Annotated in this window: 54 protein-coding genes and 1 pseudogene; 32 read left to right on the forward strand and 23 right to left on the reverse strand. The window is 65.2% G+C overall.

Annotation, left to right across the window (positions count from 1 at the left end):
• Positions 1-308 precede the first annotated feature (308 nt).
• Positions 309-1,199, reverse strand: coding sequence for an amidohydrolase family protein (locus CXY75_RS14280; RefSeq protein WP_104083475.1), 891 nt, complete (start codon positions 1,197-1,199; stop codon positions 309-311).
• Complete coding sequence (locus tag CXY75_RS14285; RefSeq protein WP_146069480.1) at positions 1,199-1,522, reverse strand: LLM class flavin-dependent oxidoreductase; 324 nt, start codon at positions 1,520-1,522, stop codon at positions 1,199-1,201. Before CXY75_RS14285 ends, CXY75_RS14280 begins: the two co-directional genes overlap by 1 nt.
• Before the next feature lie 78 nt (positions 1,523-1,600).
• Here CXY75_RS14285 and CXY75_RS14290 point away from each other — a divergent pair, with 78 nt between their 5' ends.
• The 3 genes from CXY75_RS14290 to CXY75_RS14300 all read left to right on the forward strand — a co-directional run bounded on the left by CXY75_RS14290 (position 1,601) and on the right by CXY75_RS14300 (position 4,920).
• A complete protein-coding gene (locus tag CXY75_RS14290) occupies positions 1,601-2,002 on the forward strand; it encodes a DUF3592 domain-containing protein (protein ID WP_233201926.1) in 402 nt (133 codons plus the stop codon).
• A gap of 117 nt (positions 2,003-2,119) precedes the next feature.
• Positions 2,120-2,956 carry an SDR family NAD(P)-dependent oxidoreductase gene (locus CXY75_RS14295; protein WP_104083476.1) on the forward strand — a complete coding sequence of 279 codons (837 nt, stop codon included), beginning with the start codon at positions 2,120-2,122 and terminating at the stop codon, positions 2,954-2,956.
• 230 nt (positions 2,957-3,186) lie between these two features.
• Positions 3,187-4,920 (forward strand): HNH endonuclease signature motif containing protein, encoded by a 1,734-nt coding sequence (locus CXY75_RS14300; RefSeq protein ID WP_104083477.1) that lies wholly within the window; start codon positions 3,187-3,189, stop codon positions 4,918-4,920.
• Positions 4,921-4,960: 40 nt separating this feature from the next.
• Here the strand turns inward: CXY75_RS14300 and CXY75_RS19860 are convergent, their stop codons facing one another.
• Positions 4,961-9,472, reverse strand: a complete 4,512-nt coding sequence (locus CXY75_RS19860; RefSeq protein ID WP_158251213.1) for an SCO7613 C-terminal domain-containing membrane protein — start codon at positions 9,470-9,472, stop codon at positions 4,961-4,963.
• A 137-nt stretch (positions 9,473-9,609) separates the two neighbouring features.
• Positions 9,610-10,425: an alpha/beta fold hydrolase gene (locus CXY75_RS14310; protein WP_104083478.1), complete on the reverse strand. Its 816-nt coding sequence runs from the start codon at positions 10,423-10,425 to the stop codon at positions 9,610-9,612.
• A gap of 125 nt (positions 10,426-10,550) precedes the next feature.
• Here CXY75_RS14310 and CXY75_RS14315 point away from each other — a divergent pair, with 125 nt between their 5' ends.
• Both CXY75_RS14315 and CXY75_RS14320 read left to right on the forward strand, forming a co-directional pair.
• Positions 10,551-11,471: an AEC family transporter gene (locus CXY75_RS14315; RefSeq protein WP_104083479.1), complete on the forward strand. Its 921-nt coding sequence runs from the start codon at positions 10,551-10,553 to the stop codon at positions 11,469-11,471.
• A gap of 98 nt (positions 11,472-11,569) precedes the next feature.
• Positions 11,570-12,313, forward strand: coding sequence for a fumarylacetoacetate hydrolase family protein (locus CXY75_RS14320; RefSeq protein WP_104083480.1), 744 nt, complete (start codon positions 11,570-11,572; stop codon positions 12,311-12,313).
• 218 nt (positions 12,314-12,531) lie between these two features.
• Here the strand turns inward: CXY75_RS14320 and CXY75_RS14325 are convergent, their stop codons facing one another.
• The 6 genes from CXY75_RS14325 to CXY75_RS14350 form a co-directional block, all read right to left on the reverse strand.
• Positions 12,532-13,206: a GntR family transcriptional regulator gene (locus tag CXY75_RS14325; RefSeq protein ID WP_104083481.1), complete on the reverse strand. Its 675-nt coding sequence runs from the start codon at positions 13,204-13,206 to the stop codon at positions 12,532-12,534.
• A 183-nt stretch (positions 13,207-13,389) separates the two neighbouring features.
• Complete coding sequence (locus CXY75_RS14330) at positions 13,390-14,574, reverse strand: acyl-CoA dehydrogenase family protein (RefSeq protein WP_104083482.1); 1,185 nt, start codon at positions 14,572-14,574, stop codon at positions 13,390-13,392.
• Positions 14,571-15,776 (reverse strand): CaiB/BaiF CoA-transferase family protein, encoded by a 1,206-nt coding sequence (locus CXY75_RS14335; RefSeq protein WP_104083483.1) that lies wholly within the window; start codon positions 15,774-15,776, stop codon positions 14,571-14,573. The genes CXY75_RS14330 and CXY75_RS14335 overlap by 4 nt, the downstream gene beginning before the upstream one ends.
• Before the next feature lie 351 nt (positions 15,777-16,127).
• Positions 16,128-16,913, reverse strand: a complete 786-nt coding sequence (locus CXY75_RS14340) for an acetoin reductase (RefSeq protein ID WP_104083484.1) — start codon at positions 16,911-16,913, stop codon at positions 16,128-16,130.
• 46 nt (positions 16,914-16,959) lie between these two features.
• Complete coding sequence (locus CXY75_RS14345) at positions 16,960-18,912, reverse strand: PKD domain-containing protein (RefSeq protein WP_104083485.1); 1,953 nt, start codon at positions 18,910-18,912, stop codon at positions 16,960-16,962.
• Positions 18,913-19,060: 148 nt separating this feature from the next.
• Positions 19,061-19,897: an exodeoxyribonuclease III gene (locus CXY75_RS14350; RefSeq protein ID WP_104083486.1), complete on the reverse strand. Its 837-nt coding sequence runs from the start codon at positions 19,895-19,897 to the stop codon at positions 19,061-19,063.
• A 136-nt stretch (positions 19,898-20,033) separates the two neighbouring features.
• On the opposite strand from CXY75_RS14350, the gene CXY75_RS14355 reads away from it, so the two are divergent.
• The 3 genes from CXY75_RS14355 to cofC are packed head-to-tail and all read left to right on the forward strand — an operon-like array spanning position 20,034 to position 22,540.
• Complete coding sequence (locus CXY75_RS14355) at positions 20,034-21,035, forward strand: TIGR03557 family F420-dependent LLM class oxidoreductase (protein WP_104083487.1); 1,002 nt, start codon at positions 20,034-20,036, stop codon at positions 21,033-21,035.
• A 48-nt stretch (positions 21,036-21,083) separates the two neighbouring features.
• Entirely contained in the window at positions 21,084-21,899 is an 816-nt protein-coding gene (cofE, locus tag CXY75_RS14360; protein WP_104083594.1) for a coenzyme F420-0:L-glutamate ligase, read from the forward strand.
• Entirely contained in the window at positions 21,896-22,540 is a 645-nt protein-coding gene (cofC, locus tag CXY75_RS14365) for a 2-phospho-L-lactate guanylyltransferase (protein ID WP_104083488.1), read from the forward strand. The genes cofE and cofC overlap by 4 nt, the downstream gene beginning before the upstream one ends.
• On the opposite strand, the gene cofD is transcribed toward cofC, so the two are convergent.
• The 5 genes from cofD to CXY75_RS14390 form a co-directional block, all read right to left on the reverse strand.
• A complete protein-coding gene (gene cofD, locus CXY75_RS14370) occupies positions 22,537-23,526 on the reverse strand; it encodes a 2-phospho-L-lactate transferase (protein WP_104083489.1) in 990 nt (329 codons plus the stop codon). The genes cofC and cofD overlap by 4 nt on opposite strands.
• Positions 23,523-24,311: an ABC transporter ATP-binding protein gene (locus CXY75_RS14375; protein ID WP_233201927.1), complete on the reverse strand. Its 789-nt coding sequence runs from the start codon at positions 24,309-24,311 to the stop codon at positions 23,523-23,525. Before CXY75_RS14375 ends, cofD begins: the two co-directional genes overlap by 4 nt.
• Positions 24,302-25,318, reverse strand: coding sequence for a putative F420-0 ABC transporter permease subunit (locus CXY75_RS14380; RefSeq protein ID WP_104083490.1), 1,017 nt, complete (start codon positions 25,316-25,318; stop codon positions 24,302-24,304). The genes CXY75_RS14375 and CXY75_RS14380 overlap by 10 nt, the downstream gene beginning before the upstream one ends.
• Before the next feature lie 97 nt (positions 25,319-25,415).
• On the reverse strand, positions 25,416-26,393 hold the full coding sequence (locus tag CXY75_RS14385) for a putative F420-0 ABC transporter substrate-binding protein (RefSeq protein ID WP_104083491.1): 978 nt from the start codon (positions 26,391-26,393) through the stop codon (positions 25,416-25,418).
• 161 nt (positions 26,394-26,554) lie between these two features.
• Positions 26,555-27,922 (reverse strand): PLP-dependent aminotransferase family protein, encoded by a 1,368-nt coding sequence (locus tag CXY75_RS14390; RefSeq protein ID WP_104083492.1) that lies wholly within the window; start codon positions 27,920-27,922, stop codon positions 26,555-26,557.
• Positions 27,923-28,073: 151 nt separating this feature from the next.
• Between CXY75_RS14390 and CXY75_RS14395 the strand changes: the two genes are divergently transcribed.
• The 9 genes from CXY75_RS14395 (at position 28,074) to CXY75_RS14435 (ending at position 38,261) form a co-directional block, all read left to right on the forward strand.
• Complete coding sequence (locus tag CXY75_RS14395; protein ID WP_104083493.1) at positions 28,074-28,949, forward strand: nitrilase-related carbon-nitrogen hydrolase; 876 nt, start codon at positions 28,074-28,076, stop codon at positions 28,947-28,949.
• Positions 28,950-29,027: 78 nt separating this feature from the next.
• Positions 29,028-30,461 carry a dihydropyrimidinase gene (gene hydA / locus CXY75_RS14400; RefSeq protein WP_104083494.1) on the forward strand — a complete coding sequence of 478 codons (1,434 nt, stop codon included), beginning with the start codon at positions 29,028-29,030 and terminating at the stop codon, positions 30,459-30,461.
• A 12-nt stretch (positions 30,462-30,473) separates the two neighbouring features.
• Positions 30,474-31,490 carry a TIGR03842 family LLM class F420-dependent oxidoreductase gene (locus CXY75_RS14405; RefSeq protein WP_104083495.1) on the forward strand — a complete coding sequence of 339 codons (1,017 nt, stop codon included), beginning with the start codon at positions 30,474-30,476 and terminating at the stop codon, positions 31,488-31,490.
• Between the two features lie 8 nt (positions 31,491-31,498).
• Positions 31,499-32,455 (forward strand): ABC transporter permease, encoded by a 957-nt coding sequence (locus tag CXY75_RS14410; RefSeq protein ID WP_104083496.1) that lies wholly within the window; start codon positions 31,499-31,501, stop codon positions 32,453-32,455.
• Entirely contained in the window at positions 32,452-33,339 is an 888-nt protein-coding gene (locus tag CXY75_RS14415) for an ABC transporter ATP-binding protein (RefSeq protein WP_104083497.1), read from the forward strand. Before CXY75_RS14410 ends, CXY75_RS14415 begins: the two co-directional genes overlap by 4 nt.
• Complete coding sequence (locus tag CXY75_RS14420) at positions 33,336-34,109, forward strand: ABC transporter permease (RefSeq protein ID WP_104083498.1); 774 nt, start codon at positions 33,336-33,338, stop codon at positions 34,107-34,109. Before CXY75_RS14415 ends, CXY75_RS14420 begins: the two co-directional genes overlap by 4 nt.
• Before the next feature lie 13 nt (positions 34,110-34,122).
• Complete coding sequence (locus CXY75_RS14425) at positions 34,123-35,268, forward strand: ABC transporter substrate-binding protein (RefSeq protein ID WP_104083499.1); 1,146 nt, start codon at positions 34,123-34,125, stop codon at positions 35,266-35,268.
• Between the two features lie 72 nt (positions 35,269-35,340).
• Positions 35,341-36,696 (forward strand): aspartate aminotransferase family protein, encoded by a 1,356-nt coding sequence (locus CXY75_RS14430; protein ID WP_104083500.1) that lies wholly within the window; start codon positions 35,341-35,343, stop codon positions 36,694-36,696.
• 65 nt (positions 36,697-36,761) lie between these two features.
• Positions 36,762-38,261 carry a CoA-acylating methylmalonate-semialdehyde dehydrogenase gene (locus CXY75_RS14435; protein WP_104083501.1) on the forward strand — a complete coding sequence of 500 codons (1,500 nt, stop codon included), beginning with the start codon at positions 36,762-36,764 and terminating at the stop codon, positions 38,259-38,261.
• Between the two features lie 123 nt (positions 38,262-38,384).
• Here CXY75_RS14435 and CXY75_RS14440 read toward each other — a convergent pair whose 3' ends face one another.
• Complete coding sequence (locus CXY75_RS14440; RefSeq protein WP_104083502.1) at positions 38,385-39,299, reverse strand: LysR family transcriptional regulator; 915 nt, start codon at positions 39,297-39,299, stop codon at positions 38,385-38,387.
• A gap of 45 nt (positions 39,300-39,344) precedes the next feature.
• Between CXY75_RS14440 and CXY75_RS14445 the strand changes: the two genes are divergently transcribed.
• Positions 39,345-39,551 carry a hypothetical protein gene (locus CXY75_RS14445; protein ID WP_104083503.1) on the forward strand — a complete coding sequence of 69 codons (207 nt, stop codon included), beginning with the start codon at positions 39,345-39,347 and terminating at the stop codon, positions 39,549-39,551.
• Between the two features lie 52 nt (positions 39,552-39,603).
• On the opposite strand, the gene CXY75_RS14450 is transcribed toward CXY75_RS14445, so the two are convergent.
• Entirely contained in the window at positions 39,604-40,419 is an 816-nt protein-coding gene (locus tag CXY75_RS14450; RefSeq protein ID WP_104083504.1) for an IclR family transcriptional regulator, read from the reverse strand.
• 147 nt (positions 40,420-40,566) lie between these two features.
• Between CXY75_RS14450 and CXY75_RS14455 the strand changes: the two genes are divergently transcribed.
• The 5 genes from CXY75_RS14455 to CXY75_RS19865 all read left to right on the forward strand — a co-directional run bounded on the left by CXY75_RS14455 (position 40,567) and on the right by CXY75_RS19865 (position 45,016).
• Positions 40,567-41,397 carry an aspartate/glutamate racemase family protein gene (locus tag CXY75_RS14455; protein ID WP_146069481.1) on the forward strand — a complete coding sequence of 277 codons (831 nt, stop codon included), beginning with the start codon at positions 40,567-40,569 and terminating at the stop codon, positions 41,395-41,397.
• Between the two features lie 9 nt (positions 41,398-41,406).
• Positions 41,407-42,765 (forward strand): SLC13 family permease, encoded by a 1,359-nt coding sequence (locus CXY75_RS14460; protein ID WP_104083506.1) that lies wholly within the window; start codon positions 41,407-41,409, stop codon positions 42,763-42,765.
• Between the two features lie 90 nt (positions 42,766-42,855).
• Positions 42,856-43,296, forward strand: a complete 441-nt coding sequence (locus tag CXY75_RS14465) for an MFS transporter (protein WP_369826733.1) — start codon at positions 42,856-42,858, stop codon at positions 43,294-43,296.
• A gap of 116 nt (positions 43,297-43,412) precedes the next feature.
• Complete coding sequence (gene pyrE / locus CXY75_RS14470; protein WP_104083508.1) at positions 43,413-43,961, forward strand: orotate phosphoribosyltransferase; 549 nt, start codon at positions 43,413-43,415, stop codon at positions 43,959-43,961.
• Positions 43,961-45,016 carry a hypothetical protein gene (locus tag CXY75_RS19865; protein WP_158251214.1) on the forward strand — a complete coding sequence of 352 codons (1,056 nt, stop codon included), beginning with the start codon at positions 43,961-43,963 and terminating at the stop codon, positions 45,014-45,016. Before pyrE ends, CXY75_RS19865 begins: the two co-directional genes overlap by 1 nt.
• A gap of 275 nt (positions 45,017-45,291) precedes the next feature.
• On the opposite strand, the gene CXY75_RS14480 is transcribed toward CXY75_RS19865, so the two are convergent.
• The 5 genes and pseudogenes from CXY75_RS14480 to CXY75_RS14500 all read right to left on the reverse strand — a co-directional run.
• The gene (locus CXY75_RS14480; RefSeq protein WP_104083510.1) at positions 45,292-46,092 is read right to left on the reverse strand and encodes an HAD-IIA family hydrolase; all 801 of its coding nucleotides are present in this window, start codon (positions 46,090-46,092) and stop codon (positions 45,292-45,294) included.
• Between the two features lie 88 nt (positions 46,093-46,180).
• On the reverse strand, positions 46,181-46,825 hold the full coding sequence (locus tag CXY75_RS14485) for a metal-dependent transcriptional regulator (protein WP_104083511.1): 645 nt from the start codon (positions 46,823-46,825) through the stop codon (positions 46,181-46,183).
• A 20-nt stretch (positions 46,826-46,845) separates the two neighbouring features.
• A complete protein-coding gene (locus CXY75_RS14490; protein ID WP_104083512.1) occupies positions 46,846-48,117 on the reverse strand; it encodes an Nramp family divalent metal transporter in 1,272 nt (423 codons plus the stop codon).
• A gap of 75 nt (positions 48,118-48,192) precedes the next feature.
• Positions 48,193-48,321 (reverse strand): hypothetical protein, encoded by a 129-nt coding sequence (locus CXY75_RS21090; RefSeq protein ID WP_104083513.1) that lies wholly within the window; start codon positions 48,319-48,321, stop codon positions 48,193-48,195.
• 8 nt (positions 48,322-48,329) lie between these two features.
• Positions 48,330-48,629: pseudogene (locus CXY75_RS14500) on the reverse strand (catalase); the annotation flags it as partial.
• Between the two features lie 262 nt (positions 48,630-48,891).
• On the opposite strand from CXY75_RS14500, the gene CXY75_RS14505 reads away from it, so the two are divergent.
• The 9 genes from CXY75_RS14505 to CXY75_RS14545 all read left to right on the forward strand — a co-directional run bounded on the left by CXY75_RS14505 (position 48,892) and on the right by CXY75_RS14545 (position 56,116).
• Positions 48,892-49,518: a TrmH family RNA methyltransferase gene (locus tag CXY75_RS14505; protein WP_104083514.1), complete on the forward strand. Its 627-nt coding sequence runs from the start codon at positions 48,892-48,894 to the stop codon at positions 49,516-49,518.
• Positions 49,519-49,560: 42 nt separating this feature from the next.
• The gene (locus CXY75_RS14510; protein WP_104083515.1) at positions 49,561-49,929 is read left to right on the forward strand and encodes a nuclear transport factor 2 family protein; all 369 of its coding nucleotides are present in this window, start codon (positions 49,561-49,563) and stop codon (positions 49,927-49,929) included.
• Between the two features lie 62 nt (positions 49,930-49,991).
• Positions 49,992-50,477 (forward strand): DUF3151 domain-containing protein, encoded by a 486-nt coding sequence (locus CXY75_RS14515; RefSeq protein WP_104083516.1) that lies wholly within the window; start codon positions 49,992-49,994, stop codon positions 50,475-50,477.
• Entirely contained in the window at positions 50,478-51,764 is a 1,287-nt protein-coding gene (locus CXY75_RS14520; protein WP_104083517.1) for an adenylosuccinate synthase, read from the forward strand. It begins immediately after the preceding gene.
• A 67-nt stretch (positions 51,765-51,831) separates the two neighbouring features.
• On the forward strand, positions 51,832-52,596 hold the full coding sequence (locus tag CXY75_RS14525) for a GNAT family N-acetyltransferase (protein WP_199182476.1): 765 nt from the start codon (positions 51,832-51,834) through the stop codon (positions 52,594-52,596).
• A 93-nt stretch (positions 52,597-52,689) separates the two neighbouring features.
• Positions 52,690-53,646 (forward strand): DMT family transporter, encoded by a 957-nt coding sequence (locus tag CXY75_RS14530; RefSeq protein WP_369826731.1) that lies wholly within the window; start codon positions 52,690-52,692, stop codon positions 53,644-53,646.
• 28 nt (positions 53,647-53,674) lie between these two features.
• On the forward strand, positions 53,675-54,067 hold the full coding sequence (locus CXY75_RS14535; RefSeq protein ID WP_104083519.1) for a chorismate mutase: 393 nt from the start codon (positions 53,675-53,677) through the stop codon (positions 54,065-54,067).
• Positions 54,068-54,077: 10 nt separating this feature from the next.
• Positions 54,078-55,010 carry an SDR family NAD(P)-dependent oxidoreductase gene (locus tag CXY75_RS14540; protein ID WP_104083520.1) on the forward strand — a complete coding sequence of 311 codons (933 nt, stop codon included), beginning with the start codon at positions 54,078-54,080 and terminating at the stop codon, positions 55,008-55,010.
• A 95-nt stretch (positions 55,011-55,105) separates the two neighbouring features.
• Positions 55,106-56,116, forward strand: coding sequence for an aldo/keto reductase (locus tag CXY75_RS14545; protein WP_104083521.1), 1,011 nt, complete (start codon positions 55,106-55,108; stop codon positions 56,114-56,116).
• Positions 56,117-56,204: 88 nt separating this feature from the next.
• Here the strand turns inward: CXY75_RS14545 and CXY75_RS14550 are convergent, their stop codons facing one another.
• A complete protein-coding gene (locus CXY75_RS14550) occupies positions 56,205-57,041 on the reverse strand; it encodes a hypothetical protein (protein WP_146069484.1) in 837 nt (278 codons plus the stop codon).
• Between the last annotated feature and the right edge of the window lie 70 nt (positions 57,042-57,111).

Consider the following 57,111-nt stretch of genomic DNA (forward strand, 5'->3'; position numbering starts at 1 on the left):
GGGGCTGTGAACGTCGGCTGGGCCGTGGTTGGGTCGTTGAGGGCAATCCCGGCAGGGCTCGTCCACGCGAAAGTCTGCGCGCAGACGGACGCTGACCCGTCCAGCGTCACCAGCTGTCCTGAGTCGGACTGAACTCCGCAGTGCCGACAGATGCATCCGAGACGTGGATTGCCTGCGGACCGGTTTCAGAGCTCGCATACACATCGACTGTGCCGACATTCAACGAAGACCACGAGTACGTTGCTTGCTCCGCCGTCAGGCCGTTCAGAACGTGTCCTGATTGCGGCCCGACCGAGGTGCGCGGCGCCCTACTCGCCGATCAGGCGCAAGCCGTTGTACCAGCAAACGGCCCGTAGCCAGTCGTCGTCGAGGCGCGGCTCTCGGTCGCGCAGCCGGTCGAGCGACTCCAGCTGGTGCGCGTATGGGTAGGGAATGTTGGGAAAATCGCTGCCGAGGACCACGCGGTCGGGCAGGTCGGCCAGTCGTGGCAGCAGCGCGGGGTCAACCGGTGCAAGTTGCTCGAAAAAGTTAGTGAACACCATCGTGGTGTCGAGGTGCACCCAGGGGTAGCGTTCGGCGAGGTCGAGAAACTCACCGTATTCCGGGGCGCCCATGTGTGCAACGACGGCCGTGAGCAGCGGATGCCGCGCCAATACCCCCGCAAGCGGGTCCGGCCCGGTGATCCCTGGCCGAGCCACCGGACCGCTGCCGACGTGAATCACGACCGGAATCGCGGCATCCGCGAGCAACCCCCAGACCGGGTCAAGCAGGGGTTCGCGCAGGTCGAATGCCCCGACCTGCGCGTGAATTTTGAACACCCGAGCGCCCCGATCGAGGGCGGACTGCACCTGATCGAGCACACCTTCCTCCGGATAAAACGTGGCGCTCGGCACGCAATCGGCGTGCTCCGCCGCCAGATCGAGGGAGAAATCGGTCAGCGAAGCCGCCATCCCTGGCCGATGCGCGTAGGACAGCGCGGTGAAGCGACGCACACCCAGGCGCCGAATCGTCGCGAGGCGAGAGTCCTGATCGTCGCGATACTGGATCGACCATTCCTGGCCAATGAGCGGCTCGATCTCGTCGAAGTGCGCCCAGACGCGCCGCAGCATGCGCTCGGGAAGAAAATGGGTGTGCAGGTCGACCAATCCGGGCAGGCCGAGCCCCCGCCACCAGGCTGGAACCTCCGTGTCGGTGAGCATCACTGTAGCGCCAGCATGACCTCGCGCTCGAACAGTTCCCTGCCCGACCGGTCGGAGACGACCTCGGGAAAGCAGTGAATTGCGCAGCCGAGGTACGCGCGCGTCGTGGTCGCCGCACAAGCAGAAATGAGCGACCAGGCCTCGTGCGTTGCCTGCTCGCTCGGCACCGGAACGGTATGAAAGTGGTCGTAGACCCAGATCGATTCCCCGGCGCCCGTATCGGCGTGAACCGCCAGGCCGCTTGTGGTGGCCCAGTACTCGGCCGGTTCAATTCCGACTAGATCATGTCGCCAGCCCTGAGGCACAAAGAGTCCAAATCGCATGATTTCACCCTAGACCGCCGCGCCAGGGGGGCGTCAAACGATACTCTGGACGAGAACGACAACATATAACGGATGGCGGTGGCAGTGAACGCTCTCGACCTCGCTGGCATCCTGAGCGAGATCCTTACCCTCGTTGGGCTGATTGTCGGAGCGATCCTCTTCATCGTGGGGCTCTCGGTGCGGGGCATCAGTGGTCGGTGGACCCGCACGACCGCCGTGATTGCCGCATCGGAGTCGGCCACGGTCATCCGCTGGTTTGATGGCGACGGTGATGTGCACGAGTGCCCCGCCGACACCCACGAGACGCATCATCTGGCGCCAGGCGATGACGTGCGTGTCTGGTTTCGCCGTCGTAATCCCGAGCGTTGCCGCACGCACGACCCCGACCTCGACGGCAAGGGGCTGCGCCTGATCGGCTTGGTTCTGACCGCTATCGGCGTTCTCGCCGGCATCACCGGCATCGTGCTGATGTTTGTCTAACCGCGCGGCGATCCAGAAACGGATGTCGCGCGCGGCGGCGCCCATCCGCTCACCACCGCGGTCACTGCGTTGGGTACGAGCGCGCCGGGCGACCCCTGCAGACGGCATGATAAAGGTATGAGTCGAACCGTTGCCGGAGCCCGCGTGCTGATAACTGGAGCAGCCAGGGGCATGGGCCGTCTGTATGCCGAACGCTGCGTGACCGAGGGGGCGAAGACCGTTATTCTCTGGGATAGCGACGGCGCGGCGCTCGCGGCGACCACCGCCATCCTGACTGAACGCTCCAATGGGCGCACCCGGATCGCGCCCTATGTCGTTGATATCGCGGACCTCGGCGCCATCGCGCAGACCGCCCAGCGGGTGCGCATGGAGGTGGGCCACCCCGATATCGTCATCAACAATGCCGGAATTATTCGCGGCAAGTACTTCTGGGAGCACGACAACGGCCACGACACCCGCCCGACCATGCAGGTCAACGCCCTCGCCCCGATGTACATCACCCGCGAATTTCTGCCAGAGATGATTGCGAGCGGATACCGCGAGTCGCGTATCGTCAACATCGCCTCGGCCGCGGGCACCCTCAGCACCCCGCGCATGAGCGTCTACGCTGCCTCGAAGGCTGCCCTGATCGGCTGGAGCGACTCGCTGCGACTCGAACTCGTGCAACAGGGTCACGGCTACGTCAAGGTGACCACGGTCTGCCCCAGCTACATCGGCACAGGTCTGTTCGACCGTGGCCGCCGGCCGCTGCTCGCTCCGTTAATGACTCCGGAATATGTCGTTGATCGGGTCTGGCGGGCCATGCTTGCCGGCAAGCCGCAGCTGCTGTTGCCCTGGTCGGTGAACCTCACCAAGGTACTGCGCGGACTGTTGCCGTTGCCGGCCTGGGACGCCGTCGCCGGACGTGTCTTCGGGGTTTACCGTTCACTGGATCACGGGATCGGCCGCGGCTAGCCGCTTCTGCGCGGTGTGAAAATGGCAGTCTCAACAGAGACCCCGTCGTCTAACGCGGACTGCCCGCGAGACCCTCCCATATCCGTTGGTCGAGTTTGCAGAGACTGCCGTCGACTGGCGTGACTCGGCCGCGGAAACGCTCCTGTCACGCCGAATACAACTACGCTCAGAAATCTAGATATTTCTGAGAAACCCTCGTCTTCAGGGGGTGGTCTTGGTAGAATGAGAGCATGAGCCTGAACGGCAACACCCCCCAGCAGGGCTTCGCCGATTCGTTCGACGGGGAGCCGCTCGATGGTGTCGAGGTCGTCGCGCGCCGCTTCGACGGTGAGCCCGACTATTGGTCGCTCTCCGCTGAAGACCTCGCCGACTGTGATGCCTTCCACTTGAAGTGTCTCGTGACCTGGCAGATCGAGGCGGAGATCGAGGCGAAAGCTGTGGCAGACGCTGCCAGAGAAGCTGCGGCTGAGGCCTGGCGTCCGTCGTTCGCCGACGGCCCGGCCATTCCGGCTGACCTTGAGCTGGCCGAGGTCTTCGCGGCAATCCCGCCGGGGGTGCTCTTCGCTGACGTTGACCCGGACGATTGTGATCCGGCCGACGTTGACCTGAAGGCGTTCAACCCGGACGAGGCTGATACTTCGATGTATCGGCGTCGTCAGGCGCTGCTCGTGGATCGGGTCGTGTACTTCGAAAACCTCATCGCGTGGGCGCAAGCCGGCAAAGCGGAGACCCTCGCTGCCGCCTGGAACTACACCTCCAGCACCGCCGAAACCGGCCGACCCCAAGCAGGCCCCGGCCGCGAACACGACTGGGACTCCACCTTCGCCGCCCAGCAAGGCCTCGTCGCCGAAATGGCGTGCGCGCTTCGCATCCCTTATGGCACCGCGTCCGGGCTGATCCACGAAAGCTGGACCCTGGTCGAACACCGTCCGAACACGCTTGACGCTCTTCGCAGCGGGGAGATTTCCCTGCGTCATGCGCGCCGGCTCCTCGACCAGCTCGACTCCGTGCCCAAGGCAGCGCAAACGGCGTTGGAGGAGGTGTTGCTGCCGCATGCGAAGAAACTGACCGCGGCGCAGTTTGACGGGAAGGCGCGCAAGATCCGCGAACGCTTCCACCCCGACAGCATCACCGTTCGCCGGGCGAAATGCCTCACAGATCGCAAGGTCATGTTCTACCCGGACAACGACGGCATGGCCACGCTCTGGATGCGCGCCGCCAGCGACGACGTCACCGCCGTCTATAACCGCATCACCGACACCGCCATCAGCCTGCAAGGCCCAGACGAACCCCGCACGTTGAACCAGTTGCGCGCGGATGTCGCGATCGACCTGCTCGCCAGCGGTGTTACCGACACCGGCCTCGGGGCCGGCATCAGCGCCACCGTGAACGTCACCGTCCCCGTGCTCACCCTCATGGGCACGAGCAACGAACCCGGCGAACTCGAAGGGTACGGGCCGATCGACGCCGAAACAGCTCGGAAGCTCGCCGGCACGGCGACGAGTTTCCTGCGCATCCTGACCCACCCACACACCGGGATTGTCCTCGACGTCAGTGCCACCCCGTTCCGGGTACCAGCAGCGTTGAAGAAATACCTGCAACTACGTGATGGAACGTGCCGATTCCCCGGCTGCAACCGCTCCGCCCGAAACTGCGACCTCGACCACACCCGAGACAAACAATTCGGCGGCCCCACAACTGCGACAAACCTCCACTTTCTCTGCCCCGCGAACCACAACCTGAAGCACTTCAGCGCTTGGACCGCCACCGCAGAACCCGACGGCACTATGAAGTGGACCAGTCCCGCGGGAAAGCACTACGCCACCGACCCCGCCATCCGTATCAGCCCCCACCTACAACAAACCACCCCACCAGCACCAGCCGCGGCACCGGAGAACGACCCAGGGAACGACCCGTGGACATCCGTCTGGAACATCACCGGCTCCAACCCCCAACCGTTCTAGACGCAGGCCGGTCGTGCTCGCTTCTCGTTCGACGGTGCCGCTACCGCAGCGCGGTAATGCGGAAGGCGACCGATTTGAGATTCGCGATGCGTTTCTCGTAGCGAGCCGCGAGCACGATGAGCAAAATGCCGCCGGCGCCGAGCCAGAGAAACCACGGGATCGCGCTGTAGGCGAGGGCGATCCACGGCCAGAGCTGCGCGACACCGTGAATGATCACCACGACGGCGCCGATCACGAACGGTGCCTGCAGTCGCCGGGTACTGCCGATCACGAGCACACTGATCGCCACAATGCCCAGGCCAACGATGCGCCACAGATCGCTATGGCTGAGGTCGGCGAGTAGCGACGGCAGCAGAAGCAGCCCCAGCCCGGCACCGAGCCAGGGCCAGCTGCGCGCCCGCGGGTCCACGTTCAGTCGTAGCCAGCCCGAGCAGAGCAGGGCGAGTGCCACCGGAACCGTAACGAGTTCGAACGGGGTCACCGCATGAGACGTTGCGCTGATGAATGCGGCGAGTCCGGCCAGGGCGAGCACGCTCCAGCCGGTGACCACCCCGAGTGGCGCTCGAGGGCGCCACAGGGCAATCACGTGCACGCCCGAGAGCCCGAGAACGAGCAGTACGGCGCGCGAAATCGAGAGCCCCGCATCCGCCGGGGCGGTGACGACGCCCAGTTCGACCCAGGTCAGAACGGATGCCCACACCAGCACGAGCGCGATACTCCCGACGCGGCGGAGTTGCACGGTTTCGGCATCCGCTTGGCGAACCAATAGAAGTGCGGAACCGACGGCGACCGCGGCGGGCAGCAGTAGCCAAAGTTCGAGGCGCGCGTCGGGAGCGCCGGGGGCGACGAGCAGACGCTGGGTCTGCGCAATGGACGTGATCACGAGCGAGATCGCGCCGGCCAGACCCCCAGCTGCCAGGTAGGAAGACCGCAGCGGTGACCAGACGAGCACGCTGGTACCGAGCTGCAGGGTCGACGCAATGAGTGCGACGATGAGCGGGCGAACGAGCGACCCGGTTTGGCTCACTGCTGCGAGCGGCGCGAGGGCGATAAGCAGTCCAGCCAGCGTCAGCAGAGCTGCGACCGGGCTCGTGTTGTTCGTCCGCGCGCTGATTCCGTAGCGAGCAATGAGTGTCGCGATGATCAGAATGATGCCAGCGATGGGCAAGACATACGGTTCGAGCGCGATGGTTCCGACCCGAGACAAACCGATCCAGAGGCCAAGCGCGCCAAGTACCAGGGCGAGCCAACCGACGTGGCGGCGATTCGACAGCGAGGCGAAGAGCCCGTCAGGGGCGATAGACACGATGAGCGCCACAATGCCGGTGAGCACGATAACGAGCCAGTCGAGCGAGTGGGAGCTGACGAACGCGGCGTATACAACCGGGGCAAGCACGATTGCGGTACCGATTTCGAGGGCGATCCGGTCGCGGCGGGCGAGCAGCTCGGCACCCGCAGCACGGATAGGGCCAGCGATGATTGGGGCGGTGCTGATTGGTGCAGCGTCGGTCGGGAGGGCGTGTGTCGCTATCCTGCCAGACACCGGCGAGCCAATCACGTCAGCGCCAGCCGAATTCGTGTCGACACTGCCGATACCGATCGTGCCGCGGAACAGCGCGAGCGCGCCGACGACGAGGGCGACGAACGGCGGGGCCAGAAAGAAAACGGATGTGACGGCATCCGCTGCCAGCAGCACCTCACGCAGCAACAGATACACTGTCGGCGCGAGCGCGAGGGCGGCGATCAGGCGCTCCCAGTGCAGTGACGTGCCGTGCAGCGCGCCGCGGTTATGCGGCAGGAAGACCCAGAGGGCGGACGCGCCGACGAACAGCGCCGCACGCACGATCGCGCCGAGCGGTTCAGGCTGAAGCAGAAGCTCGCTGCCGGACAGGTCGGTGAATCGCACCGGCGCGGCGAAGACGAGCACTGTCGGGATGAGGAGGGTGAAGAAAGCCCAGCGCCGTTCAATGATGGTGAGCACCGTCGGTTGGAGCGATGCGCTCGCAACCAGCAGGTGCAACAACGCAGTGGCTAGAGCGAGGGCCGGCGTGACGTTGACCAGGTGGTACACGTCTGACCAGCGCTGGTCGGGCGCGAGCGCCAGCGGAACGTGCGCAACGCCGATGAGTGTGATCGCGATCGCCGCGGCAACGAGTAGTCCGCTGGCATGCGCGGTGACGGCGCTGGCGGTGCGATGCCTCAGAAACCCTCGCGTGACCAATCGGTGAGCGAACCACAGCGCGAGAATCAGTGACACCGTGCCAAACCACCAGGTGACCGGGCTGCCCCAGCTGATGAGATAGCCGAAGGTCTCGCTGGCGACGAGCATCCCGACAATGACCGGGGTCAGGAACCCGAGCGAGAATCGGTTGGGGTTGGGGTTGGGGTTGGGGTTGGGGTTGGGGTTGCGGCCGACGCGGCCGGCTGTCTCGGGCTCCCGGGCAAGCATCAGCAGGATGAGCGCCGTGGCGCCGAGCAGCAGGTAGAGCGCGACGATGAGCCCGATCGATGGCGCGAACGGCACCGCGAGCACGACGACGACTAACCCGAATGCGCCAATAATCTGTCGACGCGCGTGTAGCACCCCGCCGAGGGTCCATCCCATCAGCAGGATCACAAAGACCCCGGTCAAGGCGAGCAAAGCCCAGCCAGCGTCGGCAATCACGATATCGAAAACGATCTCGGCGCCGCGAATTCCGTTCCCGATATTGGGAACGATCTCGGCGCCGCGAATTCCGTTCACGGTAGCTTGAGCGAGCGGCCAGGCGGCGAAGCCGACCGTGATGAACAGCAAAATGACCGCGACGATCGCCGCCGAGCTGGCCGCGACCAGCCCGGCGATTCTCATGGTTGACGGTGGGACGAGGCGACGAGCGGATGCTTCCATGGCAACGCACAGAACTACGGCCAGCAGCAACGGAACGGTGAGTTGGAAGGGGACGCTGTCGAACCGAGCGCCGACGACCGGTGCGATTCCGGCGGCGGCGAACGCAGCCAGCGCGGCCGAACCGTAGGCGAAAGTTCGGTATTCCGCCATCGACCGGGCGGGTGCGGCCCCGACCTCTTCCCCGGTGCGAAGCCCGCTGGAAGCGGTGGCATTTCGGGACTGTGCGTCGGCAGCCGCAGGCACACGGGGCAGGTCGGCAGCCGGCTCGGTGCTCCGAACGACCGGCTCGGTGTTCGTGGCGACCACGGCGGACTGCGGCGCGCGCAGCACGAGCAGAGCGTGAGCCGTAGCGACGACCGCGACCGCGCCGAGGCAGAAGACCGGGGCCACGTCGTGCTCGGATTCGACAAAGATTGCGGTGACGGCCGATAGAACGAGGGCTACGACGCCGAGGGTGAGCAGCAGCATCCGCTCGAAAAGACGGTCGACGGGTGGCCGTCGGCGTGCCGCCTGCGTGGGCCGCGTCACGCGGGGCAGGGTCGCGCGGTGGAGCAGCGCTCCGGCAGCGGCGCCAAGAAAGCCGACGAACACGCGGGTGAGCGTGTCGTGGCCCGAAAAGAGACCCGCTGCAAGCAGCCCGAGGCCGGGAACGGCAACGGCGAGTCCAGCGACGCTGCCCACCCGGAGGTTCGACAGCACGTGCCAGCCGAGGAACAGGGCCGCGCAGATTACCAGGGCGATGCCCCAGAAGAGCGCGGCATCGCTGCCAGCGAGCCCGAACATGTTGTTGTGCCGTAGGCCCCAGACATCGAGCAGTACGAGCACGACGGCGAAACTTCCGATGCCCTCAGCGGTGGTGGCGAGCCGGGAGCGCCGCATGCGGGTTGCGACCACGAAGGCTGCCACGGTCAGCTGTGCGACGACGACGGATCGAAAGGCTAGCCCGGCGATGATCCAGGCGACGGTGAGAAAGAATATTGCAGCGACCGAGACCAACACCACTCCGACGACGAGCAGCACGACCTGCACGCTCGACCGCGCGGGCCGAGCGGGTAGGGCGCGCTCGGAGCTGGAGGTGGGCGCCGAGCGGGGTGCCGGTTTACTCGGGTGCGCGTCGACCCATGGAGCCCGCGGGGTGGCCGCCCGGTCGAGCGCCGGTGGCACAGGCAACACCGGCGGCGCCAGCGGTTGCACCGGCGCGGTCAGCGTGCCGTCGACCGTTTCTGCGCCGACCGCCTGTACGCTGACCGCCTGTACGCTGACCGCCTGCCAACTGGCCGTCTGCACACCGATCCCATGGGCAGCAACCGTATTCGTTTGGCCCGAATTCACGCTCAACGCCGTGTCGGAAGTCGACACGGCGGCGCGAGCGCCGCGCTGGGGGACGGTGATTTGGCCCGGTGCTGTCTCGAAACGGATGCGCCCGATCAGCTCGGCGCGCCGTTCCATGGCCGCTGCGGCATCCGTTGAACTGGCCAGCAAGAGGGCCGCCGCCTCATGACGCAGATCGAGCTGGCACTCCGAGCACACCGGGGACAGCAGCGCGGCGTGACAGGCCGGGCACAGTGCCGCGTCGGTTAGGTCGCGCAGGTTGCGCGGCCAGGTGATGCGGCCAGCTTGCCAGCGATAGAACTCTGCGGTCTGCTTGGCCTCGTGCTCGGACATGGCTCTCCTCGCAGTCGGTCGGTCTGCCGACAGGTTACCGGGCGGAGAAATCCCTTGGTGCGCTACAGCAAAGTCTGTGGATAACTTTCTTTGCTGGCGGCGGAGGGGGAGCCGGGGAGCGTAAGGAGATGAGCCGATCAGAGGCTGTTGGTCGCCAGCCAGCTGACCAGCACACGCTGAAACTCAAGCGGATGCTCCACGCTCGGCAGGTGCGCCGTGTCGCGGAACGTGCATCCGCTTGATTGTGGAAGCATCTCTAACAGAAACTCGTAGTGGGCCAGCGCCGAGGTCACGTCGAGTTCACCAACGGTGACGAGCGCTGGAACATCGATGTCGCTGACCCGGTCGAGCGCGGGCGGTTCCAGCGGGATCAAGATCGGGGCCTCCGTGGCGTGAATCACGTTGCGCATATTGAGCTCCTGCGCCAGGGCAAGAAAGGCCGGGTCGACGTCGGCCGGCTTGCGGGAAGGCCCGACCGCCCACAGTGCAACCTCGAGCCGGGCCAGTCGCGGCCATTCGCGGGCGGTAAAGGCGGCGTCGAGCTTGTCGAACAGGGCGTCTTCACGCTCGGTGAGCTCCACGTCGGGAAATCCGCTGGGGCCGGATCCGATCGTGACCAGGCCGGCCACCCGCTCGGGACTAGCCACGGCCAAGTCGATGGCGATCGTGCCGCCGCGTGAGCACCCGATCAGGGTGGCGCGAGCGACGCCGAGGTGATCGAGCAGCGCCGCGGCATCCGCTCGATTAGAGAACGAAACATTTTCGGTCGTCGTCTGCCCGTAACCGCGGGCGTCGAAGCGAATGACGTAGTGGTGCGCGGCGAGGGCGGCGACCTGCGGATCCCACATGCGCAGCGTCGCAATACCGGCGTGCAGCAAGAGCAGGGCTGGCGAATCGGGCTCGCCCACAGTCTCGTAGTAGAGCGAGGCACCTGGAACGTCGAGTCGGGGCATGCGACGAGCGTAGCGCTACGTCAGGTGCGGACGAAAGGCCGCGCCCATACCCATGGCCAGAATTGAACTGAGCGCGCGGTTCGACTGCAGCGTCGCCGCTCGCGGCAACCCCTAGGCTCAACAGAATGGGCGGCGTATTGGTCGGGTTTTCGATTATTGGATTTGTGATCCTGATCGGGTACTTCATCGAGCGGTTCGGTGTCCTCGGCGCCGGCGCTGGCCGGGTGCTGAACCGCATGGCCTTCTTCGTGGCGACTCCCGCGCTGTTGTTCACCGTGCTCTCCCACGCGGATGTCTCGGTGTTGTTCTCCGAATCTCTGCTTGCGATCGTGTGCACCATCGTGGTCGGTGTTCTGGTGTACGTCATCGCGGCCCGGCTGTTCTTTCGTCGGCCCGTGGCGGAAACGGTGCTCGGTGCGTCCAGTGCTATCTACGTCAACGCAAATAACATTGGACTACCGGTTGCCATCTACGTGCTCGGCAGCGCCCAATTTGTGGCGCCGGTCTTGCTCCTGCAGCTAGTCATTCTGGCGCCGACCATTCTGGCCATTCTTGACCTGGCTACCCAGGGGCGCGCGTCATTTCTGTCGATCGTGACCCAGCCCATTCGCAACCCGATGATTCTCGGATCACTGGCGGGCGTGTTCGTGGCCATGCTCGACGTCACTCTGCCGAAGCCCGTACTCGCCCCGTTCGAACTGATCGGCGGCGCGGCGATTCCCCTGGTGCTGCTGTCGTTTGGCATGTCGCTGCACGGCCAACGCCTGCTCAAAGCCGGAACCGGACGCAAGCAGGTGATCGCTGCGACGGTGATCAAGGTCGCGCTGATGCCGATCGTCGCGTACCTGTTCGGGCACTTCGCGTTCGACCTGGGCGGCACCCAGCTGTTCGCTGTCGTTGCCGTGTCGGCGCTGCCGACCGCGCAGAACATCTACAACTTCGCCTCGCGCTACGACCGAGCCATTGTCGTCACCCGTGACACCGTTTTGCTCACCACCATTTTGTCCATGCCGGTTTTGCTCGTCATTGCGGCACTTCTTGCTTGAGTGCCGGCACAGCCGTTTTCGCGTGAAAACGTGAGATCTCCGCAGTTCTACCGGGCACCCGCTAACCGGCCACGATTTTGCCCCTCGAAAGGATGACAATGTCCATCTCCACCCCCGAAACTGCACCCGGAGCCCCGTTCGCCGCGCCGACACCCACCAGCCTGCCGATTGGTGACGCGTCCGACCGGTTCTACCTCAACCGGGTGTACTGCGTGGGCCGCAACTACGCCGACCATGCGCGCGAAATGGGCAATGACCCAGACCGCGAGCCGCCGTTCTTCTTCGCGAAGCCGGCCGATGCCGTGTTCGCCGTGGCCGAGGGCGTTCCCGCCCGGGGCGTTTCTGCTCACGAGGTTCCCTACCCGCCCGAGACCGACAACCTGCACTTTGAGATGGAACTCGTCGTCGCGATCGGCGTCGGCGGCACCAATATCGCGGCAGCGGATGCCCTCAGTCACGTCTTCGGATACGGCGCCGGCGTCGACCTCACCCGCCGAGACCTGCAGGATGCCGCCAAGGCCCTGCGCCGCCCGTGGGACCTCTCGAAGGGGTTCGATTTCTCCGGACCGTGCTCGCCGATCGCCGCAGCGACAGCGATCGGCCATCCCGGCGCAGCCCGCATCTGGCTGGACGTCGACGGTGACACCCGTCAGGACGGCGACCTCGCTGACCAGATCTGGCCCGTACCCGACGTGATCGCAGCGCTATCCCGGTTCGTCACCCTGCGGCCCGGCGACCTCATCTTTACCGGAACTCCCGCCGGCGTCGGCCGGATCGCGCCCGGAAACCTCGTCACCGCTGGAATCGATGGGATCGGCGAACTCGCCTTCCGCGTGGTCTGATGCCCAGGCGAGCGGATGCTTGACCCGGCGCCGCAGCATCCGCTCACCGCCGTGAGTCCCAGCCAGTATTTCACCCCCGAAGGGTCGCAAATCGACCTCGTGGGAGTGGTTTTAGGTCGATTTGCGACCCCTCACGGGCGGGCGACGCCGCGGGACGCGTGAGGTATGGCATCCGCGGGCATCGGCGCGGCGCGGCATCCGCGGGCCCGGCGCCGCCGCTACTGGGGTAGCAGCGCGCCGAGAACGGTCGTGGCGTGGCCCCGATGTTCGTCGAGCAGGCGGATGACGAGCTCGGCGTCCCCGGCGGCGAAGGCGTCAACGATGCCGGCATGTTCGTGCAGGGCCCGGGCCCGGTTGCCCGGCTCTTCGTAGTAGAGCCGGCGGTAGGCCTCGGTCGAATCCCAGAGCGCGCGCAAAATGCGTTCCAGCCGGGGCAGCCCGGATGACGTGACGAGCACGAAGTGGAACCTGCGATTTGCCTCGTTCATGGTGAGCAGATCACCGGCCGTATGGGCCAGCTCCACCTCGGCACCGGCCGCGCGCAGGTCGGCCAGCACGTGAGTGCCGCCGAGAGCGATCGTGGCGCGCACGGCCTCCGCCTCGAGTAGCTGGCGCAGCCGATACACCTCGAGCAGGTCGGTGAGCGAGAGCTCCGTCACCCGGTACCCATAATGCGGCTCGTGCACGACGTGCCCCTCGGTTTCGAGGGTGTTGAGGGCCTCCCGCACGGGAACCCGGCTGACACCGAGGCGTGCGGCTAGGTCTTCCTGCCGCAACGGCTGTCCGGGAACGAGCTCACCGATGCCGATCAGACGGCGCAGCTCACCGAGTACGAACGCCGGAACGGTCGGCGGGCGCTGGGTGGGAGACGGAGTTCGCTCTGGAGCAGGCATGTTGAAAACCCTAACTCAGCACTCGGCCGTGCAACTGACCGGGCTGTTTCCAACCGGACTGTCGCATAACTCCTGCAATTCGTGTGCGGCCCCCAAGAGTTGCCCGGAATTACGCGGGCGGGTTGCCGGGCAGCCAGAAATTGCAGGAGTTATGCGCATCTTCAACTCAACAGTCGAGGCTACTCAGCGGAAGGCTGCAATGCCGGTGATGTGCTGGCCGAGAATGAGGGTGTGCACCTCGTCTGTGCCCTCGTAGGTGCGCACACTCTCCAGGTTGTTGGCGTGGCGCATCGGGGAATAGTCCAGGGTGATTCCGTTGCCGCCGAGCATCGCGCGTGCCTCGCGGCAGATGGTGATGGCTTCGCGGCAGTTGTTGAGCTTGCCGACCGAAATCTGGTGCGTGGCGAGCGTGCCGGCGTCTTTGAGCCGCCCGAGCTGCAGCGCGAGCAGGGTGCCCTTGTTGATTTCCAGGGCCATATTGACGAGCTTCTGCTGGGTCAGCTGGTAGCTGGCGAGCGGCTTGCCGAACTGCATCCGCTCTGTCGAGAATGCCAAAGCTGCCAGGTAGCTGTCGCGGGCGGCGCCCATGACCCCCCAGACGATGCCATAGCGGGCTTCGTTGAGGCACTCGAACGGGCCGCGCAGGCCGCGGGCCTGGGGCAGCATGGCCGAGTCCGGCAGGCGCAGCTCGGTCAGTTCAATCTCGCACTGAATCGATGCCCGCATCGAGAGCTTCTGCTCGATCAAAGTTGCCACGAATCCGGGGGTGTCGGTCGGTACTACGAAGCCGCGGATCCCGTCATCCGTCATCGCCCAGATGATCGCAACCTGCGCGACCGAAGCCAGGCCGATCCAGCGCTTGGTGCCGTTCAGAACCCAGTCGGCGCCGTCGCGGCGCGCGAAGGTGGTCATGCTGGCCGGGTCGGAGCCGGCAGAAGGCTCCGTCAGCCCAAAGCAGCCGATCACCTCGCCGGCGGCCATGCGCGGCAGCCACTCGTTCTTCTGTTCCTCGGAGCCGTGCTTGTGGATGGCGCTCATCGCGAGCGAGCCCTGCACGCTCACGAAAGTGCGCAGTCCCGAGTCGCCGGCCTCCAACTCCAGCGCCGCGAGGCCGTATTCGACCGCGCTCCGCCCCGGGCAACCGTAGCCCGTGAGATGCATACCGAGTAGGCCGAGCTTGGCCATCTGCGGAACGATCTCGAGCGGAAAGACCGCCTTCTCGTACCAGTCGGCGATGTTGGGTTTGATAGTCGTGTTCACAAAGGCGCGCACCTCGTTACGCAGCGCAATCTCGGCCTCGGTCAGCAGGGCATCGATGCCCACGAGGTCGGCAGCGTCGGTCAGGTCGGTGTCAATGGGGGTAGTCATGAGTCGTCTTCCTTCAGTAGAGCGGATGCTGGTGGCTGGCTATGCGAGAACGTCGCGCCGGCGTGTTCACCGAACAATGGCGGCGGGCGAAGGTACCGAGCGGGGGTGTCTGAGAGGCTGATCGGGTTGGCGATCTGCTGGCTCACGCGGGAGCCAGCGGCATCCGTCACCGACACGACGGGCGCCAGACCGAGTTCGGTGGCCAACTCGAGCGCCTCGGCGATCGAGTTCACCTTGCCGGCTGGCACCCGGGCCGCCGCCAGCAGAGTGGTCCACTCCGCCGCCGGGCGAGTGGCGAGCCGTGCCTCGAGCAGCTCTTTGAGCACCGCGCGATGGGCGAGGCGGTCGGCGTTGCAACCGAACCGCGTATCGACGCTCAGCTCGGGCAGCCCGAGCACCTGCGCGAGGGCGCTGAACTGCTTGTCGGTGCCGACGGCGATCGCGATCGGATCGTCCACGGTACGAAAGGTTTCGTACGGCGCAATGCTCGGATGGGCGTTACCGAGCCGTTGTGGCGCGACGCCGGTGGCGAGGGTGCTCGAGGCCTGGTTGACCAGCCCGGTGAGCAGCGAGGAGAGCAGGTTTACGTCCACCCGCTGGCCGCGGCCGGTCTGGTCGCGCGCGCGCAGCGCAGCGAGAATTCCGATGACCGCGTTCTGCCCGGTGAGCACGTCGACCAGGGCGACGCCGACCTTGCTCGGCTCGGAATCGGGGGAGCCGGTCACGCTCATCAACCCGCCGACCGCCTGTACGAGCAGGTCGTAGCCCGGCAGCGCGGCACCGCCGGCGCGACCGAATCCGGTGATCGAGCAATAGACCAGCTCGGGGCGCTCCGCCTGCAGGGTGCCATAGTCGAGGCCGTACTGTTCCATGACGCCCGGACGAAAATTCTCGATCAGGACGTCGGCATCCAGTGCCAGCGCGCGCGCCTCGGCCAGGCCGCGCTCGGTGCCGAGATCGCAGACGACCGAGCGCTTATTGCGGTTGACACTCGCGAAGTAGCTGCCCATCCCGTTCTCATCGACCGGCGGCACCCAGGCGCGAGTATCATCGCCGAGCGGATGCTCGATCTTGATCACGTCCGCACCGAAATCGGCGAGCATCATCGTGGCAAATGGTCCGGCAAGCACGCGGGAAAAATCAGCAACACGGATGCCGTCCAGCGGCCCCGCAGGTTGGCTTGCGTCTGCGCTCCAGCTCATTTGGATATTGTATCCAATTTGAGCGTTCGGGGGAAGGGGACGCGATGTCTGAACTCAGATTGCTCATCGAGCCCGTCGCCGGCCGGCTGGTCATTGTGTTCGCGCAGGTGCTGACCCGGCGAACCGCCGCTTCTGAGCGCGCACTCGCCACGGATTAGCGGTTAAAACCGCCCGTGGGCGCATCCGTTCTGGATCCCTGCCGGATCGACGGTTCGGCTACCTGCCACCGAGTTTCCAGACCTTGGCCCGGATCGTTTTAGTGACTTGCCGCCGAACTTCGAGCCTGGCTATTCGTCAGGTGCGGTCGACTGATCGAGCAAGCAAGACCGATCTTGTGCGTTAGGCCGAAATCTAGTTGTAGAGCATTCCGCCATCGACGAGCAGTACCTGGCCGGTGACATAGTCGGAGTCGGGGCCGGCGAAGAACGAGACGATCTTGGCGACGTCGTCCGGGGTCTCGATGCGGCCGAGCGCGATACCCTCGACGTTTTCTTTTAGGTTTTGGCCGAGCGGTTTGCCGTTGATCTTGCTCAACTCGGTGTCAATCAGTTCCCACATGCCGGTGCCAACGATGCCGGGAGCGTACGCATTGACGGTGATACCCTTCGGGGCTAGCTCCTGCGCAGCAGCCTGCGTGAGTCCGCGCACGGCGAACTTGGATGCCGAGTAGGCGCTCAGAATCGGGAAGCCCTGGATGGCGGCGATCGAGGCTGCGGAAATAATCTTGCCGCCATGGCCGAGCTCGTCAAACTTCGTTGCGGCGGCCTGGATGCCCCAGACAACACTGTTCACATTGATCTGGAAGATCTTGTTCAGCTCGTCTTCGGTGACTTCCAGCACTGGCTTGACCTGGGCGATGCCGGCATTGTTGACGATGACGTCGAACCCGCCGAGCTTCTCGGCGGCCGCGTCAACAGCGGCACTGACATCCGCACGCTTGGACACGTCAGCGGTGACGAAGATGGCCTTGCGGCCGAGGGCTTCGATTTCGGCGACGACGCCGAGACCTTTTTCCTTCTGAAAGTCGAGATCCGCGATGGCAACGTCGAATCCATCCCGTGCAAGCCGAAGCGCAATGCCTCGCCCGATTCCCTGTCCTGCGCCCGTAACGAGTGCGACCTTGTTCTCTACAGCCATGATTTCTCCTTTATTCCTCGGTGGGGTTGTCTGTAACAGCAAGGCGTCAGCCCTGGGGCTCCACGACGAGTAGATCGTCGATGGAAGCGATCACGGGAGCGTTTGTCGCCGAACTCGACAGGTAGCAGGTGAAGCCAACACCGCCGGCGATCTGCAGCGCGGCCGTCGCATCCGTTATGGATCGCTGCCAGGTGACGGGTTCTTCGCTGCCCAGCTTCCAGACCTTGGCCCGGATGGTGGTCGGACTGGTTCCGGTGACTTGCAGCCGAACCTTGAGCTGATCGCCAGCCAAGAAGCTGACCCCCGGCGCGTTGGTCGCCGCCTGCAGCGTGACTTCCCCTCCTCCGGAAGAGTTCACGCGCACGAGCGAAAGCCCCACCACACCGGTCGAGCGCAGCACGACCTTAGCCCGGTAGGCGCCGACACCAACGACGTTTCGTCCGTTCGCCGAGACGTAGGTTCCGGTTCCGGTCGGTGTCTTGTCGACGGATACGGTGAACAGAACGTCGCTCGCGGTGGTGGACACCTGGCCCAGCAATCCGTTGGCCGTCGTGCCCGGGGTGGCGAGCCGAATCCGGCCGGTGCCAGTGACGGAATACATGCTGGCGCTCCCGGTGGTGGTCCAGGGACCGCCCGACAGCGCCGTGCCGAGGCCGTTCGTCACCGTGCGCGTAAAGGCGTCGGTCGCCAGCACAGTGAGATCTGGCGGCGATGCCGGGGCCACCGCACGCGTTGTGCTGTCGGTCGCGAGTGCAATGTCGGTCACGGTCAGGGTCACCGTGTAGTTTCCGGCAATCGCGTAGTCGTGGGCGGCGACCCGGCCGGTTGCGGCCCCGCCGTCGCCGAAGTTCCAGGCGTAGCTGGCGATCGTTCCGTCCGGGTCTGACGAAGCTGCCGCATCCACGCTGCAGGTCAAGCTGGGGCAGGTTGCGGTGAACGAGGCTACCGGGGGCTGGTTTTCCTGCGGACCTGCCACAGCGATGGTGAAGGCATCCGTGAACGTACCCGCCACTGGCAGGAACCGGGCGGTGAGCGAGCTGGGAGTGACCGACACGTCAAGGTTGCCGAAACTCGGATTGAGATTGAGGCCGGACGAGGCAGCAAAATACGGCGCCTCCGTGTCGGTGCTAACCACGTCCCGCAGCGGCGTGCCACCCGTGCCGACGATCGCGAACACCGTTCCGGCGCCCTTTGCCAGGGCGTTATCGCCATCGGCGACGCAGCCGGCAGAGTAACTCCCGGGCACGAGCTGGCCGCACGAGGCGCCCAAGGCGAGCTGCTTGCTGCGGGCGTACAGGTGCTCATGACCGTTCAGAACGAGGTCTACCCGCTTGTTGACCAACAGATTTGTCAGTGCGGCCCCAGGGTCGCAGGCGTATTGGCCGACCGACAGACACGGCTTGTGCATGCCAACGACCACCCACCCAATAGCCTTCGATCTGGCATCGTCGATGGTATTGGCTGTCCACTGATAGCGCGGGCTGCCGGCGGCATACGACCAGACTCCATCCGGGTAGGTGAGTGCCGGGGAGATCATGATGAAGCGCACGAGCGGATTGACCTGCGGAACATCCACGTAATACTGCCGCCCGTACGTTCCAATCACGCCAGGAAGCTGATTGGGCAGACACGCCGCAAAATCATTGACGTTGCCGTTTAGACCGTTGCTCTCGTGATTGCCGGAGATGAGTTCAAACGGGAATCCGGCTCCCACCTTCGCCGTGACGAAGTCGCACCAGGTCTGCTCGGCGCCGGTGGCACCATAAGAAAGGTCGCCGAGCGCGAAATGGAGATCCGGCGCGATGTCGGCCACCTGGGTCAGCGTCGCCACTGCCCCAGCGCTGGCAGAAATGTCGCCGGAGGCGGTGAAGTGAACGGATGTGGCGGTCGCCGCTGCGGCAACCTCGCCCAGGTTGGCTGACTGGGCCGAGCCAACGCACGCCGTGAGAACGAGGATTGCTCCCGCAACGCTTGCGACAAATACATTGACTGCCCGCATGTGCCTGCTCCTTGCACGCCGCGAATTAAATGTCAGGGCGGTGGCGCGGGTGCATCTTGGTCAAAGCGTGCGCCAGGCGTCTTCCCCAGCAGGCTAGACCCTGTAGGTGGGGTCGGACAACCCCTCGGTGCGGCAGAAAGCAGACGGTCTAGAAGATCATTGGGCGGTCGTCGTTATCGTCGCCCAGGTCGAGGTCGACGAGTACTGGAACGTGATCGCTCGGGGCGTCGCCCTTGCGTTCGTTACGGTGGATGCTGGCATCCGTTACGAGATCGGCGAAGGCGGGCGAGCCGAGGATAAAGTCGATGCGCATGCCCTCATTGCGGGGAAAGCGCAGCTGCTTGTAGTCCCAATAGGTGAAACCCTCCGGCACGATCGGCCGCACCACGTCGGTGAGACCGGCGGTCGCAAAGGCCTCGAAGGCCGCACGTTCCGGGGCGGAGATGTGCGTGGAGAGACCCGGAACGAGGGTCGGGTCACCCGCGTCCGCGTCGAAGGGCGCGACGTTCCAGTCGCCCATCATGGCCAGGGCGAGCGCGGGATTGGCGGCGAGTTCCTCGGCCGCATGCACCTCGAGCGCCTTCAGCCAGGCCAGCTTGTAGTCGTAGTGGGGGTCGCCGAGTGCGCGCCCGTTCGGCACATACAGGCTCCACAGCCGCAGATCGTTCACGGTCACACCGAGTGCGCGGGCTTCGAGCGGCTGGTCTGGACCGACCGCGCCCTTGACGAAGCCGGGCATGTTCGGGAAGGCGGTGACGACATCCGTCATCGGTTCGCGGCTGGCAAAGGCCACGCCATTCCACTGGCTCAGGCCGTGAATGGCGAGGTCGTAGCCGGCATCTTCGAACACCTGCGACGGAAACTGCGCCGGCTTGCACTTGATCTCCTGCATGGCCAGAACGTCGATGTCCTCGCGTTCCATCCAATCGACGACTCGCCCGGATCGGGCTCGAATGGAGTTCACGTTCCAGGTGGCGATGCGCATGCCTCAAGCCTATAAGGGGCCACGCTGTGCGGCGGCTATCAGCCTGAAGCGGATGCCACGGCTCGCGGTATCGAATGCGATATCCGCTCTGTTGCGATTGAATGGGTACAAAACACCCATGCGCAGGAAGGTCACAATGACGCAGTTGCAGATTGGCTACGCGGCCATGTTGGAGCAGTTCGCACCGGCCGAGGCGGTCGCGCTCTCGGAGTACGCCGAGGAGCACGGTTTCACCGGCGTAATGGCGGCCGACCACTTTCAACCGTGGGTTCCGGCCCAGGGCCAGTCAAGCTTCGTCTGGAGCGTGCTCGCCGCCATTGCCGAGCGCACCACGGGCGACTTCGGCCCTGGCGTGACCGCGCCGACCTTTCGCTGGCACCCGGCCATGGTCGCCCAGGCCTCTGCGACCCTCGCTTCGATGTACCCCGGCCGGCACTGGCTGGGCTTGGGTTCCGGCGAGGCCCTGAACGAGCACATCGTCGGTGGCTACTGGCCCGAAGCGCCCGAACGCATCAACCGCATGTTTGAGGCCATCGAGATCATCTCGAAGCTGTTCACCGGCTCGATCGCCGGTAAGGACGTCAAGCACTCCGGCCAGTTCTTCAAGCTTGAGTCGACCCGACTGTGGACCATGCCAGAGGTAGCTCCGGAGATTTTGGTTGCCACCGCCGGCCCGGTTACCGCCAAGCGTGCCGGCCGGTTGGCCGACGGGCTCATCACGGTCGGTGCTCCGCTGGAGAAGATCTCGATGCTGTTTGGCAAGTTCGATGACGGTGCCCGCGAAGCCGGCAAGGACCCGTCGGTGATGCCCAAGGTCTTGCAACTGCACATGAGCTGGGCCGAAACCGACGAAGAGGCTATGAAAAACGCTCTGCACGAGTGGCCGAACGGCGGCATGAAGTTTCCGAAGGGTGACATTCGTTCGCCGTTCGAGTTCGAGCAGATGGCCAAGCTCGTGCGCCCGGAAGACTTCGAGGGCCGCATGATCATCTCGGCCGATCCCGACGAGCACCGCAAGTACATCCAGAAGTTTGTCGACCTCGGTTTTGATCGCATCTACCTGCACAACGTGGGCCGCAATCAGAAGCAGTGGATCGACGTCTTTGGCGCATCCGTTCTGCCGAAGCTCGTTCGATAAATGCCGCACGATTCGTTGCCCGACGCCGCGACCGCTGAAGTGGGCGCCATGGAACTGTTTGGTCTCAAGGTGTTCACTCTGGGCGGTTTCGGTGAGATTCAAGACGGTGATGACTTGGCGGTGTTGATAGCGGATGCCGCCAAATCGCGTCTAATCGACGGCGATATTGTGGCGGTGACCAGCAAGATTGTTTCCAAGGCCGAGGGACGCGCCGCCCTGGCGGCCGATCGGGAGCAGGCGATCACCGACGAAACTGTGCGCGTCGTGGCCTCGCGAGCCCACCCGGGTGGCGTCACCCGCATCGTCGAAAATCGGCAGGGCCTGGTGATGGCGGCGGCCGGAGTCGACACCAGCAATGCGCCCGACGGCATTGTGCTGCTACTTCCGGTCGACGCGGATGCATCGGCGCGCGCCATCTGCGCGGCTTTGCGTGCGGCCACCGGGCTTCGACTCGGGGTGCTAATCACCGACACGGCCGGGCGAGCGTGGCGCGAGGGCCAGACCGACATCGCCATCGGAGCGGCCGGGTTCGCGGTGTTCCATGATCTGCGCGGCACCACGGATGTCTCTGGCCGGCGCCTCGACGTCACCGTCGCTGCAGTCGCCGACGAGATCGCCGGTGCTGCCGACCTGGTCAAGGGCAAAACCAGTGGTAACCCGGTCGCCGTCGTGCGCGGACTCGGCCGCCTGGTCGGCGAGCTCGACAGTGCCGGCGCCCGGGCGTTGCAACGACCGAGTGACACCGACATGTTTCGCCTCGGCACAACCGAGGCCCGCGCCGAAGGGTTTGCCGAGGGTTTCGCCGCCGGGCGCGCCGCGGCCGAGGTGGGCATGGCAGGGAGTTCCGAGGCAGAACGGGCATGACGTGGGCGGTCGTGGTGCCGGTGAAGGGCAACGACGGGGCGAAGAGCCGGCTAGGCGATATGCCCGAGCGCGCTGCGCTCGCCGAGACGTTCGCGCTCGACACCGTGGCGGCGCTCGTGGCGGCATCCGCCGTGGAGCGTGTGTTCGTGGTGACCGGCAGTGCGCACCTGGGCAAATTATTGGCGATGCTCGGTGCGGTCATCGTGCCGGAGACGGTGGCTCAAGCCGAAGGCGCGAGGGGGCACGCTCGACTCAACGCCGCGATCGTGCAGGGCATCGCGGCTGCCCGGCTCGCCTGCCCTGATGCACATGTGGCCGTGATGACCGGGGATCTGCCCGCCCTGTGCCCGGTCGACGTCGACACGGCGTTCGCGCTCGCCGCGGAGCACCCGCGCGCACTGGTGCCCGATGCCGAAGGGGTTGGAACGACGACCCTGCTTGCCCGTGCAGGCGTCACGTTCACGCCACAGTTTGGGCTCGGTTCCCGAGCTGCGCACGAGGCCGCTGGGCACGTTGCGCTCGACCTGCTATCGAACTCGTCGATCCGCCGTGATGTCGACACCGCCGCTGATCTCGAGGTTGCCCGCGCACTCGGGCTCGGGCCATACACGAGCGCGCTATTTGGCCGCGTTCAGCTCTAACGGTCGGCGGCCAGGCGCAACACGGCGGCGGCCATCGCGGTCGTGGCTGGCAGATCGGTCATCCACAGTGGCACCGCAGCAGAACGGATGCCGGCGGCCGCGAGCGGAGGCAGCGCCGCGGCATCCGTTTCATCGACCAGCCAGGAGTCGAGTACTCCACCCTCGCTGCGGGCGCCGTAGTGCAGGGCGACGGCGAGGGCGCTGGTCTCGACATCGATCGTGGCTAGGCAGGCATCGGCCATGCCGCGCACCGCGGCGCCGCCGATGATCGGTGACACTCCCACCACCCGCGCGGCCGTCGACCGCAGGGCGTCGCGCACGCCCGGCACGGCCAGAATCGTACCAATCGACACAACCGGATTCGACGGTGGTAGTACCACGAGGTCGGCCGCGCTGATGGCTTCGAGCACACCAGGAGCGGCGACTGCGTCGGAGAGCCCGCGCTGCTGGAAGCCACTCACGGCCACTCGGGCGCGGTACCGCACCCACCATTCCTCAAAGTGAATATAGTCGCCGGCCGCATGCTCATCGATATTCTCGGCGAGGCATACGTGGGTCTCGACCGGCTGGTCGCTCATGGGGAGCAGTCGTACGCCAGGCTGCCAGCGCCGGCACAGAAACTCGGTCACCTCGCTTAACGTCGACCCGGCGCGCAGTAAATCGGTGCGCACAATATGGGTCGCGAGGTCGAGATCGCCGAGCGTGAACCACGACCAGCCGCGGCCGTAGGCGGCGATCTCGGCCGACACCCGGCGGGATTCGTCTGGCCGTCCCCAGCCCTGTTCCTCATTGATGCCGCCGCCGAGGGTATACATGACCGTGTCGAGATCGGGGCAGATGCGCAGCCCGTCCAGCCACATATCGTCGCCGGTATTCACGATGACCGTCACGGAAGCTTCGGGAGCGACAACGGCGAGCTGTGCCAGCAGCCCGCGAGTGAAGCGGGCGCCGCCGATCCCGCCGGCCAATACGGTGACGTTTTTCATGAGTTGCCTTTCGATGAGGCGGCCGAATACACAATGACCGGGTGCCCGCCCCGCGGATGTTCCAGAATGAAGCAGTCGACGCCGTAGACGGCTCCGATGATTTCGGGGGTGAGCACCTCGGTCGGCGTGCCCGAAGCTACGAGCAGGCCGCCGTCGAGTAACAGAATGTGATCGCAGTACGCCGCCGCGAGATTGAGGTCGTGCAAGGCCATGATCGCCGTCACCCCCAGCTCGCGCACCTGCCCGAGCAGCGAGAGTTGGGCGCTGACATCGAGATGGTTGGTCGGTTCGTCGAGCAGCAGCAGGCTCGGTCGTTGCGCCATGGCTCTGGCGATCTGCACGCGCTGCTGCTGCCCGCCGCTGAGGGTGTGCCAAGACCGGTCGGCCAGCGACGCCGCGCCGACCGCGTTGAGGGCGTCGAAGGCGACGGCGCGATCGTCGTCGCCGCCAAACGACCCCATCAGTGTGGTGCGGTGCGGAATGCGACCGAGCAGCACGACGTCGAGCACGGTCAGCTCAACGCTCGGCGACGCATTTTGTTCGAGCAGGGCGATGCGGCGGGCGGCCTCCCGCCGGGGCAACGAACCAATCGCGACCCCGTCGAGGGAGGCGGTGCCGGCATCCGCTCTGTCAATACCAGCCACGAGGCGCAGCAGGGTGGACTTGCCGGCACCGTTCGGGCCGAGCAGCCCGGTCACGCTGCCGGTTTGCATCGACGCGGAGATATCGCGCACAATCATGGTGCCGTCGATGCCGAATGACAGCCGATCGAGGTCTACGCCCACAGCCGTGATTTCTTCCTTTTGATCAGCACAATAAATACCGGCACGCCGATGAACGCTGTGATGATGCCCACCGGCAGCTCCCGCGGATCGAATACCGTGCGCGCGAGCGTGTCGGCGACGACGAGAAAGAGCGCGCCGCAGACCGCCGTGAGCGGCAGTAGCCGGCGGTGGCCTGGCCCGCTGATGCCGCGCACGAGGTGCGGCAAGACGAGCCCGACGAACCCGATCGAGCCGCTCACGGCCACCATGGCTCCGGTCAGCAGCGCGACCGCCCCGAGCAGGCCCCACCGAGTGCGATTGACGTTGATGCCGAGACTCGCCGCCGAGGTGTCACCGAAGGCGAACGCGTCGAGCCGGGTCGCCGACAAGAGGATTCCGGTGCCAACGACTGCGACGGCCGTTCCCGCTATTGCCACGCTCTCCCAGGTGGCACCGGCCACCGAGCCGAGCAGCCAGTTGAGAATCTCCCGGTAGGAGTCGCCCTTGGCGGCCCAGAAAATGATGAACGAGGTCAGGGCGCCGGCCAGTTGAGCGATGGCGAGCCCGGCGAGCACGGCCCGAACCGGAGTGATCGTGCCACCGACCTTGGCGATGCTCAGTGTCGCGACCAGGGCGAGCAGCGCGCCGGCGAAGGCAGCGGCGGGCAGAATAATGCCGATACCGAGAATGACCACGCAGACCGCGCCAACGGATGCCCCGCTCGAAAGTCCAAGCAGGTACGGGTCGGCGAGGGGGTTGCGGGTCACGCTCTGCATCACCGCGCCGCTGAGCGCGAGGCCGGCGCCGACCAGCGCCGCCGTGAGCACGCGCGGCAACCGCAACTGCCAGACGATCGAGTCGATCAGCAGCGGCACCGGCTCGGTCGAAAGGCCCAGGTGCGCCCCAATGCTGCCGGCCACCTGCGCCAAGCTGACCGCCGCCGGCCCGATGGTGACTGCCACCCCGCACCCGACAACCAAGGTGATGGACGCCGCCACGACCCACCCCACGTAGTTACGCCGGGTCACCTACCCCCCCCTCGACTAGGCCGCGAGAGCGGGAAATTTGTTACTTCAAGGGTGCTGAAGCAACAAATTTCCCGCTCTCGCGTGAATTTGGGACGCATTACTTGAAGCTGGCCAGCTGGGTGATAGCGGAGGACGCGGCCTCGACGTTGCGAATGCCAGCCTCGGTGGCGGCGAACGGCAAAATGATGTAGCGCTGGTTCTTGACGGCGTCGAGCACCTGGGTGACCGGGTCGGATTCCAGGTTGGCGATCTTGGCGGCCGCGGTGTTCCAGGTGGCGTCGACGAGCACGATGACGCTCGGGTTGGCTTCGATGATCGACTCCCAGCCGACCGAGGTCCAGGTGTCGGTGACGTCCGCGAAGATGTTGGTGAGGCCGGCGGCCTCCATGATCATGGCGGGCGAGCCGATGCCCGCGCCGACGTAGGGGGTGGTCGTGCCGCTCGAGTACCAGACGGCGGTCGCGTTCGAGGCCGGTTCGAGCGCGGCGAGGTCGGTTTCCAGGGTGCTGACCAGGTCGGCGGCGGCATCCTTTGCCCCGAAGATCGCTCCGGCTTCGGTGATTTCGCTGAACACCGTGTCGAAGGTGAGTGGGTTGGGCATCGCGTCGCCCTTGCAGGCGGCCGGCGAGACGTAGTTACCGACGCCAAGAGCGGTCAAACCGGCCCGTTCGCCCACGCCGTCCGCGGTGAAGTTGGATTCCCAGCCGCCGTAGATAAAGTCGGGGTTCAGGCCGAGCACGGCCTCCTGCCCGGGCAGAAAGTCGCTGATCACGTTCAGGTCGGCGCCTTCGGTGGCGAGCGACTCCGGCAGCGGCCCGTCGAGAAATGCCGATCCGACAATGCGGTCGCCGAGCCCCAGCGCGAGCAACAGCTCGGTGGCCGAGGACTTGATCGACACGATGCGTTCGGGCGCGGCCGTGACCGTGAGGCTCGTATCGCAATTCTCGACGGTGACCGGGTAGTTCGCGTTAGCGACGGGGGTTTCGGTGGCGGCGGGGATGGCCGTGGCGGCGCATCCGCTCAGCAGCAGGGCGGCGGCTGCCAGCGCGGTGAGGCGCACGGTGATTCGATTCATGGGATCGCTTTCGACTCTGTGCGGTGCGCTGCAGAAGGCAGGGCGGGCGCAAACTGGCACGGTGCTGATGACGCAGCAATAAAGGACCTCAGCCCAAATCCAGGCCAGCGGGGCCGGTCAAAGTAAACCGGTCGTCTGTTTCAACCCTAGACCCGACAGCTCTACGCCCAGCGCGCACCGAGCCGGTGCACGGCCGAATCACGCGGATGCGAAGCAGCAGCTAGCGCTTCCGCCACCGACCTGACGTCGTCGGGCAGCGCGCCTGCTGTCACCCGAATGAAGGCGGGGCCGCCCTCCACGGCCAAAAATGGCGAGCCGCCGGCCACCCGAATTCCCGAGGCGGCCAGGCGCACCATGGCGTCACGCTCGTTCTGAACGGGCAGCCAGGTGTTGATGCCGTCGGCCTGCACCACCTCGAGCCCGAACTCAGTCAGGGCGTCGGCGAGGGCACGCTGGCGGGCGAAGTAGATGCGCCGGGCCTCGCTGACCTGCGCGATACTGTCGCCGTTGGTGAGCAGGTCGTGCAAAATAGTCTGCAGCATGCGGCTGGTCCAGCCGGGGCCGAGCATGCGCCGCGACACGATCGGGTCGATCAGCGCCGCCGGGCCGCCGAGCGCGGCCATGCGCAGGTCGGGGCCGTGCGACTTCGAGAAGCTACGCACGTGCAGGGTCCGTTCGGGCAGCCAGCGGCCGAGACTCACCTCGGGGGCGATAGTGATCTCGGCGGAGTGGTCGTCTTCGATGATGATGGTGTCGACGCTCGCCGCCTCCCGGCGCAGCAGGTCGGCCAGCTCCTCGGCGCGATGGGCGGTCATCGACGCACCGGTCGGGTTGTGTGCGCGCGGCTGCAACAGAATGACGGCCGGGCCCAGCTTCAGGGCGGCGGCAAATTCGGTGGGAATGATGCCGTGCTCATCGACGGACACCGGCAGGCGTTCCAAGCCGAGCTGGTCGAGCAGATCAAAGAACGGCGGAAACGAGGGGTTCTCCACGATGATTCGGTCGCCGAACCGGGTGACAGCGTCGAGGCAGCGCGAAATGGCGTCGAGGGCGCCGTCGACGATGGTGATCGTCTCGGCCGGGTACGGCCACGACTCGCGCAGCACCTCGAGCAGCTCCGGAATGATGGGCAGATCCTGGTAGCTCGGGGTTGCCGCGCGCTGCTCCAAACGGGAGAGCGCCGGTCCGAGTGCTGGCAGCAGCAGCGGGTCTGGCGTGCCGCGGGAGAGATCGAACCGGGCTGGTCCGGCGGCGCCGATCATGGACTGGCTGCGGGCCGGAAGCCACGTGGGCGCGGCATCCTGCACGAAGGTGCCGCCACGGCCCCGCGACACGATCAGGCCGACTGCAGCGAGGGCCTGCCAGGCGTGGCTGACCGTTGCAGGGCTCACGCCGAGCTCACCGGCCAGGGTGCGCACGGTGGGCAGACGGTCGCCCGGGGCGAGCCGACCGCTCGCGATCAGGCGCCCGATGGCCGCGGCTATCCCCGCCGGGGTGGGCTGCTCAATCTCGTCGATAAAGTTCTGCATTGCTCTTGCTCCTGGCTGCGTTGGACGACAGGATGATTAATGCGTGCGATACACAGAGAAACACATTTCAAATGTTTACGTCAAATAATAACAATGCGAACAACGCGGTTCGTCAGGGTCATTGACTAACGAAGCAAGTGAAAGGCACAGCATGAGCAACGGCACCACCTCCGACACCCGGAACATCGTTCGAACGGCGATCACCCAGGCCACCTGGACCGGCGACGAAGAGTCCATGATCGCCAAGCACGAGGGATTCGTGCGCACAGCTGCCGCCCAGGGCGTACAGGTGATCTGCTTTCAGGAGCTCTTTCACGGCCCCTACTTCGGCATCGTGCAAGACGCCAAGTACTACGACTACGCGCAGAGCGTGCCCGGCCCCATCGTCGAACGCTTTCAGAAACTCGCCGCCGAGTACAACATGGTCATCGTCGTGCCGGTGTACGAAGAAGAACAGCCCGGCGTGCTCTACAACACCGCCGCGGTCATCGACGCCGACGGCAGCTACCTCGGCAAGTACCGCAAACACCACATCCCCCACCTGCCGCAGTTCTGGGAAAAGTTCTACTTTCGCCCCGGCAACACCGACTACCCGGTCTTCGAGACCAAGTACGGCAAGATCGGCGTCTACATCTGCTACGACCGCCACTTTCCCGAGGGCTGGCGGGCGCTCGGCCTGAACGGCGCCGAGATTGTGTTCAACCCTTCGGCCACCAAGCCCGGGCTGTCGAACCGGCTGTGGGAACTTGAGCAGCCGGCCGCCGCGGTCGCCAATCAGTACTACGTCGGCGCGAACAACCGCATCGGTAACGAACAGGACGAATTCGGTGACGAGGCCGTGACGTTCTACGGCAGCTCCTACTTCGTCGACCCCACGGGCAACTACGTGGGCGCCATCGCGTCCACTGATACCGAGGAGATCGTCGTGCGCGACCTCGACCTCGGTGTGATCCGCGAGGTGCGCCGCGACTGGCAGTTCTACCGCGACCGTCGCCCCGACTCCTATGAGCCCCTCGTCGCCCCTTAAAGCGCATAGAGCGGATGCTGTCGACCGACCCGGCCGGCAGCATCCGCTACCCCTGCCATTTTCAGCGAAGAGGATGCCATGAAAATCTTGATCAAGAACGGCACCGTGGTCAACGCCACGGGCCGAGGGCTCGCCGATGTGCTCATCGATGGCGAAAAAATTGCCGCCGTGCTCGCGCCCGGCTCGAACCTGCTCGGCTTCGATGTCGCCGGCAACGTTGACCGCGTCATCGATGCCCACGATAAGTACGTCATCCCCGGCGGCATCGACGCCCACACCCACATGGAGATGCCGTTTGGCGGCACTCAGGCCAGCGACACCTTTGAAACTGGCACCCGCGCCGCCGCCTGGGGCGGAACCACCAGCATCGTTGACTTCGTCGTGCAATACGCCGGTGAAAACGTGCTCGATCAGTACCAGAAATGGCAGCAGAAGGCCGCCGGCCAGTGCGCCATTGACTACGGCTTTCACCAGATTCTCTCCGACGTGCAAGACGATTCGCTCACCGCGATGGACGAACTCGTGGGCGAGGGTGTCTCGAGCTTCAAACTGTTCATGGCCTACAAGGGTGTGTTTCTCAGCGATGACGGCCAGATCGTCAAGGCCATGCAGCGTGCGGCGACGAACGGCAGCATGATCATGATGCACGCCGAGAACGGCAGCGTCATTGACCTGCTCGTGCAGCAGGCGGTCGCCGCCGGCAACACCAGCCCGCTGTACCACGGCCTGACTCGGCCCTGGCAGGCCGAAGAAGAAGCCACGCACCGGGCGATCATGCTCGCCAACCTGACCGGCGCTCCTCTTTATATAGTGCACGTGTCGGCCAAGCAGGCCGTTGACCAGATTGCCCAGGCTCGAGACAACGGCCAGAACGTGTTTGGCGAGACCTGCCCGCAATACCTGTACCTCTCGCTCGAAGACAACCTCGGCGCCGAGAGCGACGAGTGGGGCCGTTTTGAGGGTGCCAAGTGGGTCTGCTCGACGCCGCTGCGGGCCCAGAACGAGGGCCACCAGCACCACATGTGGCAGAGCCTACGCACGAACGACATCCAGATGGTCTCCACCGATCACTGCCCGTTCTGCATGAAGGGTCAGAAGGACCTGGGCCTGACCGACTTCTCCAAGATTCCCAACGGAATCGGCTCGGTCGAGCACCGGATGGACCTGCTGTATCAGGGCGTGGTCGATGGCAAGATCTCGCTCGAACGCTGGGTTGAGGTGTGCTCCACCACCCCGGCACGCATGTTCGGCATGTACGGCCAGAAGGGCGTGATCGCGCCCGGCGCCGATGGCGACGTGGTCATCTACGACCCGAATGGGCACACCTCCATCGGCCTGAACAAGACGCACCACATGAACATGGACTACTCCGCCTGGGAGGGCTACGAGATCGACGGCCACGTCGACACCGTGATCTCGCGCGGCAAGGTCGTGATCGATGAAAACGCCTACCTCGGTACCAAGGGTGACGGGCGCTACATCAAGCGCGGCCTGAGTCAGTACCTAATCTAAGGGGGGATTCGCATGGATTTCGGAGCAGTACTACAGACCAACCCGCCGTCGGCGCGCACCGTGCACCTGGCCAAACTGGCCGAGGCGCACGGGTACAGCCACGTCTGGACCTTCGACTCGCACCTGCTCTGGCAGGAACCCTATGTGATTTACAGCCGTATTCTGGCCGAGACCAGCACAATCATCGTTGGCCCCATGGTCACCAACCCGGCCACTCGCGACTGGACCGTGACGGCATCCACGTACGCGACCCTCAATGAGATGTACGGCAACCGCACCATCTGCGGTATCGGCCGTGGCGACTCGGCGGTGCGCACCACCAATGGCGCGCCGAGCAACTTGAAGACGCTGCGCGAGTCGATTCATGTCATCCGCGAGCTCGCTAACTCCCGCCCGGTCGAATACAACGGTGCCACCGTGCAGTTTCCGTGGAGCCATGGCTCGAGCCTCGAAGTGTGGGTCGCCGCCTACGGTCCGTTGGCGCTGAAGCTCGCCGGTGAGGTGGGCGACGGCTTCATTTTGCAAATGGCCGACCTCGACGTGGCCGAGTGGATGATTACTTCCGTGCGCACGGCAGCCTCCAACGCCGGCCGCGACCCCTTATCGATCAAGTTCTGCGTAGCCGCCCCCGCCTACATCGGAACGGACTGGGAACACATGCGCAACCAGTGCCGCTGGTTTGGCGGCATGGTCGGCAACCACGTGGCCGACATCGTGGCCAAGTACGGCGCCGATTCCGCCGTGCCTAAAGCGCTCACCGACTACATCAAAAACCGCGCGGGCTACGACTACAACCAGCACGGCAAGGCGGGCAACGAGCACACCGACTTCGTGCCCGACGAGATCGTCGACCGGTTCTGCCTGCTCGGCACCGCCAAAAATCACATTGAGAAGCTTGAGGCGCTCAAAGACCTCGGTGTCGACCAGTTCGCCAGCTACTTGCAGCACGACAACAAAGAAGAAACCATGCGCGTCTACGGCGAAACCGTGATTCCCGCCCTGGCCGACTCCATCACGGCCACGAAATAGCCAAGCGGATGCTGACGAGCAGCGAGCAGGCCGCCCCGCTCACGCGCGGAGCTCTCGGGGTAGCTACAGCGCACCAGCCCGGGCGTTCGGGTGTGTACCCGCGCCTGCGACCCGGCCTGTTCGGCCTGGCCGGCCTCGCGCTGCTCGCGCTGGTCTGGGAGCTCTACAAAACCCTCGGCCCGGCCGATGGCGTGATCCTCAATGGTGTGACGGTGTTGCCGCGCACGACCGACCTCGCGATGCCGCACCTCGCGGTCATGTTCGAGCGCCTGTTCGAGCCGGTGACGGGCGCGGCATCCGCTCTGCCGCTATGGCTGGCGGTGCTGCAGGGGTCGCTGTTCACCCTCGGCATCGCCGCGGTCGGCTGGCTGGTCGGCGTGACCGTCGGGCTCGGCCTGGCCCTGCTCATGCAGCGCTTCCGACTGGCCGAATCGGCGATTCTGCCGTGGATCATTTTAAGTCAGACGGTTCCGCTCATCGCGATCGCCCCGCTGGTGCGGCGCTGGGGCGCGCAGATTCAGTTTGGCGAGTTCACCTGGGCGAGCTGGATGTCGGTGGCCCTGATCGCCTCCTATCTCGCGTTCTTCCCGGTGTCGATCGGTGCGCTGCGCGGCCTCGGCTCGCCCGACGCCAACCACGTCGACCTCATGCACTGCTACGCGGCCGGCTGGTGGAAGACGCTCTGGCGGCTGCGCCTTCCGGCCAGCGTCGGCTACCTGCTGCCGGCCCTGCGCCTGGCCGCGGTCAGCGCGGTCATCGGCAGCGTCGTCGCCGAGGTGTCGATCGGACTGCGCGGCGGCATCGGCCGACTCATCGTCGAGTACGCCGGCGCGGCTGGCGGTGACCCCGGAAAGCCCTGGGCGCCCATCTTCGGATCGATCATGGTCGGCCTCGTCGCTGCCGGTTTTATGGGCGTGATCGGCCTGTTCCTTCGTCGTTTTCGCAGGGGAGAGGTGGCAGCATGACGCAACCAACGCGCAGGACAGCCGACGCCGTGCCTGACGGGCCTGTGCCCGCTGTCGATGTGCCCGCTGTTAATGTACGCAGCGTCAGTCGCATTTTCACCGCACGCAAAGGCCCCGGCATCACCGCCCTCGACGACGTGAGCCTCACGGTCGCACCCGGCGAGTTCGTCAGTCTGATCGGGCCAAGCGGATGCGGCAAGAGCACGCTGCTGAGACTCGTCGCCGATCTCGACGTGCCCACGAGCGGCAGCATCGAGGTGTTTGGCAAGCCGGCCCGGCAGGCCCGCATCGACCAGTCCTATGGCATCGCGTTTCAGCAAGCCGGGCTCCTTCCGTGGCGCACGGTCGCCGGCAACATCGAACTGCCGCTCGAACTGCACGGAGTTGGCAAGGTGGCCCGCCGCGCGCGTGCGGCCGAGCTGATCGAACTGGTCGGGCTATCCGACTTCGCCACGCACTATCCCGACCAGCTTTCGGGCGGCATGCAGCAGCGCGTCGCGATCGCCCGTTCGCTCGCCGAAAGCCCGAGCCTGCTACTCATGGACGAACCGTTCGGCGCCCTCGACGAGATGACCCGCGAGCGCATGCAGAACGAACTCGTGCGCATCTGCGCCGAAACCCAGGCCGCCGTGGTGTTCGTCACGCACTCCATTCCCGAGGCGGTGTTCCTGTCGAATCGGGTGGTGGTCATGTCGCCGCGGCCCGGGTGCATCCGCTCGATTGTCAGCGTCGGTCTCGGCGATATGGCTGGCCGGGGCGAAGACCTGCGCGAAGACGCGGGCTTCTTTCGCTCGCTCAGCGAGGTGCGCGAGCTGCTGCACGGCGACACGCCTTCAACCGGACCAGCTGCACCGACCGGCGCTCGCGGAGTCGAGACCCGATGAGAACGACCCAGCCAAAACTGCTTCAGACCGTGCTCGCCCCGATCGTGTTCGGGGTGGCCGTTATCCTGCTCTGGCAGGGCCTCGTCACCGGGCTCGCGATCAAGGCGTTCATCCTGCCCGCACCGTTTGCCATCGGCGCCGAATTCGCCGGCAACCTGCAGAACGTGGCCAACGGTATGGCGGTCACCGGCCGCAATTCCCTAGTCGGACTAGTCATCGGCGCCCTGCTCGGCATCGCGCTCGCGATCGTCTCGGCGCTCGCCCGGCTGTTTGACGAGATGGCTGCGCCGGTCGTCGCTGCCCTCTCTGTCGTGCCGATCGTGGCGCTCGCCCCGGTGCTCTACACGATGTTCGGCGCCGGCGCGGAGACCGCCCGGCAACTCGTCGCGGCGCTCGCCGTGTTCGTGCCGGTTTATTTCAACACCCTCAAGGGGTTGCGCCAGGTGCGTCCGGTGCACCGCGACCTGATGCGCGCCTACGCCGTCACCAGTTGGCAGGCCACCCGCGCGGTCACTCTGCCGACCGCGCTGCCGTTCGTCTTCACCGGCCTGCGCATTGCGTCGTCACTCGCCGTGATCAGCGCCCTCATCGCCGAATACTTCGGCGGCCCGGTCGGTGGCCTCGGCAAGTCGATCACGTCGGCCGCAGCGAGCAGTAACTACGGTCTCGCCTGGGCCTACGTGCTCGGTTCGATCATTCTCGGACTCGTCTTTTACTGTGCAGCTCTCATCGTGGAGAAGCTCGTCGCCTACCAACCACAGCACCAGTAACCAAGGAGGCACCATGAAACACCGCATTGCATGGCTGGGCACCGTCGGCGCGATCACGGCGGTCGGTGCTCTCGTTCTCTCCGGCTGCAGCGGCGCCAGCAACACTCCCGAAACGGATGCCGCTGGCGAGCTCACCCCGATCACCCTCCAATTGCAGTGGGTCGCCCAGGCGCAGTTCGCCGGATACTACGCGGCCGTCGACCAGGGCTACTACGAGGATGAGGGACTCGACGTCACCATCGTCGAGGGCGGACCCGACATCGTTCCGCAGGACGTGCTCGCGGCCGGCGACGTGGACTACGCCATCTCCTGGGTGCCGAAGGTGCTCGGCTCGATCGAGCAGGGCGCCAACATTACCGATGTCGCCCAAATCTTCGAGCGCAGCGCCACCACGCAGATCTCCTTCAAGGGCAAGAACATCGAAACGGCCGCCGACCTGGCCGGCAAGAACGTGGGCAGCTGGGGCTTCGGCAATGAGTGGGAACTGTTCGCCGGCATGCAGCGGGCCGACGTCGCACTCGAGGACATCTCGCTGATCCAGCAGGCGTTCGACATGAACGCCTTCCTCTCCGGCGATATCGACGCGGCCCAGGCCATGACCTACAACGAGTACGCCCAGGTGCTCGAAACCGAAAACCCCGACACCGGCGAGCTGTACCAGCCCGATGAACTCAACGTCATCGACTGGAACGACGAGGGCACCGCGATGTTGCAGGACGCCATCTGGGCCAACGCCGATCAGCTGGAGAGCGACGCGGACTACGCTGCCAACACGGTGAAGTTCATCAAGGCCTCGATCAAGGGCTGGATCTTCGCGGCGAACAGTCCCGAAGACGCTGCCGGCATCGTCACCGCCGCCGGTTCCTCACTCGGTCAGAGCCACCAGCTGTGGATGACCAACGAGGTCAGCAAGCTGATCTTCCCGTCGACCAGCGGCGTCGGACTCATCGACGAAGCGGCCTGGGCCAACACGGTCGACATCGCCCTGAACACCCAGAACGAGACCGGCGCGACTATCATCACGACCGAACCGCCAGCCACCGCCTACTCGAACGAGTACGTGCAGCAGGCCCTCGACGAGCTTGAAGCCGACGGCGTCGACGTGATGGGCACCGACTGGACGCCCGCCGAGGTCACCCTCAACGTGAGCGGCAACTAGCAGCACAATCTCGTCTCGACTATCAACTACCCCCCGTTCTTACCACCACCACAAAGAAAGCCAGCGATAGACGTGACTGATACCAGCACACACACCGTTTCCCCGGCATCCACTAATGGGGCGCCGAGTCTTAATGCGCGCACCAGCGAACTCGATCGCGCCCATGTCTTCCATTCGTGGTCGGCCCAGGCGAAACTTGCGCCGCTCGTCATCGCCGGCGGGCTCGGCTGCCGGGTCTGGGACCACGACGGGCGAACCTACCTCGATTTTTCGAGTCAGCTGGTGAACGTGAATATCGGCCACCAGCATCCGGCTGTCGTTGCAGCCATCACCGAGCAGGCCGCGCTGCTGACGACCATTTCGCCGGCGACGGCCAACCTGACCCGGGGCGAAGCTGCCAGGCGCATCACCGATCGGGCCCCGGCCGGGTTCAACAAGGTCTTCTTCACCAACGGGGGAGCGGATGCGAATGAGAACGCCATGCGCATGGCTCGCCTGCACACCGGTCGCGACAAGGTGCTCTCCCTCTATAAGTCGTACCACGGCAACACCGGCGCGGCCGTGGTCGCCACCGGCGACTGGCGCCGCCTTCCCAACGAATACGCGCGCGGCCACGTGCACTTCTTTGGACCGTTCCTGTACCGCAGCGAATTCTGGGCCAGCAGCGAAGAGGAGGAATGCGCCCGCGCCCTGCACCATCTCGAACGCGTCATTCAGGGCGAGGGTGTTTCGTCGGTCGCGGCGATTCTGCTCGAGTCGATTCCCGGCACCGCCGGCATCATGATGCCGCCGGCCGGCTACCTGCCCGGGGTGCGCGCGCTCTGCGACAAGTACGGCATCATGCTCATTCTCGACGAGGTCATGTGTGGCTTCGGCCGCACCGGAAACTGGTTCGCCTTTCAGGGGTACGACGTCGTGCCCGACCTGATCACCTTCGCCAAGGGCGTCAACTCCGGTTATGTGCCCACCGGCGGCGTGATCATCTCCGATGCCATCGCGGCCACCTTCGACGAGAGTGTTTTTCCCGGCGGACTCACCTACAGCGGGCATCCGCTCGCCATGGCATCAATCGTTGGCGCGCTCGACGCGATGGAGGCCGAGGGCATCGTGGAGAACGCCGCGCGGATCGGCCGCGACGTGCTGGAGCCGGGGCTTCACGCGCTGCAGGCCAAACACCCGATCATCGGTGACGTTCGCGGTGTCGGCGTGTTCTGGGCGGTCGAACTGGTGGCCGACCAGGCGACCCGCGAGCCGGTGAGCGCTGCCGTCATGGCCAGGGTCAAGGCCGAACTGCTCGGCCGCGGCCTGCTGCCGTTCCTGATGGAGAACCGAATCCACGTCGTGCCGCCCTGTGTCGTCACCGACGCTGAGGTGGCCGAGGCGCTCGTCATCTACGACGAGGTGCTCGCGCTCGACCTGCTCGCCTAACCGCCCTCGTCGCTCGTCGAAATCTCGACAAGCTCGTTTAACGGATTTAATGAAAGGCATCACTCATGACCGAAGTTCCCACCATCCAGCACTACATCGACGGCGCAGCTGCCGCCGGCGCCTCGACCCGCACCGCTCCCGTCTTCAACCCCGCCACCGGCACCGTTGCCAAAAACGTGCTGCTGGCGAGCTCCACTGACCTCAACGCGGCCGTCGCCGTCGCCCGGGCCGCCTACCCGGCCTGGCGCGACCTGAGTCAGGCTCGTCGCCAGACCATCCTGTACAACTTCCGCGAGCTGCTCAACGCCCGCAAGGGGGACCTCGCCGAGATTCTCACCGCCGAACACGGCAAAGTCACCTCCGACGCGCTCGGCGAGATTATTCGCGGCCTCGAGGTCGTCGAATTCGCCCTCGGCATGCCTCACCTGACCAAGGGCGAGTACTCCGAGAACGTCTCGACCGGCGTCGATGTCTACACGCTGCGTCAGCCGCTCGGCGTCGTTGGAATCATCAGCCCGTTCAATTTTCCGGCGATGGTGCCGCTCTGGTACTTCCCGATCGCAATCGCAGCTGGCAATACCGTGGTGCTCAAGCCGAGCGAGAAGGACCCATCCGCCGCCAACTGGCTCGCCGAGCTGTTCACGGAGGCTGGGCTGCCCAATGGTGTGCTCAACGTTGTGCACGGCGACAAGGAGGCCGTTGATGCGCTGCTCGTGCACCCTGACGTGCAGGCCATCTCCTTCGTCGGTTCCACCCCGATCGCCCGCTACATCTACGAGCAGGCTGCCAAGCACGGCAAGCGCGTGCAGTCCCTTGGCGGCGCCAAGAACCACATGCTCGTGCTGCCAGACGCCGACCTCGACCTGGCAGCGGATGCCGCCGTCAACGCCGGGTTCGGATCCGCCGGGGAGCGCTGCATGGCGATCAGCGTCATCGTCGCCGTCGAGCCCGTCGCCGACGAGCTCATCGCGAAGATCGTCGAACGCGTCAAGGGCCTCACGGTCGGTGACGGCACGCGCGGCTGCGACATGGGCCCGCTGATCACGAAGGTGCACCGCGACAAGGTCGCCGGCTACATCGACATCGCCCAGAAAGACGGAGCGGAGGTCGTCATCGACGGTCGCAACGTCACAGCTGACGGCGACGCTAACGGCTTCTGGCTCGGCCCGACCCTGTTCGACAAGGTCAGCGTCGACTCGGCCGTGTACCTCGACGAGATCTTCGGACCGGTGTTGTCGATCGTGCGCGTGGCCAGTTACCAAGCGGGCCTCGATCTCATCAACGCGAGCCAGTACGGCAACGGCACCGCGATCTTCACCAACGACGGCGGGGCAGCTCGTCGGTTTCAGAACGAGGTGCAGGTCGGCATGGTCGGCATCAACGTTCCCATTCCGGTGCCGGTGGCCTACCACTCCTTCGGCGGCTGGAAGAACTCGCTGTTCGGTGATGCCAAGGCCTACGGCCCTGCCGGAGTCAACTTCTTCACGAGAGAGAAGGCGGTAACCAGCCGTTGGCTAGACCCCAGCCACGGAGGCATCAACCTAGGTTTCCCCCAAAACTCCTAGCCCGCCCCGACCGCTGGACGAGGAACGAGACGTCCTCCCGCATCCCGCCAGCCACATCTCGCGAGAGCGGGAAAAATGTTACTTCAGCATGGCCGAAGCGACATTATTTCCGCTCTCGACGACCTATGTGGCGGCGTGGGATTGTTGCACCTGCGACGCTTCGCGGCGCAGGGCCTCGATTACGGTGCGCACGGCCAGGCGTTCGGCTCGGTCGGGGCGCATCAGGGCCACGATTTGACGCTCCGATTCGATGCCGCGCAGGGGTGTGAGTACGAGGCGACCGGGCTGACCGCGGCCGGAGGTGTAGCGCGGCACGAGTGCGATGCCGAGCCCGGCAATCACGAACGATTCGATCAGCGCGAGGTCGGCAAAGCGGTGCGACATCGACAGCCGCGCGCCAGCCTCCTGCTCGATCGCGTGCAGGATGCGCTCAAACGGGTAGCCGTCGGTCACTCCGATCCAGGTCTCCCCGATCAGGTCGCGCGGGGCGACCCAGGCGCGACCGGCAAGCGGATGCCCCACCGGCAGTCCCACATCCAGCGGCTCGGTCATCAGCGGCACGACTCTCAGGCCACGCCCAGCCCAGGACAGCTGCCCGCTCATCGAGTGGGCTAGCACGATGTCGTACTCGGCCGTGAACGCGGGAAAGTCGCTCAGTTCGGGGTCCTCGTCGGCGCAATTGAGCACCAGCCCGGGGCCCAGGTGTTTGATCACGCCGGGCAGGAGCATCTGGCCAGCGGTCGGAAAGGTGACAAGGCTGACTTCGCCGGAGGCCTGGTTGCGAAACTCGTCCCAGAGCGCGGTGGCTTTCGCGAGTGACACCGCGATATCCGTTGCGCTGCGAGCCAAGGCGCGGCCAGCCGAGGTAAGCACGAGGCCACGCCCCTGCCTCTGGGTGAGCGGCAGACCGGCCTCGCGTTCGAGCACCTTGAGCTGCTGCGACACGGCGGAGGGTGTGCGGTGAGTGGCCAGGGCGACCGCCGTGACACTGCCGCGGTCGGCAAGCTCGCGAAGTAGTTCAAGTCGTTGAACGTCCATGTAGACAGACTAAACAGTTCATGCAGAATAATACGATTGTGCTGCATGGTCGGCGATGGTCAACTGGAACAGTCCAACACGTGCAATGTCGCCTCCGTGCTGGGCAACTCCTCCTCTTTCGAAAGGCACCTCGTGTTCGTGCTCATCGCCATCCTGCTCATCTCTGCGGCATCTATCGCCGCCCTCGTCGTCGACGTGCACCGCGATGGCTACCGCCAGGTCGACCGTAGCGCCCTCGTTCGCGCCTTGTAGCTCGCACGCGAGGTTGGGGGTTGGCGCGCGTATCTGCTTCGGGGCTGGGACGCTACCCGCGAATGGCCGAGTCGTAGCCCAGGCGACGACTCGCCTCGATCGATGCGCGGGCTACAAGGGGGCCAAGTCGCTCGATGTCGTCGGGCATGACCCGCTGGGTGGGAAAGCCCAGGCCGATAGCACCGGCTAGTTCGCCCATGTGTGTGAAGACGGGTGCACTGATCGAGCCCACACCGAGGTTGCGCTCTCCGAAGGCGGCGTAGTAGCCCTGCGTGCGGGCGACTACGACCTGGGCATCAAGGGTTGCCAAATCGGGTGGCGTGGAACCCGTGAATGCCACAAGATCGGACCTCTCGATGGCGGCGCGGGCGTCCGGATCGAAGGCGAGGAAAATCTTGCCGGGGGCGCCGGCGTGCAGTGGCATGACCATGCCGACCATGAACGGCCGGATTACAACGTGCCGCGTCTCGGCTACGGCCACGATGGTGCGGAAGGCGCCGTCGCGAACGTAGAAGCAGGCCGTCTCGCCGGTCTCGTCGCGCAAGTCCTGCAGCACCGGCTTCACGAGCTGCACTGCGTCGAGACCGAGCGTGCCGGGCGCAGCCCAGCGCACCACTGCAATCCCGATGCGGTACCGATCCTGATCGCGATCCAATAGCCCCTCATGCACCATGTCCTGCACGAGGCGCTGACAGGTGCTCGACGGTAGGCCGGTTTTCTTGATCACCTGCTGCAGGGTGAGTTCGGGTGCATCCACCCGGAAACAGTTGAGAATCTCGGTAATTTTGTGCAGCACCAGCGTGGGTGACCGGCGACTGACCTGCTCCGTTGACACGATCGTTGCTCCTACCTCGTTGCTTTGCACCATCCACTCCAGAGTAGAGCCGCGCCGACCCCGACGGATTCCGGCGTCTTGACAGAACCAAACATAACCCACAAGATGGGAGTGCAACCTATCTGATGGGTTGAAATATTCAACTCGCTCAGCCCAGCGCACAACGACGTGGAGACAGCAATGACACAGTCCAACCTCACAACGGACGCCTTGAGGGCTGCGAGCCGGCTTGGTTCCTCACGAATCGGTCTTATCGTCCCGAGTTCGAACACGACCATGGAGACCGAGCTGCCGGAACTTTTTCGACGCCAGACCGCGGCAACCGGTCACGCGTACACCTTCCATTCCGCCCGCGCCGCACTGAAAAACGTGACGACGGAGGAATTACTTGCTATGGCAGCGAAGGCTGCCGACTGCGCCGCGGCCGTCTCCGACGCCGACGTGGACGTGATCGCGTATGCCTGCCTCGTGGCCGTCATGGCGCAGGGTCCCGGCGCGCACGAGCCGGCCGAGAACGTTATCCGCCAGGCGGCCGCAGACAATGCTCACCCGGCCGAGGTCACGAGCAGTGCCGGCGCTCTCGTGCGCACCCTGAAGCAGCTCGGCGCCCGCCGCGTGGTGATGGTGGCACCGTACATGGAACCGCTCACCCAGATGGTGAGCGACTACATCGAGGGAGCGGGTATCGAGGTGCTCGATACCGTGAGCCTGGGCGTGGACGACAACCTTGCTGTGGGATGTCTCAATCCGCTCAATCTGCCCGAGTTGGCGCGCAACCTGAAACATGAGGGAGCCGACGTTATAGTGCTCTCCGCCTGCGTGCAGATGCCTTCACTTCCCGCCGTGCAGGCGGTCGAGGACGAGCTGGGACTGCCCGTGATCACCGCGGCGACGGCGACCACCTGGGAGATCCTCCAGTTGCTCGGCCACACCCCGGCGATCCCGAACGCCGGCGGGCTGTTGGCGGGCACACTCAACTCGCTCGTTCCTCGTATTCGAACCGACGCGTAGGGCGCGCGCATGTCTATCGCACTTATCGCCTTTCTCGTGCTCATTGCGGCCTTTGCCATCGGCTCGTTCACCAAGATTAACGCCGGACTCATCGCGCTCGTGGCCGCCTTCTGCGTGGGTACACTCGTGGCCGGTCTACCGATCAAAGACGTGATTAGCGAGTTTCCGGCTGGCTTGTTCTTCATTCTTGTGGGCGCGACGCTGCTCTTTGCTATCGTGCGCATCAATGGCACGATCGACCTGCTCGCGTACTGGGCCGAGCGCCTCGCGGGCGAGCGGAAACTGCTCGTGCCCGTGCTCATGTTCCTACTCACGGCCGTACTCGCTTCGGCGGGAGCGTTCACCCCGGCCGCCATCGCCATCGTAGCCCCGGTGGCGCTTGCCCTCGGTAGCCGCTTTGGAATCAGCACCCTGGCCATGGGCCTCGTGGTGGTGCAGGGCGCTAATGCCGGCGCTTTCTCACCGGTCAATCCGTTCGGCGTGCTTGCCAACGTGATGCTGGACGATGCCGGTGCCAGCGCCGACTCACTCAAGCTCTTCATCTACTGTTTCGTGTTCAACGCGCTTCTTGCCTTCATCGCTTATGCGGCAGCGCAGAAGATCATGGGAAAGCGTCTTCGTCGTGCGGCCGAGCTGCCGGGCGAAGTTGCCAGCGAGATCCTAAGGGGCGCCGACGTCACCGGTACCGCCTCCGGAACGCGAGCGAGGACATCCGTTCTCACCCGGCCGGTGAAGACTGTACCGGTGAAGACGGCACCAGTGAAGGTGGCCGTGACGCCGATCCGGGTGCTCACGCTCGCAGGGCTGGTGGTGCTGCTCGTGCTCACGACCGTGCTCGGTATCGATGTGGGAGTGGCGTCGTTCGTGATCGCCCTCGCGCTGATCGTAGTGAACTCGAGCGTACAGAAATCGGCCGTGGAGAGCATGCCATGGTCGGCCATCCTGCTGGTCACCGGGATCGTCACCTACGTCGGTATGCTCGAAGCCATCGGCGCGCTCGAGGAACTGCAGAACGGCATCGCCGGACTCGGCAATAGCTCGCTCGCGGCCCTCGTGACGAGCTACGTCGTGGCGATCGTCTCGGCGTTCGCGTCGACCACGGGCACCCTAAGCGTGATCAGTCCGCTCGTCACGCCCATCGCCCTCGACCCTCTGCTCAGCCCCATCGGCGTGGTTACTGCAATCGCTATCAGTTCGTCCGTGGTGGATGTCAGCCCCATGTCCACGAGCGGTGCACTGCTCATGGCCAGCGCCCCGCCCAAGGACGAGCGGATGTTCTTTCGCGCGCTGCTAATCTGGGCCGTGGTCATGATCGCCGTTGTGCCTGTGCTCGTGTGGTTTTGTTTCGTGCACCTGGGTATTGGCTAAGCCGTAATCCCTCTGAAACGTTTTCTCATCGCTGACGCCGTCGTTCTCGCATAATTTTGGCATGCCCATCGCGGGGCATTCGTCGCCACGCTGGTATTCGGTGTGATCATGAGCGCCGGCTTGCCATTCGTCGGTAAGCTTGCCGATCGGGTAGGGTCGGCCCGAGTGATGTTCTGGGCCGCCACGGGAACGATCATGCTTGGCGTCCCCCTGTTCACACTGCTGAACCAGTCGCCCAATCTTCCGACCATGATCGGCATCGAGCTGGTTCTCGGCGTGCTGGCCACGGCGTACTTCGCGCCGATGCCAGCGATCATGTCGGCCATGTTTCCCGTGCAGATCCGCACGACGGGGCTGTCGCTCGGTTACAACATCGGTGTGACGGTGTTCGGTGGATTCGCACCGTTCATTGTCACGTTCCTGATCGGCACGACTGGTTCGCTGCTCGTGCGGGGGTACTACCTCGTGGCGGTCGCGGCACTGTCCCTCTGCAGCATCGTGGTGTCGCGGCGGGTGTTCCAGCAGCGGTAGTTGGAGGCTGGTCCGGTTGCGCCCGAAAACTCGAACTCCACGTGAAAACCCCCTCTCCCGTCGCGCCTGTTGGCGACAACGTTCGGCCTGCTGAACTATGCCCTAAACTGGCGAGCGTGACTGATACGCGGCAGAAACTCATCGATTTCATCTCGGCCGAGGCCGTTTTTCACGGGGATTTCGTTCTCACCAGCGGCAAGAAGGCCACGTACTACGTGGACCTGCGCCGGGTGAGCCTCGACCACCGGGTCGCCCCGCTGATCGGGCAGGTCATGCTCGATCTCATCAACGACGTACCCGATGTGGTCGCCGTCGGCGGCATGACCATGGGCGCTGACCCGATCGCCGCGGCTGTCATGCACCAGGGCGCTGCCCGTGGGGCGAACTACGACGCGTTCGTCGTGCGCAAGGAACCTAAGGACCACGGCCGGGGACGTCAGGTTGAGGGGCCAGACCTCGCGGGTAAACGCGTGATCGTGCTCGAAGACACCTCGACTACTGGGGGGTCGCCCCTCGCAGCCATCGAGGCCCTGCTCAAGGTGGGCGCCGAGATTGCCGGCGTCGCCGTCGTGGTCGACCGCAACACCGGTGCCCGCGAAGTGATCGAGGCCGCAGGTTACCCGTACTTTGCAGCGATTTCCCTTGAGGATCTGGGTCTGAACTAGTGGCACCACGCGATGACGAGCACGGTATCGGCTGGCTCGCGTCGCAACTTGGCCAGCCCGACGACGATGCCGTTGTCGGCGACGACAGTTCGGTTTTCGAGGCATCGGTCGCATCGTCGACCGTCGAACCGATCGTTGCCGCTGCGGTGCCGGTCGACCGCGTCGAACCCGCCGCGCCCGCTCCCTGGTGGACGACTCCCTTGTCTACACCGGTCTCGCCGGCGGCCAGCGCAGCCGCGTCAACCGACCCTGCGTCAACCGACCCTGCGTCAACCGACCCTGCGTCAACCGACCCCACGACGGCCGCTGCCGGCACCCCGCCCGCAGCCCCGAATGCTGCACCCGTCAATCGCGAACGCGACGCCGCGACCACTGTCCTGCCCGCCGCGACGACTGTCCTGCCCGTTGCCCCGAACGTCGCTGCGCCGCGCCGCCACCGCTCCCGGCGTAGCGCTCCCGGCGCTCGCCAGGCCGCCTTGATCTGGACGGCCGTCGGATTGCTCACCATCATCGTGCTCGTTGGCCTGTTCTACCTTGGTCAGCGGCTGGTCGCGAGCCCCGTTCCGGTGGCGGCACCGGCCGCATCCGCATCCGCTACCCCGACACCGACACCGACCCTCACGCCCACCGCCACGCCGACCCCGACCCCCGAGGTCACGGCGATGCAGCCGGCCGGCCCGCACGACTGGAACACCCTGTTCGGCGGGGAATGCCTCGAACCCTACGTCTCGCCGTGGGAGGAAGAGTTCACGGTCGTCGATTGCGCAGCCGGGCACACCGCCCAGCTCGTGTTCCGTGGCAATTTTGGCGGCGATGCGGCCACGGTGTTTCCGGGCGAGGCCGCACTGGCGGCGCAGATCAACCTGCTGTGCACGACGCCGGGAATTCTGGACCTCAGCGCGGCCGGCGCCTACCCGAACCTGCAGATGCAGGGCAGCTACCCGATCACCGAAGCGCAGTGGACCAACGAGCCGCGCAACTTCTATTGCTTCGTCAGCCGAGCCTCGGCCGAGCCGCTCAGCGCGAGCATCATGGGAGCCGGCCCCGGCGTCTGACGCGCCCCCGCGCGGCCGTCTCGGGACTGGCTGCGGTTTTCGCATGGCGATCTCTGGCAGGATCGATCAGCGGTGGGTGGGATCGCATGTCGCGCGCCCGAATGCTGCCGGGCGAGCGGATGCTGTTGGCGCGGCTGGCAGGCCAGGCGCACCAGCAGCTCTTCGCCGCGCCACCATCGGAGCGTGCAGCTTTCGGCCGCGCGCGGTGGCACTCGAGGAGCTGCGTGCGGCGTGATCGGCAGTGCGCGCGGCCAACTAATGGAACAGAGCGGTCGCTAGATCGCGTCGCTTTCGATTAGCTCGGTCACCAGCAACTCGTGCACGCCAGCCACGACCTCGTCGGGCCTAAACGGGTACCGATTGATCTCGGCCTCATTGCTGATACCGGTCATCACGAGAATCGTGTGCAGTCCAGCCTCGATGCCGGCGACGATGTCGGTGTCCATGCGGTCGCCGATCATGCCGGTGTTCTCGGAGTGCGCGCCGATTTTGTTCATCGCCGAGCGAAACATCATCGGGTTGGGTTTGCCGACGACATAGGGTTCCATGCCGGTGGCCTTGGTGATGAGCGCCGCAATCGCCCCGGTCGCCGGCATCGGGCCGTCCTTGCTCGGCCCGGTCGCATCCGGATTGGTCGCGATGAACCGCGCCCCACCCAGAATCAGACGAATCGCCTTGGTGATCGCCTCGAACGAATAGTTGCGCGTCTCACCAACTACGACATAGTCGGGAGCCGTTTCGGTCATAATGAAGCCGGCCTCGTGCAGCGCGGTCGTGATTCCGGCCTCGCCGATCACGAATGCCGTGCCGCCAGGCATCTGCGACTTGAGAAAGTCTGCCGTAGCCAGAGCGGAGGTCCAGATGCGGTCCTCGGGCACATTGAGCCCGCTGGCGCGCAGTCGGGCACTCAGATCGCGCGGTGTGAAAATGGAGTTATTGGTGAGCACCAGAAACGGCGTGCCCGAGTCCGTCCACTGCTGCAGTAGTTCGCAGGCTCCCGGAAGGGCCTCATTCTCGTGCACGAGCACACCGTCCATGTCGGTGAGCCAGCATTCGATTTCGTCGCGTCGTGCCATCGGGCGCTCCCTCTCGTTGACTCCCAGCCTAGCTGCGCAACCTTTCCCCGCGGTTCGTCTAATTAAGCGGATGCCGCCGGCCCACAGATCAGGCCGTGACCCAGATCGACGCGGCAGCCGCGGGCGTGACCAGCCGGCTCTGGCCATCCGCGAGCCGGATGGTCAGCGGCGCCGTGAGGGTGAACTCGGTGCCGGGACCGATCAGATCAGCTGCGAGCTCGCGGAGCACGAGCGGGTCGCGGTCGCTGATGCGCAGCACGATTCCCGCATGCCCGACCGCAGCCTCCGCCAGCAGCACCGACGGCTCTCGCACGACGGAGCCGTCCGCGGCCGGAATGGGATCGCCGTGTGGATCGTGCGTTGGAAACCCGAGCCGGGCGTTGATCGCCTCGAGCAGACGATCAGAAATGGAGTGTTCGAGAATCTCGGCCTCATCGTGCACCTGATCCCAGTCGTAGCCCATCTCGCCCACCAGCCAGGATTCGATCAGGCGATGCCGGCGCACGACGGCGGTCGCGCGCAGCCGGCCGGCATCCGTCAGCGCGAGCGGACCATAGGGAACGTGGGTGATGAGCCCGCTCGCGGCGAGCTTCTTCACCATTTCAGTCACGGAAGACGGCGCCACCCCCAGCCGCAGGGCGAGTGCCGACGGCGTGATCAGGTCGGTCTGCCATTCGGTGTGCGCGTAGATGGTCTTGAGGTAATCCTCGCCTGCGCCAGTCGTATAGGTCATATCGCTTTAAGGGTAACCGCTCAGGCTCCGGTGAAAACGAGCACGAGCAGCACAACATTGAGCGCAACCAGGGCCAGGGCGCAGACAACTCCGGCGGCCGTCGTGAACCAGCGGTTGGTGAACGTACCGAGCAGCCCGCGCTGCGCGGTAAGCCAGACCAGCGGAATCAGCGCGAATGGAATGCCAAACGACAACACCACCTGGCTGAGCACGAGCGCCTGGGTTGGGTCGAATCCGACACCCAGAATGAGCAGCGCCGGAATCAGCGTGACCAGTCTTCGCAGCAGCAGCGGAATGCGCACGTGCAGCAGGCCGTGCATGATCTCGGCCCCGGCATAGGCGCCGACCGAGGTTGAGGCGAGCCCCGACGCGAGCAGGCCGACGGCGAACAGCGTCGCGACGATCGGCCCGAGCGTGTCCTTCAACGCCGCGTAGGCCCCCTCGAGCGTGTCGGTTCCGTCCACGCCCTGCAAAGCGGATGCCGCGAGCAGCAAAATCGCCAGGTTCACCGTACCCGCGATCGCCATGGCAATTGTGACATCCCACTTCGTGGCCCAGAGGAGGCGCCGGGTCGCGACCACGCCCTGCCATTCCGGAAACCGGTCCCGGGTGAGAGACGAGTGCGCGTAAATGGCGTGTGGCATGATCGTGGCGCCGAGAATCGAGGCGGCGAGGAGTACCGAGTTGGAGCCCTCGAACCGGGGCACCATGCCGGAGAGCACGCCGCCGCCGTCGGGCGGCGAGGCGAACACCCCCGCCGTGAAGCCGACGACAATGATGATCATGAGCGAAATGATGACGCGCTCGAAAATGCGCGGACCGCGCCGGGAGTGAACCATCAGCACGATCATCGAGATGGTGCCGGTGATCAGCCCGCCCCAGATGAGTGGAAGGTTGAACAAGAGGTTCAGGGCGACGGCCCCGCCAATGATCTCGGCCAGGTCGGTGGCCATGGCGACCAGCTCGGCCTGGATCCAGTACAGCCGACGAGCGGTGGGCCGTTTCATACGTACCCCGAGAATCTCGGGCAAGCTCGCCCCTGTCACGATGCCGAGCTTGGCCGAGAGATATTGAATGAGCCAGGCCATGACGTTACCGGCGACAACCACCCAGACCAGCAGATAGCCGTAGCGGGCGCCCGCGGTCATATTGCTCGCGACATTGCCGGGGTCGAGGTAGGCGACCCCGGCAACCAGGGCGGGACCGAGCAACCAGAGCAATCGGGTGGAGGCGACCGTGGTGGGAGCCTGGGCGAGCACGCGATCATTAGCGGGAGCATCCGTTTTAGTCATGCCGAAACCATAACGACAGTTTAGACAATTCGAAAGCCTGAAACGGAAAACTCATCCAGCCAATGTTCATTCGGGTTATCCCGCACGCACACCGCTCTCAACCCGGTCGCCCAGATCGTTGTCGACGTTGCGCCAATAAGCGCATGCACGCAGAAGTACTGACGCGCTGACGTCCTTGAGAAGATGCCCGGCACTGTTGCTCACCTGGCGCGCGGGATCCCGCGGTCACCCATCAGCCACGTCACCTGATGCGCCGACTCGGGGGAGAGTGTCCAATAATCCCACTGCATGTCATGGTCACGAAGATTGGTATCGGCGCGACGCTTTTGCGACCGGATGAAGTCCATGAACTTCAGCGGATCCCGCATGAAGAAGACCGGGGTGTTGTTGCCGACCATGTCGTCGTTGCCCTGCTCCGTGTAGAGCTTGATGGCAAAACCACCCGGATTACGCCAGGTATCGGGGCTTCCCCGTTCCCCGGCTCAGGTGGAAAACCTGATCAGAAGGTCAGTGTGCTTCCGGCCAAGGTGGTGATCCAGAGTGCATGGTGTCCCTCAACCAGTAGCTCAATCCGACTCCCCGCGGGGGCGGCGTCAAGGGCACTTTGAAAACATCGCAAGTTTTTGGCCTCGGATATTTTCGAAGTCTCGGGTCGCCAGGAGCGGCCCGAGGCCGTGCAGCCCCCGAGCCGATGCGCAGCCACGATCCGCGCGTCGGCCCAGGGGATACGGTTAAGCAGTGAATGAACCAGTAGCAGACCGGCCAGCAATTGCGATGACGCCCGAGAACCCCACCCCCGAGCGCTCAACCTACGGGGTCGGCCCATGGGCGGGGGAGTGGCCGAGCGAAGGCCGCTACGACGCCGAATTGCTCGAGAACGGCGACACCCGCAATGTGATCGACCGCTACCGCTATTGGAACATGGCCGCGATCGTGGCCGATCTGGACGAGCACCGGCATCCGTTTCACGTAGCTATTGAGAACTGGCAGCACGACATGAACATCGGCTCGATCGTGCGCAGCGCTAATGCGTTCGGCGCCGACACCGTGCACATTATTGGCCGCCGCCGCTGGAATAAGCGCGGCGCCATGGTCACCGACCGCTACCAGCACGTGCTGCACCACCCGGATGTCGCCGCCTTCGTCGAGTGGTGCGAGGCCGAGTCGCTGCCGATTATCGCCATCGACAACGTGCCGGGCAGTGTCATTATCGAAACCTTCAGCTTTCCCGAGCGGTGCGTTTTGCTGTTCGGTCAGGAAGGCCCCGGCCTGTCGGAGGAGGCCATCGCCGCCGCCGATTCCATTGTCGAAATCAGTCAGTTCGGGTCGACCCGGTCGATCAACGCCTCGGCGGCTGCGGCCGTCACCATGCACGCGTGGGTGGTTCAGCACCGGTTCTGAACTTTTCTGCACTCGGTGATGGTTTGGCGCTAGCGTACCGGTATGACTGCGATCACTGACGATCTTCCGGCCCGACTCCTCCACGAAGAAAACGCCGGATGGGAGGCCATTTTGGACGGACAGGGCGGCGCGTACTACCAGCGCGAAATGACCGACGACGCGTTGATGATCGTGCCGGGCGGCGTGATCACTCGCGACCAGGTCACCGCCTACTTTGACCAGGCGGCTCCGTGGGAGAGCTACGGAATTCACGAGCCCGCCATCATCCGCCTCGGCGAGCACGCCGGCGTCGTTGTCTACAAGGCCATCGCCCGGCGCGGCGAGGTCGTGGCCGAGCTGAACATGTCCACGACGTATCTGTTCGTCAACGGCGGCTGGCGGGTTGCGGCACGGCAGCAAAGCCCCGCGTAGCGGTTTAGAACGTCAGGGTCCGTCGCCGGGATGCGGGCCCTGCGGTCTTGGTAGGATTCAGTGTGACCGGCGACAATTTGATTTCAGAGTCCGAGACCCTTCTTCCCGCGGAACCGGAGGTGCTCGAAGCCCTTCGTCGAACCGCGAGGAGCGAGATCGCCGCCGTCGCGCAGGCGCACCCGACCTCGCCGTTGGCCTGGGCCGAACTGGCTGATGCCACCCACTCAGACGGCCGCATGCTTGAGTCGTACGCCTACGCCCGGGTTGGCTATCACCGAGGACTGGACGCCCTGCGCGAGGCCGGCTGGCGCGGCCACGGCCCCATTCCGTGGCGCCACGAACCAAATCGCGGAGTTTTGCGCGCCCTGTTCGCGCTGCGCCGCGGTGCCGAAGAAATCGGCGAGACCGACGAGGTCGTGCGCCTGACGGCTTTTCTCACGGATGCCGATGCGAGCGCAATCTCGATCATCGCCGTCCTGCACACTGGCAGCCCGGGATTCGACCCGGCGCCGCCCACCGAAGCCTTTGTAATTCGAGGAGAAGACTAAATGCCCGCGATCGTACTCATCGGAGCCCAGTGGGGCGACGAGGGCAAGGGCAAGGCCACCGACCTGCTCGGCAGCCGGGTCGACTATGTCGTCAAATTCAACGGCGGCAACAATGCCGGACACACCGTGGTTGTCGGCGATGAAAAGTACGCGCTGCACCTGCTGCCCTCCGGCATCCTGAGCCCCGGCGTTACCCCGGTCATCGCCAACGGCGTTGTCGTCGACGTCGAAGTGCTCTTTGAAGAGCTCGACGCGCTGTCCGAGCGCGGTGTTGACGTCTCCCGGCTCAAGGTCAGCCTGAACGCGCACGTGATTACCGCATATCACCGCACCCTCGACAAGGTCACCGAGCGTTTTCTCGGCAAGCGCCAGATCGGCACCACCGGCCGTGGCATCGGCCCGGCCTACGCCGACAAGATCAACCGGGTCGGCATTCGCGTGCAAGATCTGTTCGATGAGAACATCCTGCGCCAAAAGGTTGAGGGCGCCCTCGACCAGAAGAACCACATGCTGGTCAAGGTCTACAACCGTCGCGCCATTGAGGTCGAAGAGATCGTCACCGAGCTGCTCGGCTATGCCGAACGCCTGCGCCCCATGGTCACCGACACCGCGCTGTTGCTGCACCAGGCGCTGACAGCCGGCAAGACCGTTCTGTTCGAGGGTGGCCAGGCCACCATGCTCGACGTCGACCACGGCACCTACCCCTTCGTCACGTCTTCGAACGCCACCTCGGGCGGCGCGGTAACCGGTTCCGGCATCGCCCCCAACCGCATCGACCGGGTCATCGCCGTGGTCAAGGCCTACACGACGCGGGTTGGCAGCGGACCGTTCCCGACCGAGCTGTTCGACGAATCCGGCGAGTACCTGCGTGCCCAGGGCTTCGAGTTCGGCACCACCACCGGCCGCCCGCGTCGCTGTGGCTGGTACGATGCCCCGATCGCCCGGTACACCTCGCGCATCAACGGTGTCACCGACTTCGTTCTGACCAAGCTCGACGTTCTCACCGGCCTGGCCGAGATTCCGGTCTGCGTGGCCTACTCGGTCGACGGCGTGCGTGTCGACGAGGTTCCGGTCTCGCAGAGCGACTTTCACCACGCTGTTCCGATCTACGAAAACTTTCCCGGCTGGACAGAGGACATCACCGGGGTGCGCACCTTCGACGAGCTGCCGCAGGCCGCGCAGAACTATGTGCTCGCGCTCGAGGGTATGAGCGGATCGCGCATTTCGGCGATCGGCGTCGGCCCCGACCGTGAAGCCATCGTCGTTCGTCACGACCTGATCGACTAGAACCCGCCTATCCGTTTTGTGGCCGACCTGCCACACTGGGCGGGTGACCGCCGTGAGACCCCATTCAATGACCCTGACCGGTCGTTTTGTGCAGCTGCAACCGCTCGGCAGTGCCGCGCTGCCTGACCTGTACCGTGCCATCGCCCACCCCGAGGTATTCGCGACCGGTTACGGCGGCGGTCCGGCGGCGTTGGCGCGCGATGTCGACGGGTTCATCAAATGGGCCAATGATTATTTTCAGTGGGAGAGCCTGCCGTACCTGGTACGCCTGCTCGGCGGCCCGCACGACGGTGACGTCGTTGGCACCACGACCCTCGGTGACATCGACGTCGTCGCCGAGTCAATCCACCTCGGCTGGACTGCCTACGACCCACGCGTCTGGGGAACCGCCGTCAATGCCGAAACCAAACTGCTCGTGCTCAGCAATGCCTTCTCCAACGGCTTCGGCCGGGTCAAAATTCAAACGGATGCCATCAACGAGCGTTCCCGCGCCGCCCTCCTCGGCATCAGCGCCACCTTCGAGGGCATCCTGCGTCGCGATCGCCCCCGCGCCGACGGCACCTGGCGGAACACCGCCGTCTACTCGATCCTGGCCGATGAATGGCCGGCCGTTCGTGCCGGGCTCGAGGCCCGCCTCGATGCGTGTGCGGGCCGCTTCGTGACCTATCGGAGCCTGCGCAGTGCCGGGCCCGGCAGCACCATCAGCGGCGGCGCGCCTCAGGGTGGGTTCCACCCGGCCGCCGGGAGTGCGCCCGCCAGCTCCGCGGGGGCGACGGGTTCGACGCCCGCGTCCGACGCAGAGCAGAGCGCCGAGGCCGACACGTCGCAATAGGGCGCCGTGGCATCCGCTACCATTCTTCGGTGCAGTTCAGACGTTGAGCTTGGTAGGGCCCACGCTCGCCGGAGCCCGCTATAGGCTCGAATCGTGCCTACTACCGCCGCCGCCAGCAAAACTCTTATCACCCTGCAATTTCTGGGAATGGGACTGATCTGGGGCTCAAGTTTTCTGTTTATGAAGATCGCACTCGACGGGGTCAGCTTCGGGCAGGTCGCCTGGTCCCGCCTCGTACTCGGCGGGCTCACGCTCGGGCTGATCGTGCTGGTGAATCAGCCGCGCATTAACAATGGGCCGGTGTTGCCGCGCCAACCCCTGGTCTGGCTGCACTTTCTCGTGATTGCGATCAGCGGATGCGTCATTCCCCACCTGCTTTTCGCCTGGGCCGAACAGTACGTGTCGTCAAGCCTGGCGAGCATCTACAACGCGGTCACGCCGATCATGACGGCGCTCATGGCGACGTTGGCCTTTCGGGTAGAGAAACTCGTGCGCGCCCAGGTGGCCGGCGTCGTGCTCGGCATCATCGGCGTGGTCGTGATCATCGGACCGTGGCAGTATTCCTCGCTGACCGGCGACCTGTGGGGCCAGCTTGCCTGCCTCGGCGCGGCCGTCTGCTACGGATTCACCTTTGGCTATACCCGTCGTTTTTTGAGTGGACGGCCGATTGCCGGGTCAACCTTTGCTTTTCTCAATATTGGCATCGCCGGGTTCCTCATGCTGCTGCTCACGCCAGTGCTGGCCTGGAGTCCGGTGGCGCTGACCGTGCCGATCGTGCTCTGCCTGCTGGCTTTGGGCGCGCTCGGAACCGGCATTGCCTACATCTGGAACATCAACGTGTTGCGTGCCTGGGGCCCGACCAACGCGTCCACGGTGACCTACGTGACGCCAGTGGTCGGCGTGATGCTGGGGGTGCTTGTGCTCTCCGAAACGTTCTCCTGGCACGAACCGAGCGGCGCGCTGTTGGTGCTCGTTGGCATTCTTCTCACGCAGAAACGGTTGCGTCTGCGGCCGGTGGGGGCCCGGGGGCGGGCGGCGGCATCCGTGTGACACGTGCGGCATGCATTATCGTGAAAGCATGGCCGCATACGAGGAATTACCCGCCGACGCTGAGGCGATTGATCAGCTGCACAGCATTCGCGAGAGCATCGACAATATTGACGCCGCGCTCATTCATTTGCTGGCCGAGCGGTTCAAATTCACCCAGCAGGTCGGGCGCCTCAAAGCCACGCACGGGCTGCCGGCCGCCGACCCGGCCCGCGAACTCCTGCAGATTGATCGCCTCCGCGGACTCGCCGAAGAGGCGCACCTCGACCCGGCCTTTGCCGAGAAATTCTTGAATTTCATCATCGCCGAGGTGATCCACCACCACGTGAAGATTGCCGGCGGCGAGGCTGTGACGGCCGGGCGGGTTGCCGGGGCGGCGCCCGGGGCACACCCGATTCCGCACCCACCGATCGCCGCCTCATAATCTGCGTTCCGTGACGTCGACAACCTGGAACCCTCGTTCTTTACCAGACCAGAGTGGCAAGACCTTCGTCGTTACCGGCGCCAACGCCGGGCTCGGCTACTTCACCAGCGAGCAGCTGGCCGGTGCTGGCGCACACGTCATTCTGGCGTGCCGCAATCTTGTGAAAGCGGATGCAGCGGTGGCGGCCATCCGCGCCCGCGTGCCGGGGGCATCCGTTTCGGTGTTGCAGCTCGATGTCGCCGATCTTCAGTCGGTGCGCACCGTCAGTGAGAGTCTGCGCGCTCTGCCCCGCCTCGACGGTCTGATTCTGAACGCCGGAATTGTGCACCCGCCAACCGACCGGCAGGTGAGCCTCGACGGCAACGAGCTCGTCTTCGCCACAAACTTTCTCGGGCACTTCGCGCTCACCGCTGGCACCCTGATGGCCCTGCGCCGCACGCCCGGCAGCCGCGTCGTATCGCTCGGCTCGTTGATTTCGCGGCTGATGGACTCGTCCCTCGACGATCTGCAGCTGGCCACGACCTATAACGGGTGGAAGGCCTACGCGCAGTCCAAGATTGCCATGCAGGTGTTCGGGTTCGAGCTCGACCGGCGGCTACGAGCGAACGGTGCTGGCACGGTCGCGTCGCTGGTCGCGCATCCGGGATATTCCATCTCGGGGCTGACCCCGACCATCCGTTCGGTCAATGAGGTGTCACGGGGCAAGCGCGTGATAGATGGTGCCCAGCTACTCGTCGGGGCGCAGAGCAAGCAGCGGGGCGCCTGGTCAACCGTGCGCGCCGCGATCGACCCAGATGCCCACGGCGGCGACTACTTCGGCCCGCGCTTACTCACCCGCGGTGCGCCGGTGCGTCAGCCCGCCACCCGCACCTCCCGTGACAGAGCCGTGGCCGCCCGCCTCTGGGAGCGCGCCGAAACCCTAATAAAAGAACCCTTCCTATAAGTCCGCGAGAGCGGGAAATATGCTGCTTCAGCGTGCGCGAAGCAGCATATTTCCCGCTCTCACGAGACGGCGCGCGCCGCAGGTAGTCTGACCAGATGACTACAACTTCCGCTACCCTGACCGCAGTTACATTAGGGGACGGCCTCACGGTCAGCCCGCAGGGCTATGGAGGCATGTCGCTCACGCCGGTCTACGGTCCGATCGACCCCGACGATGCCCTGCGCACGCTGACGCATGCCGTTGACTCGGGCCTCACTTTCATCGACACGGCCAATGTCTACGGCAACGGGTTGAGCGAGCGGACCATCGCCAGGCTGATCGCGACCCGGCGTGATGAGGTGCAGTTGGCGAGCAAGTTCGGCATCCTTTCGGGCGGCGGCATCGGTGCACGCGGCATCCGTGGTGACCGTGCCTACGTGTTCGAGCAGATCGACCTGAGTCTCGCGCGCCTCGGCACCGACCACCTCGATCTCTACTACCAGCACCGGGTCGACCCCGAGGTGCCGATCGAAGAAACCGTCGGGGCGCTCGCCGAGTTGGTTCAGGCGGGCAAGATTCGTCACATCGGCCTCTCCGAACCGACCGGCGACGAGTTGCGGCGCGCTGCCGCCATTCACCCGATCGCCGCCGTGCAGTCCGAGTGGAGCATCATCAGTCGGGATGTCGAGTTGCATGTCATTCCGACCGCGATCGAGCTGGGCATTGGGTTCGTCCCATATTCGCCTCTGGGGCGCCAGTGGCTCACTGGGCTCTTCGACCGCAGCGCGCTCACTGACGCAGACGGGCGTCACAAGTTTCCCCGGTTCACCCCGGATGCCCTCGCCGCCAATCAGCCGTTGCTCACCGAGGTGCGTGCGGTGGCCCGTGAGGGCGCTGTTTCGCCGGCGCAGGTTGCGCTTGCTTGGCTTTATGCCAAGGGTCGAACCCTCGGTGTCGCGGTGTCGCCCATTCCCGGCTCCCGCTTCATCGAGCGAGTGGACGAGAACCTGGCGGCCGCGAGCATCCGTCTCGACGCTACACACATCGAGCGCTTGGACGCGCTAGCCGACCGCGTCGTCGGCCACCGTTCGTTCAACCCCCAGTGGGTCTCCGCCGGCCGCGAATAGCCCCCGCTACCCGTCCGTCCCGCGAGAGCGGGAAATATGCTGCTTCAGCGTGCGTGAAGCAGCATATTTCCCGCTCTCGGCTCACGACTCATGGTCGCCAACCGCCGGCAATGAGCGCCACTGTTACTCTGCGGATCACCTCGGGTGGATTGCGGAGGTGGGATTTGTTGATGCGGATCACCCGCCACGTGTCCTCCATGAGCGCGTCGAGGCGGTCAACGTCCCAGTGGTACTGGTTCTCGTCGGTGCGGTGCTGCCCGCCGTCGTACTCGAGCAAAACACGGTACCGGCGAAAGACCAGGTCGCCGGTGGCGAGTTTCACCCCGGCGCGGCTCAGAATTATGGCGTTCACCTCGGGCTCAGGCAGGCCCGCGCGCACGATGAGCAGTCGCAGGTCGGTCTCGCGTGGTGAGTCGACGCCCGGTCGAATCCAAATCAGCGCCTCGCGCAGGAGTTTTACGCCCCGGTGTCCCGAATAGCGACGAACGGCCGTCAGCAGGTCGCGCATCTCGGCGAACGGATGTTGACGGCGCACGAGTGCGTCGCCGATCCGGATCAGGTCGTCGAGCCCGAGCACGCTGGAGAGCTGGCACCATGTGTCAACCGCGCTGGTCGCCCGCAGGCTACCAATTTTTACCACGGCGAGACTGCCGGGCTCCAAGTGGTGACCGATCACCCCACGAACGTTGGGGCGGGCTGCCGGGTTGTCTGTGCCGATGTGCAGTACCACCGCATGTTGCAGGGCCCAGGGCAGAGGCAGACCGTGGATGATGGCCGCAGTCACGTGGCTGAAGTAGTGAGTGGGGAGCATCCGCTGGCTGTACGTTTCAATGCGCGACTGAACACCGTCGTCGGCGTCGCGCGGCACGCGCATGCTGGGAAACGGATGCGCCAGGTCAGCGCCGCGCATGCGTGTGGGACTCAACCCGAAATTGAGACCCTCGCGGGTGCTGAACCCTCTGTGCTGCAGTTCCGGCGGGAGTTGACTGGCACGC

The organism is Cryobacterium sp. Y11 (assembly GCF_002929535.1).
Classification (GTDB): Bacteria; Actinomycetota; Actinomycetes; order Actinomycetales; family Microbacteriaceae; genus Cryobacterium.

Coding starts and splice junctions, on each gene's coding strand:
- CXY75_RS14280 (WP_104083475.1), bottom strand. CDS start 1,199: ATGCTCACCGACACGGAGGTTCCAGCCTGGTGGCGGGGGCTCGGCCTG.
- CXY75_RS14285 (WP_146069480.1), bottom strand. CDS start 1,522: ATGCGATTTGGACTCTTTGTGCCTCAGGGCTGGCGACATGATCTAGTC.
- CXY75_RS14295 (WP_104083476.1), top strand. CDS start 2,120: ATGAGTCGAACCGTTGCCGGAGCCCGCGTGCTGATAACTGGAGCAGCC.
- CXY75_RS14300 (WP_104083477.1), top strand. CDS start 3,187: ATGAGCCTGAACGGCAACACCCCCCAGCAGGGCTTCGCCGATTCGTTC.
- CXY75_RS19860 (WP_158251213.1), bottom strand. CDS start 9,472: ATGTCCGAGCACGAGGCCAAGCAGACCGCAGAGTTCTATCGCTGGCAA.
- CXY75_RS14310 (WP_104083478.1), bottom strand. CDS start 10,425: ATGCCCCGACTCGACGTTCCAGGTGCCTCGCTCTACTACGAGACTGTG.
- CXY75_RS14315 (WP_104083479.1), top strand. CDS start 10,551: ATGGGCGGCGTATTGGTCGGGTTTTCGATTATTGGATTTGTGATCCTG.
- CXY75_RS14320 (WP_104083480.1), top strand. CDS start 11,570: ATGTCCATCTCCACCCCCGAAACTGCACCCGGAGCCCCGTTCGCCGCG.
- CXY75_RS14325 (WP_104083481.1), bottom strand. CDS start 13,206: ATGCCTGCTCCAGAGCGAACTCCGTCTCCCACCCAGCGCCCGCCGACC.
- CXY75_RS14330 (WP_104083482.1), bottom strand. CDS start 14,574: ATGACTACCCCCATTGACACCGACCTGACCGACGCTGCCGACCTCGTG.
- CXY75_RS14335 (WP_104083483.1), bottom strand. CDS start 15,776: ATGAGCTGGAGCGCAGACGCAAGCCAACCTGCGGGGCCGCTGGACGGC.
- CXY75_RS14340 (WP_104083484.1), bottom strand. CDS start 16,913: ATGGCTGTAGAGAACAAGGTCGCACTCGTTACGGGCGCAGGACAGGGA.
- CXY75_RS14345 (WP_104083485.1), bottom strand. CDS start 18,912: ATGCGGGCAGTCAATGTATTTGTCGCAAGCGTTGCGGGAGCAATCCTC.
- CXY75_RS14350 (WP_104083486.1), bottom strand. CDS start 19,897: ATGCGCATCGCCACCTGGAACGTGAACTCCATTCGAGCCCGATCCGGG.
- CXY75_RS14355 (WP_104083487.1), top strand. CDS start 20,034: ATGACGCAGTTGCAGATTGGCTACGCGGCCATGTTGGAGCAGTTCGCA.
- cofE (WP_104083594.1), top strand. CDS start 21,084: ATGGAACTGTTTGGTCTCAAGGTGTTCACTCTGGGCGGTTTCGGTGAG.
- cofC (WP_104083488.1), top strand. CDS start 21,896: ATGACGTGGGCGGTCGTGGTGCCGGTGAAGGGCAACGACGGGGCGAAG.
- cofD (WP_104083489.1), bottom strand. CDS start 23,526: ATGAAAAACGTCACCGTATTGGCCGGCGGGATCGGCGGCGCCCGCTTC.
- CXY75_RS14385 (WP_104083491.1), bottom strand. CDS start 26,393: ATGAATCGAATCACCGTGCGCCTCACCGCGCTGGCAGCCGCCGCCCTG.
- CXY75_RS14390 (WP_104083492.1), bottom strand. CDS start 27,922: ATGCAGAACTTTATCGACGAGATTGAGCAGCCCACCCCGGCGGGGATA.
- CXY75_RS14395 (WP_104083493.1), top strand. CDS start 28,074: ATGAGCAACGGCACCACCTCCGACACCCGGAACATCGTTCGAACGGCG.
- hydA (WP_104083494.1), top strand. CDS start 29,028: ATGAAAATCTTGATCAAGAACGGCACCGTGGTCAACGCCACGGGCCGA.
- CXY75_RS14405 (WP_104083495.1), top strand. CDS start 30,474: ATGGATTTCGGAGCAGTACTACAGACCAACCCGCCGTCGGCGCGCACC.
- CXY75_RS14410 (WP_104083496.1), top strand. CDS start 31,499: ATGCTGACGAGCAGCGAGCAGGCCGCCCCGCTCACGCGCGGAGCTCTC.
- CXY75_RS14415 (WP_104083497.1), top strand. CDS start 32,452: ATGACGCAACCAACGCGCAGGACAGCCGACGCCGTGCCTGACGGGCCT.
- CXY75_RS14420 (WP_104083498.1), top strand. CDS start 33,336: ATGAGAACGACCCAGCCAAAACTGCTTCAGACCGTGCTCGCCCCGATC.
- CXY75_RS14425 (WP_104083499.1), top strand. CDS start 34,123: ATGAAACACCGCATTGCATGGCTGGGCACCGTCGGCGCGATCACGGCG.
- CXY75_RS14435 (WP_104083501.1), top strand. CDS start 36,762: ATGACCGAAGTTCCCACCATCCAGCACTACATCGACGGCGCAGCTGCC.
- CXY75_RS14440 (WP_104083502.1), bottom strand. CDS start 39,299: ATGGACGTTCAACGACTTGAACTACTTCGCGAGCTTGCCGACCGCGGC.
- CXY75_RS14445 (WP_104083503.1), top strand. CDS start 39,345: ATGGTCGGCGATGGTCAACTGGAACAGTCCAACACGTGCAATGTCGCC.
- CXY75_RS14450 (WP_104083504.1), bottom strand. CDS start 40,419: ATGGTGCAAAGCAACGAGGTAGGAGCAACGATCGTGTCAACGGAGCAG.
- CXY75_RS14455 (WP_146069481.1), top strand. CDS start 40,567: ATGACACAGTCCAACCTCACAACGGACGCCTTGAGGGCTGCGAGCCGG.
- CXY75_RS14460 (WP_104083506.1), top strand. CDS start 41,407: ATGTCTATCGCACTTATCGCCTTTCTCGTGCTCATTGCGGCCTTTGCC.
- CXY75_RS14480 (WP_104083510.1), bottom strand. CDS start 46,092: ATGGCACGACGCGACGAAATCGAATGCTGGCTCACCGACATGGACGGT.
- CXY75_RS14485 (WP_104083511.1), bottom strand. CDS start 46,825: ATGACCTATACGACTGGCGCAGGCGAGGATTACCTCAAGACCATCTAC.
- CXY75_RS14490 (WP_104083512.1), bottom strand. CDS start 48,117: ATGACTAAAACGGATGCTCCCGCTAATGATCGCGTGCTCGCCCAGGCT.
- CXY75_RS14505 (WP_104083514.1), top strand. CDS start 48,892: ATGACGCCCGAGAACCCCACCCCCGAGCGCTCAACCTACGGGGTCGGC.
- CXY75_RS14510 (WP_104083515.1), top strand. CDS start 49,561: ATGACTGCGATCACTGACGATCTTCCGGCCCGACTCCTCCACGAAGAA.
- CXY75_RS14520 (WP_104083517.1), top strand. CDS start 50,478: ATGCCCGCGATCGTACTCATCGGAGCCCAGTGGGGCGACGAGGGCAAG.
- CXY75_RS14525 (WP_199182476.1), top strand. CDS start 51,832: ATGACCCTGACCGGTCGTTTTGTGCAGCTGCAACCGCTCGGCAGTGCC.
- CXY75_RS14535 (WP_104083519.1), top strand. CDS start 53,675: ATGGCCGCATACGAGGAATTACCCGCCGACGCTGAGGCGATTGATCAG.
- CXY75_RS14545 (WP_104083521.1), top strand. CDS start 55,106: ATGACTACAACTTCCGCTACCCTGACCGCAGTTACATTAGGGGACGGC.